This window comes from Vibrio sinus, from assembly GCF_023634645.1.
In the GTDB taxonomy this organism is placed as follows: domain Bacteria; phylum Pseudomonadota; class Gammaproteobacteria; order Enterobacterales; family Vibrionaceae; genus Vibrio; species Vibrio sinus.
The window spans coordinates 115,343-155,801 of the sequence record NZ_JAMKMR010000012.1; the positions used below are offsets into that span (position 1 = coordinate 115,343).

The 40,459-nt window shown below is 43.4% G+C and carries 37 protein-coding genes (1 of these 37 only partly in view); 28 read left to right on the forward strand and 9 right to left on the reverse strand.

The window, feature by feature from the left end; all coding sequences use genetic code 11:
• Together M9194_RS13705 and M9194_RS13710 are read right to left on the reverse strand one after the other, a co-directional pair.
• A protein-coding gene (locus M9194_RS13705) for an HlyD family secretion protein (RefSeq protein WP_250613280.1) crosses the window boundary here: on the reverse strand, nt 1-107 show its beginning. The gene continues 832 nt to the left of window position 1, outside the view; the window shows 107 of its 939 coding nt (coding positions 1-107); the start codon lies at nt 105-107; its stop codon lies beyond the left edge, outside the window.
• Between the two features lie 543 nt (nt 108-650).
• Nucleotides 651-1,193, reverse strand: coding sequence for a hypothetical protein (locus tag M9194_RS13710; protein WP_250613240.1), 543 nt, complete (start codon nt 1,191-1,193; stop codon nt 651-653).
• 487 nt (nt 1,194-1,680) lie between these two features.
• On the opposite strand from M9194_RS13710, the gene M9194_RS13715 reads away from it, so the two are divergent.
• From M9194_RS13715 to M9194_RS13725, 3 genes are all read left to right on the forward strand, one after another.
• Nucleotides 1,681-1,905: a ParD-like family protein gene (locus tag M9194_RS13715; protein WP_250613241.1), complete on the forward strand. Its 225-nt coding sequence runs from the start codon at nt 1,681-1,683 to the stop codon at nt 1,903-1,905.
• Nucleotides 1,898-2,686 carry a type I methionyl aminopeptidase gene (gene map, locus M9194_RS13720; RefSeq protein ID WP_250613242.1) on the forward strand — a complete coding sequence of 263 codons (789 nt, stop codon included), beginning with the start codon at nt 1,898-1,900 and terminating at the stop codon, nt 2,684-2,686. The genes M9194_RS13715 and map overlap by 8 nt, the downstream gene beginning before the upstream one ends.
• 254 nt (nt 2,687-2,940) lie before the next feature.
• Nucleotides 2,941-4,344 carry a hypothetical protein gene (locus tag M9194_RS13725; RefSeq protein WP_250613243.1) on the forward strand — a complete coding sequence of 468 codons (1,404 nt, stop codon included), beginning with the start codon at nt 2,941-2,943 and terminating at the stop codon, nt 4,342-4,344.
• A gap of 106 nt (nt 4,345-4,450) precedes the next feature.
• Here M9194_RS13725 and M9194_RS13730 read toward each other — a convergent pair whose 3' ends face one another.
• Nucleotides 4,451-4,849: a nuclear transport factor 2 family protein gene (locus M9194_RS13730; protein WP_250613244.1), complete on the reverse strand. Its 399-nt coding sequence runs from the start codon at nt 4,847-4,849 to the stop codon at nt 4,451-4,453.
• A gap of 138 nt (nt 4,850-4,987) precedes the next feature.
• Between M9194_RS13730 and M9194_RS13735 the strand changes: the two genes are divergently transcribed.
• Entirely contained in the window at nt 4,988-5,740 is a 753-nt protein-coding gene (locus M9194_RS13735) for a class I SAM-dependent methyltransferase (protein WP_250613245.1), read from the forward strand.
• Between the two features lie 174 nt (nt 5,741-5,914).
• On the opposite strand, the gene M9194_RS13740 is transcribed toward M9194_RS13735, so the two are convergent.
• Complete coding sequence (locus tag M9194_RS13740) at nt 5,915-7,552, reverse strand: glycosyltransferase family 39 protein (RefSeq protein ID WP_250613246.1); 1,638 nt, start codon at nt 7,550-7,552, stop codon at nt 5,915-5,917.
• 461 nt (nt 7,553-8,013) lie between these two features.
• Here M9194_RS13740 and M9194_RS13745 point away from each other — a divergent pair, with 461 nt between their 5' ends.
• Nucleotides 8,014-8,646 carry a glycosyltransferase family protein gene (locus M9194_RS13745; RefSeq protein WP_250613247.1) on the forward strand — a complete coding sequence of 211 codons (633 nt, stop codon included), beginning with the start codon at nt 8,014-8,016 and terminating at the stop codon, nt 8,644-8,646.
• A 113-nt stretch (nt 8,647-8,759) separates the two neighbouring features.
• Here the strand turns inward: M9194_RS13745 and M9194_RS13750 are convergent, their stop codons facing one another.
• Entirely contained in the window at nt 8,760-9,644 is an 885-nt protein-coding gene (locus M9194_RS13750; RefSeq protein ID WP_250613248.1) for a LysR substrate-binding domain-containing protein, read from the reverse strand.
• 125 nt (nt 9,645-9,769) lie between these two features.
• Between M9194_RS13750 and M9194_RS13755 the strand changes: the two genes are divergently transcribed.
• From M9194_RS13755 to M9194_RS13850, 20 genes are all read left to right on the forward strand, one after another.
• Nucleotides 9,770-10,444 (forward strand): pirin family protein, encoded by a 675-nt coding sequence (locus tag M9194_RS13755; protein WP_250613249.1) that lies wholly within the window; start codon nt 9,770-9,772, stop codon nt 10,442-10,444.
• 18 nt (nt 10,445-10,462) lie between these two features.
• A complete protein-coding gene (locus tag M9194_RS13760) occupies nt 10,463-11,089 on the forward strand; it encodes an isochorismatase family protein (RefSeq protein ID WP_250613250.1) in 627 nt (208 codons plus the stop codon).
• Nucleotides 11,090-11,678: 589 nt separating this feature from the next.
• Nucleotides 11,679-12,248: a hypothetical protein gene (locus M9194_RS13765; protein WP_250613251.1), complete on the forward strand. Its 570-nt coding sequence runs from the start codon at nt 11,679-11,681 to the stop codon at nt 12,246-12,248.
• Nucleotides 12,249-12,750: 502 nt separating this feature from the next.
• Complete coding sequence (locus M9194_RS13770) at nt 12,751-14,463, forward strand: TssA family type VI secretion system protein (protein ID WP_250613252.1); 1,713 nt, start codon at nt 12,751-12,753, stop codon at nt 14,461-14,463.
• Between the two features lie 24 nt (nt 14,464-14,487).
• Nucleotides 14,488-14,994, forward strand: coding sequence for a type VI secretion system contractile sheath small subunit (gene tssB / locus M9194_RS13775; protein ID WP_250613253.1), 507 nt, complete (start codon nt 14,488-14,490; stop codon nt 14,992-14,994).
• Nucleotide 14,995: 1 nt separating this feature from the next.
• A complete protein-coding gene (tssC, locus tag M9194_RS13780) occupies nt 14,996-16,477 on the forward strand; it encodes a type VI secretion system contractile sheath large subunit (protein WP_431769412.1) in 1,482 nt (493 codons plus the stop codon).
• 86 nt (nt 16,478-16,563) lie between these two features.
• The gene (locus tag M9194_RS13785) at nt 16,564-17,049 is read left to right on the forward strand and encodes an Hcp family type VI secretion system effector (protein ID WP_250613255.1); all 486 of its coding nucleotides are present in this window, start codon (nt 16,564-16,566) and stop codon (nt 17,047-17,049) included.
• A 57-nt stretch (nt 17,050-17,106) separates the two neighbouring features.
• A complete protein-coding gene (gene tssE / locus M9194_RS13790) occupies nt 17,107-17,526 on the forward strand; it encodes a type VI secretion system baseplate subunit TssE (RefSeq protein WP_250613256.1) in 420 nt (139 codons plus the stop codon).
• Between the two features lie 6 nt (nt 17,527-17,532).
• Nucleotides 17,533-19,248, forward strand: coding sequence for a type VI secretion system baseplate subunit TssF (tssF, locus tag M9194_RS13795; RefSeq protein ID WP_250613257.1), 1,716 nt, complete (start codon nt 17,533-17,535; stop codon nt 19,246-19,248).
• Nucleotides 19,212-20,201, forward strand: a complete 990-nt coding sequence (tssG, locus tag M9194_RS13800; protein WP_250613258.1) for a type VI secretion system baseplate subunit TssG — start codon at nt 19,212-19,214, stop codon at nt 20,199-20,201. The genes tssF and tssG overlap by 37 nt, the downstream gene beginning before the upstream one ends.
• 15 nt (nt 20,202-20,216) lie before the next feature.
• A complete protein-coding gene (locus M9194_RS13805) occupies nt 20,217-21,701 on the forward strand; it encodes a type VI secretion system Vgr family protein (RefSeq protein WP_250613259.1) in 1,485 nt (494 codons plus the stop codon).
• Between the two features lie 142 nt (nt 21,702-21,843).
• Entirely contained in the window at nt 21,844-25,509 is a 3,666-nt protein-coding gene (locus M9194_RS13810; RefSeq protein WP_250613260.1) for a DUF2169 family type VI secretion system accessory protein, read from the forward strand.
• Nucleotides 25,496-26,608: a pentapeptide repeat-containing protein gene (locus M9194_RS13815; protein WP_250613261.1), complete on the forward strand. Its 1,113-nt coding sequence runs from the start codon at nt 25,496-25,498 to the stop codon at nt 26,606-26,608. Before M9194_RS13810 ends, M9194_RS13815 begins: the two co-directional genes overlap by 14 nt.
• Nucleotides 26,605-27,264 (forward strand): DUF3540 domain-containing protein, encoded by a 660-nt coding sequence (locus tag M9194_RS13820; RefSeq protein ID WP_250613262.1) that lies wholly within the window; start codon nt 26,605-26,607, stop codon nt 27,262-27,264. The genes M9194_RS13815 and M9194_RS13820 overlap by 4 nt, the downstream gene beginning before the upstream one ends.
• A 57-nt stretch (nt 27,265-27,321) precedes the next feature.
• On the forward strand, nt 27,322-27,726 hold the full coding sequence (locus tag M9194_RS13825) for a PAAR-like domain-containing protein (RefSeq protein ID WP_250613263.1): 405 nt from the start codon (nt 27,322-27,324) through the stop codon (nt 27,724-27,726).
• A 9-nt stretch (nt 27,727-27,735) separates the two neighbouring features.
• Nucleotides 27,736-28,392, forward strand: coding sequence for a type VI secretion system lipoprotein TssJ (gene tssJ, locus M9194_RS13830; protein WP_250613264.1), 657 nt, complete (start codon nt 27,736-27,738; stop codon nt 28,390-28,392).
• The gene (tssK, locus tag M9194_RS13835; RefSeq protein WP_250613265.1) at nt 28,389-29,756 is read left to right on the forward strand and encodes a type VI secretion system baseplate subunit TssK; all 1,368 of its coding nucleotides are present in this window, start codon (nt 28,389-28,391) and stop codon (nt 29,754-29,756) included. The genes tssJ and tssK overlap by 4 nt, the downstream gene beginning before the upstream one ends.
• A 2-nt stretch (nt 29,757-29,758) precedes the next feature.
• Nucleotides 29,759-30,499, forward strand: coding sequence for a DotU family type IV/VI secretion system protein (locus M9194_RS13840; RefSeq protein ID WP_250613266.1), 741 nt, complete (start codon nt 29,759-29,761; stop codon nt 30,497-30,499).
• A 13-nt stretch (nt 30,500-30,512) separates the two neighbouring features.
• Nucleotides 30,513-34,049, forward strand: a complete 3,537-nt coding sequence (locus M9194_RS13845; protein WP_250613267.1) for a type VI secretion protein IcmF/TssM N-terminal domain-containing protein — start codon at nt 30,513-30,515, stop codon at nt 34,047-34,049.
• Between the two features lie 11 nt (nt 34,050-34,060).
• Complete coding sequence (locus M9194_RS13850; protein ID WP_250613268.1) at nt 34,061-34,303, forward strand: hypothetical protein; 243 nt, start codon at nt 34,061-34,063, stop codon at nt 34,301-34,303.
• A gap of 43 nt (nt 34,304-34,346) precedes the next feature.
• Here M9194_RS13850 and M9194_RS13855 read toward each other — a convergent pair whose 3' ends face one another.
• On the reverse strand, nt 34,347-35,066 hold the full coding sequence (locus M9194_RS13855) for an SDR family oxidoreductase (RefSeq protein ID WP_250613269.1): 720 nt from the start codon (nt 35,064-35,066) through the stop codon (nt 34,347-34,349).
• A gap of 151 nt (nt 35,067-35,217) precedes the next feature.
• On the opposite strand from M9194_RS13855, the gene M9194_RS13860 reads away from it, so the two are divergent.
• Nucleotides 35,218-36,120, forward strand: a complete 903-nt coding sequence (locus tag M9194_RS13860) for a LysR family transcriptional regulator (RefSeq protein ID WP_250613270.1) — start codon at nt 35,218-35,220, stop codon at nt 36,118-36,120.
• A 60-nt stretch (nt 36,121-36,180) separates the two neighbouring features.
• On the opposite strand, the gene fghA is transcribed toward M9194_RS13860, so the two are convergent.
• The 3 genes from fghA to M9194_RS13875 form a co-directional block, all read right to left on the reverse strand.
• On the reverse strand, nt 36,181-37,020 hold the full coding sequence (fghA, locus tag M9194_RS13865) for an S-formylglutathione hydrolase (protein WP_250613271.1): 840 nt from the start codon (nt 37,018-37,020) through the stop codon (nt 36,181-36,183).
• 62 nt (nt 37,021-37,082) lie between these two features.
• Nucleotides 37,083-38,231, reverse strand: a complete 1,149-nt coding sequence (locus M9194_RS13870) for an S-(hydroxymethyl)glutathione dehydrogenase/class III alcohol dehydrogenase (RefSeq protein ID WP_250613272.1) — start codon at nt 38,229-38,231, stop codon at nt 37,083-37,085.
• A gap of 133 nt (nt 38,232-38,364) precedes the next feature.
• A complete protein-coding gene (locus M9194_RS13875) occupies nt 38,365-38,949 on the reverse strand; it encodes a LysE family translocator (protein WP_250613273.1) in 585 nt (194 codons plus the stop codon).
• Nucleotides 38,950-39,061: 112 nt separating this feature from the next.
• Between M9194_RS13875 and M9194_RS13880 the strand changes: the two genes are divergently transcribed.
• Both M9194_RS13880 and M9194_RS13885 read left to right on the forward strand, forming a co-directional pair.
• Nucleotides 39,062-39,502, forward strand: coding sequence for an Lrp/AsnC family transcriptional regulator (locus tag M9194_RS13880; protein ID WP_250613274.1), 441 nt, complete (start codon nt 39,062-39,064; stop codon nt 39,500-39,502).
• Between the two features lie 345 nt (nt 39,503-39,847).
• A complete protein-coding gene (locus M9194_RS13885) occupies nt 39,848-40,366 on the forward strand; it encodes an Hcp family type VI secretion system effector (RefSeq protein ID WP_250613275.1) in 519 nt (172 codons plus the stop codon).
• Nucleotides 40,367-40,459: the final 93 nt, after the last annotated feature.

Here is a 40,459-nt window from a genome sequence, read left to right on the forward strand (position 1 = left end):
TCGTTTGAAGTGGCCGTAAAAGTGATTCGGTCCCGCTCTAATGTGCCTAATGCTTGAGGCTTGCTGCTCGGTGAGCAGCCAGTGAGCTGAAACAATACCGCAAACATAACTAAGTAATTTTTCACAATCGCTCCTAATACGGAAAGTTTAGTGAATGGGAAATAAATCGTGTGTCTGGCAACCACTGGCACCTGTAGAAAGGTGATGTCAACCTCGCTTAAGCACTTATAGATAGAATGAGATACAGATCGCGAGTGTCGTGGTTAACGTTTGGTTAACTATAGTGTAAAAAACAACGGAGGAAGGAAACCGAGTTAATTCGGCAAATTTCAAATTTTGCAGAATTAAATGGCTATTTTGTGATTGATACTGTTATGCATCACGACTCTTATTGGTTGCTTTGGTAGCTATGAAGCATTCCAAATCTATTAGGTTAGAGTTCTCTGTCATATTTACTTTAGGATTTAAATATTAATGCGTGATATGTTTTTGTATTTTTATACGGTTTTGGTTACCACATCTATAGGTGTATTTTATTTTAATAGAATACCAATAATACAAATCGGCTTCAGATAAATCGTGCTCAAGAAGTATCTGAAGCCTAGATCATTAGAACTTAAATATTAGGTGTTAATATAATATTGACTAGATTATTGTGGAATATACATGATGTCGATGGGTTCAGAGCGTACGGTATTTTTAACTTGATCGTAGTCTGTGCGGCCGTTCTCCATATAGATTAAAGACCAAGCGCTCACCATGGAGCCGTCTCCAAAGGTACAGATATCTGAAGCACCTAAGTTGTTGGTAAAGCCACCTGAAACAACGTTATAAGTAATTGAAGAACCACCTAAATTATGACAAACATTCATTGACGGGTTGGTGTAATTTCCATCCCATAACGCAGAGGAGTCATCAATAGCTCCAAGCTTTTGAATGTAAGTTGCTGCCATATTGGGTTTTTCAGAAGCGTAGGCATCCAAGCCAACAGCGATAAATCCATTATCTTTGGCGAAGGTGCAGAATTGTTTTTCAAATCCATTTACATCATTTCCGTATTTCGCAACCATAGTTTCTACCTTACCACCATGATCGATACAATAAGCAGCTTCAGAAGAGTTATTTACTTCTGCCATGGTTGCGCCTGAGAAAATAATAGCCGAGAGAATACCAACTTTGTATACAAGTTTCATTTTAATCATCCTTAAATATATAAAATTACAATCTATGTAATGCGTGAGCATTATTAAGCTAGCACGAGTGAATCTTTTATCAATACAAAAATTTAACAATAAAAATACAATTGATTAATAAATGCAGAATACAAGCGAATTAATGATAGTTTTGATAGTATCAACTTTGTTAATTTTGATGTTCCTCCCGACATTTTCGGTTAAAAATTCATAATTGAAATCTAAATATTCAAATTGGATCTTGGTCTTTGTTCTTTTGCTTAGTGAGGTTGTTTGCAAGATCTATGCATTGTGTTGTGATTATTTCTATCAATTATGGTTATTGTGTAAAAATATTTTGTTTTTAATCCTGATGATAAAATGGTTTATTGTTTTGTTATTTTTGGATTTTTAACGATATTGTAAAGCGTGAAAGTAATATTTATTTGTTGATATAACGTAACGATTGGTATATGTTTCGTATATTATTTATATACGAAGTAAAATTATGGGTATTGTAAAGATTTCAGATGAGCTGCACGAAGAGATACGCAAAGCAAGTTCCATTATGTCTCGCTCAATAAATTCTCAGGCAGAGTTTTGGATTAAAATTGGTATGTTGTCAGAGTTACACCCACAGATGACGTTCAATGAAATTGTCGCACAGCTATTACAGTCAGCTGAGGTATCGATTGAAAATATCTCCCACATTGCGGGGTACGGCAATGAGTAAGCCAGTACATATAAAAAATGACAGTGAAATTGCGTTTATGCGCGAGTCAGGTCGATTACTCGCGAGCGTTTTTAAAATGCTGGATGAGTACGTCACTCCCGGGATATCGACCATGGATATCAACAATCAAGTTGATGACTTTATTGTGAATCAACTTAATTCACGACCTGCATCTAAAGGTCAATATGGCTACCAGTTCGTACTTAATTCATCCATAAATGATGTGGTATGCCATGGAGTGCCCAAAGAGGGGCAACTCCTCTCTCGCAAGGATATTGTCAATCTCGATATTACCCTAGAAAAAAATGGATTTATTGCCGACTCCAGTAAAATGTATGTTATGCCTGAAGCATCACCGATTGCTAAAAAGCTCGTTGATGTGACGTATCAAGCAATGTGGCTAGGCATTCGTCAAGTCAAGCCAGGCGCAAAATTGGGTGATATAGGGTATGCCATTCAATCTTATGCAGAAAAACATGGCTACAGTGTCGTTCGAGAATATTGTGGACACGGAATAGGTCGAGAGATGCATGAAGAACCACAAGTATTACACTTTGGTTTACCCAATCAGGGGCTGACTCTAGAAAAGGGCATGACTTTTACCATTGAACCCATGATCAATCAGGGGACAGCGAAGACAAAAACCAAGAAAGATGGTTGGACAGTCGTCACTCGTGATAAGAAGCTTTCTGCCCAATCTGAACATACCATTTTGGTGACCGATACAGGCTATGAAGTGTTGACACTTCGTGATGAAGAGAAAGCAAATGGTCTGCTTTAACAGGTTGGACCTATGATGCAGGTCTCTCCCGGTGGTAAATTACCAGACAAACTAGCTGGGCACTATGAATAACATTATGCCAATAACCTATAACTAGATTTTGGTATTTTCCCTTATAAGTTAAGGTGTTAACCATTCTTTAACCTTATTATCAATAAGATTGATGACATTCTGTCGAGGCTGTTTTTATCCCAGTTCTCTGCTCTCTCAGAGAGTTGCTAAGTAACGAGTACAAGAGTGTATAAATCAATTTTATGAACAATCAGATCACATTTTATTTTTGCGGTACTAGCCGTGTTTCGACTCTAAGCAAGAACAAAGGTAATTTAGACACCTGCTCTGGCTATATTTACGATGAAATAAACAATCTAAAAAAGAAGGGTGGGAAAGAATATTCACTAAAGTTAGGTGATGTGCATTTATTGGATGGATGTAATATATCAAATATTGCTAAACACAAGTCCATGAATATGGCAACTGGCGGTACAGCTCATGGTACTGGGGCGAGGGCAAATTCAGCGCTCTCCCACATTAAGAATTATTTTCGTAATCCTGCCAATGCAGGTAAGGTTCTAAAAATCAATGCAATAGGGCATTCAAGAGGATGTATTTCTGCTTTAAAACTTGTCGAATATATTGCGAAAGATAAAACCGGTTTAGCAAATAGAGTGTCTATTGTATTAGATCTGAAAGATCCTGTACCAGGGAACCTGAATGCCACAAATAATTTTGGAACAGCTGCGGCAAAGCGCTTAGCCGATATGTCCAGCTATGGATTTGTAGACAAAGCTCATCTTACGTTTACAGATCAGAATGGTCGTTCTAAAGCAAACTCTACGGGCTTTCAACCTCTAATGCCTAAGTTTTCTGATAATACGAGAGTAACTGTTGACTCTATTATCGGTAATCATGGCGCGCTTGCTCAAGTTTACAAGGAGTACCCTGGAGCATACGAACTAGTAAACACTAACTCTCTAGAGCTTATCCTCGAACATGCTCAGGTCGAAGATGAGAAATTTTTCGGGGTTCTTCGAAAAACTCAGCTTATGGCTTACAACTATATGCTAGCAAAGAAGCTGCGCAATCAACTGTCGAATGTGACTGATCGGTGGTTTCATTATGGTGGAAAAATTTGTTCGACTGGCTACCAAGATCCATCAAGCTTGAACACTCGGCATAGAGCACTTCAATGGGAAGAAGGTGCACGCATTAACAATTTCGTTGCACTCGACGTGAGTGCTCCAGATTACTACTCTGACTTTGATGCTTTATGCATTCGTGCGGAAGGCTACGAATGGGTGGAATTTATTATTGATGAGGTAGTTGGATTGCCAGAAAGAGCATATTCGCGGAGGTTGAAAGACCTTTTCCGTGATACAAGCTATTTTCCTAAAATCGGCAGCCCGGATGACATGTTGACGTCTGAATCTGCTCAAAATATTCTGGCAGCCAAAACAATGCAATACTTGTTGAATCCACATTTTAAAAAAAGCGACTTAAAAAGGTATGTTGATAACTTGAAGAATGGAGGCAGGCAATTGAGCATTCGTCGTTGCGATAAACGAATGCAGGCAGTGGGAGGGAGAGACAAGCGTTTCGCTGAGAATGTCAATCGTTATAAAAATCAACGCTTGAGAAAAAATGCTTTAGTATCTTAGTTTCACAACTTGAATACCTCCAGATAGAGGTGGCAATATCAGAACCTCTACATCTTGCTTTTGTTCATAACATAAACAAAAGCAAGATGTCTCCCTATAAGAGAGTTCAAGATTTCCCACCAATAATTTGTTCAAGTAACAAGGTATCTAAGTAAGCAGTGATAGATGTAATCTTGTTATTTTCTGTCTTAACAATCCAACAGTACTGATTGTGGTAAGGCTGTCCTGATAGAGTCGTCATATTACCTTCCAGCTCAAGTATCAGTGTTGTGTCGACACTATAGCTATCGATCACCGATATGCTCGCACCGGGTTGTAAATGTTGACCCAGCCTGTTTAATGCTTGTTCAAAATATTCGTTTTTAGCGGTATAAGTTTTGGAAAGCTGGCTTGTGCCTTTGACTTCCCATACAAATGGTTCGCCGAAGTGTTCTTCACACAGCTCTTTAATTTTCCAATTTGAAATTAAATCGATAACTTTTTGATGAAATGTATGAGTATTCATAATTAATGATTCCAAAAATTCGTATACTAATTAGCTCCCTGAATAGTGGTGATTTTTGTGGTAGTAAAGGGAGAGCATATGTTTGGTATTTTATGTTAGCATCCTGCATTTGGACACATTTAATTATTGGAAACTATAATGCGCCTATTTGAAGATGCTGAATTTTATCACGAGAACTCTCAAGTCCAGTCTTCGGAGGCGGTAGGGCTACTAAAGAGTTTGGATATAGATCTTGCCGATAAGTCGCTGCTAGATATAGGTTGTGGAGATGGAAAGGTGACTCGTTTTATGAGCAGGCTGGGTGCCAAGGTAACTGGTGTCGACTCTTCTCAATCTATGATCCAATTTTGCAAGTCATCCGACTCTTTGGTTGATTTTATTAATATTGATGCCAAGGACGTGGACACCCTCCCGAACAGCTATTCAATCGTTACCAGTTTTAACTGTCTTCATTGGATTTCTGAGATAGAAGATGTGCTCGCTAACATCAGAAAGAAGCTAGAGAAAAGCGGCACATTTATTGGCCTGATATACCCTAGATGTGACGCTCTATGGAAAGCGGCGGAGTTATTAGAAACTGTGGAGCCATATTCTACACAACGTAAGGGGTTTGTTAATCCATATCAATACCATACGGTAAGTGGGTTTAGAGCACTCTTACAACAAGCCGGCTTTTCAGATGCTGACGTTTGGCAAAAATCACGCTCGAGCGAGTTTGAAAGTGCCCACAGCTTTAAAGGTTATATTCGAGGCTGGCTGCCGCATTGCCGACATTTTAGTGACTCATTTATTGACGACTGGTTCGACAATTATGCCGAACTTACCGAGCAGTGTAAGGAAGGGGCTATCGCAATGGAATATCAAGCGATATATTTTCAAGCTAAATCCTAGACGATCAATCGTTAAAAACTCACCAATATACAGTGCTATACCTTCTGAATTGAGTGGCCCACTTACGCGTCAAAGGTCTTTGAAATGGATGGCCATTCTTGCAGACCTTTTCCTTAAATTGGGGCACTCACATCGCTCTGAATCCTGAATCTTGAAGTAATTTGGGTATCGAACTTAAGTGATGATTTTTGGGTGTGGTTGATACACTAACAATGTAAGGTTTCCATCAGAATACGTGACATCAGCCTTTGGTAGTGCGAACTGCTCCGCTTCCTCATTGCTGAGTATGACTATGACGCGCGGGTGGTTGCTTGAAGTAATCAGTGTATCAAAGCTATTTATCGACAAATGTTTTACACCGTCGTTACTGTTTTGTAGGCCATATTCAAACTCACCTGCATTACCAAGAAGATTAACATGTGTGATTTTATTTGTTAGGTTAACGGCTCCGACCCAATCTTTGGTCGAGAAAACTTCCGTGTTTTCATTGAGGTAAGGGGTGATTTTGGTAAACAGTACGGTATTAATATTATCTTTAGCCACAGCCGAAGGCATCGCGATTGAAGCGGTCATGAGTAAACCAGTCATAGACAAAGCGAGCGCATAGATTTTTGTACGTGGCGCGAATGGAAAAATCGTAATGACAATCCAAAATACAAAAGATAGTAGCATTAGACTCGCTGATATCTGGTCATGTCCTGACCTAATTAAATCATTCCCAAACGCTATCTCGTAAATTAGGTAACTCAGTCCAAGAATAGATAGAACTAAATTAAACCAAATACCATCTTTTGGTAATTGTTTCATCCGAGCGAACCGTGAAATACTGTGGCCTAACAACATAGCAAAAGCAGGCATAGCAGGAAAAACATAGCTGGATAATTTTCCATTCGAAAGAGAGAAAAATATCACTATCAAGATTGACCAAAAGACTAGATATTCTATTGGTCGACGGATGCTAGGCTTTGTTTTAAAGCTGCACCGAATTGTAGATACGATGAAACCGCTCCAAGGAAGTAGCCCAGCCCAGACGATAGGAATGAAATACCAAGTGGGGTTCGGGTGTTGTGCGTTATGCTCAGAAAAATATCTTTGAATATTTTCCACCCAAAAGAAATAGTGCCAGTAATCGGGGTTCTTTATTGCTATTGCGATACTCCATGGCAGAGTAACGGTTAATGCTCCTAGTATTGCAAACCACCCAAACGTACACATTTTTCCAATCGCTTTGGACCGTATTGCGGCGGCTATTCCAACGATAAATGGAAGCGCGAGAGCGATAAATCCTTTGGTCAGAAATCCGAGTCCACATAGAGCGCCAAACGTAAGATAGCCTTTGACGCTAGGGTTAGAAAGTAGAGGATAAAGGGTCACCAGAGCGAGTGTCACCCAGGCTGAGAACAAGGCATCGGTTGCTGAGTAGCTCCCCTGTACCACAACATAGAGACTGGACACAAAAACGAGCAAGCTGTATTTGGCACTTTGTTTGCCAAGATAAGTGTTGGCAAATCGCCATACCGCAAAACTCATTAGCGCGCTACTTAAGATAGCGGTCATACGAACTGAAAGATTACTTAATCCGCCAAGCCCAATAAACAAGCTATTAAACCAATAGGTTAATATGGGTTTCTCAAAGTAAAGTAACCCATTGAAATGAGGTTCAATCCATTGACCAGTGGATAACATTTCCATCGCTATTTGTGCGTACCGGACTTCGTCAGGATTGTAGATAGGGCGAAAAATGGAGAGGAAAATATAGAAAATAAAAAAGTATATAAAAATAAAAAGTAAGTGTTTATTGTTTTTGATCATATAATTAACCTGGAAATCTAACTAAATATATAAAGCTAGATTGCGAAATGGCATTTTCTTTTAAATCTAGTTTTCGGATCTTGTATAATTAAGTTTTTGTGTTTTATTTTCCCACCAGCATTTTATTTTCTGAATGGTTTTTAAAGATAGCATATTATTTTGTTGTATTTCGTAACAGAATGTCATCGGATTGCACTCTGATGTATAGAAAGAGTAAAAATAAACCAAATCTTTTCTAAGTTGTTGATTTTATATTTATTGTTCGTACTTATTAATACGATGGAATTCATCGTTGTCACAATTTGGAAGACATTGTGTAAGCAGTTAATACAAAACAATACAAACTGGGTATTCAAAAGCAATCTCTAAATAATAATAATGTTATAAAAGCCATTTATTGAACATTGTTTTTTAATTGGTGTTGAGACTTATGGTTAACTTATCAACCTAGAGTGACAGTTATGAGAGAAGATTCTTATATCAACGATGTCGAAAATGAAAATATAGTGCTATCGATTGTCATTTCTTACGATAAAAAAATAGATCGTATATCAGAGTTTCATAGCCGTCTGAAAAAAGTACTCAATTCACTCGAAGAACGCAGTGAAACCATTTATGTCAGTGGCAGAAGTCGGAAGCCTTTGGATGTAGGAGTGAATCGTAGCCGCGGCATTGCACTCATTTTTATCGATGCCGGTTTACCACATCCACCGGAGTTGATACCGACTATGATGCAAAAGTGGAGAGAAGGGTATGATATCGTCAATATGCAGAAAATTGAGAAACACAAGGATACCTTACTTCGACGACCCTTTGGCAGCACAAGCTGCTACAGCCCAAATGTTTTTTCTAAATCGAGCCTGAGCGAAAGCCTAGATAACTTTTGTTTAATTGGCCGGCAAGTCATAGGGCATCTTGAGGAGAGGCAAGGTCCTGATTGCAATACAAAAGCATTAATCGGTTTGACTAGTTTTAAAGGAACCACCATGAAATTTAGATGTTTCCAAAAGCGCGCTGCCTTAAGCAAACTAACGCGAAAATTTAAATCTGTGGGGCGTGTGATATTCGATTACTTCCCTTTCACAATTGGCTAGCCAGGATTCTGGCTCAGTAACTCAGGATTACTATTTTAAGTTGTGTTAGATTCGAGTAGAGAACTAGGGCTTTACGAAAAGTCGACTTGCCCTAGTTCATCGTTAATCCTGACTCAATTATTTTTGGGTAAGTGTTCAGCAAGATACTCTAATAGAGCCCGAAGCTTCGGTGTCGCGCCTCGTCGGCTGGGATACAAAGCGTACAGTGAGACACTTTCAAATTGCCATTTAGGTAAAATGTGGATGAGCTTTCCCTGCTTAACGAACTCTTCAGCCATGTATTCGGGTAACTCAGTAACACCGACACCTTGCATCGCCATACGTTTAAGTACAGAAAAATCATCACATTGGATGTGGGGGGTAAAATGAATTTGCTGTCTAAGATCGCCTGAAACAAAGTTCCATATAGGCTTTCGTTCTTTGTCGTTCATTAGCATGAGGGGGCATTTAAGTAGATCCGTTGGGATATTGATTTCTTTTGTTGCGTAGATGGGGGACGCGTATAAGCGCAAATTCAATGTGCTGAGCTTTTTCGAGATAAGGCCAGAATCCACCAATTTTCCTACCCTAAAGACAATGTCAAACCCTTCTTCAATCACGTCAACACGTCGGTTTGTTAAGCTTAGTTCGAGCTTGATATCAGGATATTTGCAGCAAAAGCCAGAAAGAATGCTGGGTAGAAGGGACTGGCCTATGGTTACTGAGGTACAAACTTTCAGTGTCCCAACTGGTTTTTCCATTAGAGATTCAACCGTATGTTGGGCAACTTCTAACTCATCTTTTATGCGGCGGCAGGAATCGTAAAACTGTCTTCCAATTTCTGTAAGCCTTTGAGAGCGAGTTGATCGTTCTAATAATCGTACCCCGACTTCTTGCTCTAAGCGGGTAATTTTTCTACTGATATTGGATTTTGGTGTACCTAACGCATCTGCCGCAGCGGTAAAGCTGCCTTTCTCCACTACCTTTGCGAACACAAGCATATCGTTCACATCTACCATATCAATCCCTCTGTTATTGTTGTCATATATTGAACAATATTATATCAATTTGCATATTTATCAATAACTGAGAACCAACTAATCTTACTTCCGTACTTTCGAGTGACATTATTGAGGAGAAAGTTATGGAAATATTAACTCTAGATCAGCTACCACAGGGTGGGTTTGCCGGCCTAAAAGAAAAACAAGTGGTTAAAGACTCCCGCGTTTTTAACAACCGTGCAGACTCTAAAACCTTCGATGGAATTGGCAACTTTGTTTACTTAGCCGATGCTGATTTCGATCCTCAAGGTGAAACCGGTCTACACCCACACCATGAGATTGATGTAATTAGTGTCATGGCGAAAGGTCGTATTTCTCATGCTGGATCTTTAGAGCATGGCCAGAATCTTGAAACAGGTTGGGCTCAAGTGCAGCGCGCTGGTGGTGAGGGTTTTGTACATAACGAAATCAACCCAGATTCAGAACCTAACAAATTGATTCAGTTGTGGGTGCTACCCGAAGTGTCAGGACAGAAAGCGGGTTATAAAGCCTATCAACCTGTTACTGGCGAAAGAGTGCGTATCTATGGTGGTACTGAAGAGCAATACGACACCTTTGAGAGCCACACGGTTATCGAACTATTCCAATCAAAAGAAGGGGATAGAACAGAACATACAGGTGAAGTCCTCGCCTATTTGAGTTCAGGATCAGCGATTATCAATAATCAAACTGTTGAGGCAGGCACGCTGATTCGCACAGAAGAGCTGAACTTTACTGCCCGAGAAGATAGTCAGTTAATTTTAATTTTTAAAGAGTAATAAAGAAAGGAAATCCACATGTCTACAAAAACTAAATATTCAGAATTTTTGACACCAGAGAACTCTGTACTAGCAATGATCGATCACCAAACTGGCCTAATGGTAGGTCTTGGAGACGAGCATCCAACAGTATTAAAAAATAACATCATGGGACTGATTAAAACGGCTAAGGCAATTAACCTTCCTTCAGTAGTGACGGCGAGTCTACCTGAAGGTCCAAACGGCCCTATTATGCCTGAGATCCCAGAAGTATTAGGTGTCGACGTTATTGAGCGTGAAGGTCAAATCAATGCTTGGGATAGTGAAGCGTTTCGTGATGCTATTGCAAAAACAGGTCGTAAGAAAATCATCATGGCTGGTATTGTAACGGATGTATGTCTCCTATTCCCTGCTCTTGCAGCTGTAGAAGAAGGTTACGATGTCTATGCTGTTATTGATGCATCAGGTACTTGGAACAAAACGGTTCAAGAAGTGACGGTACAACGTTTGGTTCAAGCTGGCGTGAAAGTTACAACATGGGCTTCAGTTCTTGCTGAGCTAATGAATGACTGGCGCAGTGATTATGGTGATGCGTTAGGTCGTGTGCTTGCGGACCACACAACTAAATATAGCTATGTAATGAACAGCTACTTCGCAAGGGGTTAATAATGAGTGGTGAGCCTAAAAACTCGCCACCTAATACCCATTGGGTGGCGTTATATACATTCATTATATTGTTGCCCTTAGTGTATTTTATTCCACCTTGGGTGATAAGAACGGTGTCAGATGAGCCGTTTGTAGTGACAGTAATTTCCGTCTTTCTGATTACACTTATTGTCAACTACTTCGCTTTACCTGCGGTGCTAAAAGCACATATAAAAATAACAAATTAATCTCTTCAATGGTTTGCTCCTAGTGCCTCGCGCTAGGAGTTTTTTTTCCAGTCAAATTTCTAATTATTTTCCTCTTTCATTTGGTTACAGAATGACGTGTTTGTACATTTTTATTAATAATTATTGATTAATTATTAACTTTATTCAGTGACTATTGGATTTAAATAACAAATGTACAAATAAGCCCTATATGTACAATTAGTGTGATCTAAAGCTAGGTTTGTTCAAAATAAACTCAATACAATCGCACTTGCTGTATAAATTTATCAATTTTTCTATCAAATTTTGAGCTTTGATCCATGACGGATAGGGTGCTTTTAAAAGCAAAAACAGAGTTTTAGATATTGTCAGTGAGGCTTATTATGAGCAAAGGCATTCATTTAGAAACAGAACATGGCTTTACCACAAAAAGCACAACCGCTTCTTCGCTTACGTTAGGTACGCAGCAGTCATATAATTTTGGCAACGTATTCCGTATCTATGGTGCCGCTGTCAACGCAATCAATGTGGGAGAAAATGGTGCAATAAACCCGACCTTGGATTGGGGAATTAATGCGTTTACGACCAGCTATACATTTAAAGAAGATTGTACTCGAGCAATTTTGAACAGTTACCATCTACAAACACTGCGGGCTCAACAGCAGAACTACGAAGTTAATCAAACCCGAATTAACGCCACATTAAGTGCACTACATACGGAATCGCAAAGGATCGCCTATGCGGATGGCGCTATAGACTTTGCCACTTTGAAGACTATTCAAGCGAGTATTACGCAAAACCAGACGGAATTAGACACTCTGCTTGCACAAACGAAAATTGAACAAGCAAATACGGTGGCTAAATTATCGAAAGCGGCACTTGATCAAGCCTCTACAAGAGTTGTGTCTGGCGATGTTGAAGTCAATGGCAATAAGTTAGTTTTAATGGGATAAGAGCGAAGAGTCATTCATAGGATCTATTATTCATTAATGTACTCAAAAAAGACAAACATTTTTGAAATATAAATGAATGAAAATGAAATATTAGAATAATTATCAACTTGCCAATATGATTGTTTGTTACTAATTTTATTTTAAAACATGAGGTTAGGTGTTTTTGATGTGCTTAATAAATTTGATTTTATCGTGAATTATTTGAAATATTGATGATTTATGTGAGTTGCTTTGATGATTTAATCGATCTAATAATGTCATGTGCATTCAATATTACTTACATTTTTATAAAGTATTCATACAAAGGTCACCTTACTGAAATAATTAATTGATAGGATGTCGTCCTGTTATTTGATTTGAAATCTGCGGTAGTTAAAGGACTAAATTCATAACGAATTGTTATCAGTGGTTATTGGCTAGTAATAAAGCCATAAATACGACTTTAGTCGTAATAAATAAAACACAATATTATAAACTATAAAACTACGTTAAGGGTTAAGTCTTGAGTGACATTATTTCGCAGCTGGGTGTGGAGCCGATCTCTGAGCTTCATCCAGCAGGCATCAATATATCTGATATTCCAGAAGCTGAACATACGTTGGCTGAAGTTGGCAAGCTTAACGCGATGGATCAGGGACCGGATGCGGTCAATTGGGTCATTGTAGACCGAGATATTCAGAACCTTCTATCACAGCATGGTAAACATTTTCAATTTGCAGCTTATCTTGCGGTTGCACGTTGCCAGATCGATGGTCTAAGTGGTGTCACTCAAGGCGCTAACCTACTGAAAGGGATAACAGAAAACTTTTGGGAAGACGCTTATCCGCCGAAAAAGCGTGTGCGTGGTCGAATCAATGCCATCCAATGGTGGTTAGATTGGACAAATAACTGGGCGGAAAAATTTGTTCAGAGCGAAGAAAAAGCTCATTCCAGTGAGGTTCAAAGTGCCTGTGATGCGGTTCAAGGGCTGGAATATGCGCTAGTGGACAAGTATGACGATGCGCCGGTTATGCGCAGTTTGATGAATCACCTAAACCGAGTGCCACTGCTCCCTGAAAGTGAAAATCAAGGTGATACGACGCAGCCTGATGAGATAGCAACTGGGAAGTCAGATGACAACGCAAAGCAAAGCCGCGAATCTGACAACGTAGCGCTAAGTAGTGCTGTCGCGACAAGCATCATCGATGAAGATAATAGAGAGCCGCACACTCAAGTTAATTGCGATGAGAGAGCAGTCAACCATTCGGTGCCTGATAGTCAAATTCACGTCGATAAATCTTCGCTTACGCAGATGGCGAATAACGCTCCGTCACAAGATATTCAGACTGACCTTGCTGAGGGTGACCAAGCGCCAGAAGCGTTGCTTGAGCAAGGGTTAGGCAAATTTCGTAGCAGTGCAGAAAGGTTATTTAAACAAGACCCTAAACTCGCGCTTAGCTATCGACTACGTCGAATAGCCGCTTGGGGAAAAATGCTCACCGTACCATCAAGTGTGGGCGCTGTTACCCATGTATCCCCGCCTTCGTGGCAAGACGAAAGTTTACTAGAATCTGCTAAGAACACGGGCGATGCAATGGTTTGGCTCAGTGCCTGTGAAAACACCATTGCGACGAATCCTTTTTGGTTAGATTTGAGCTATCAGTCATTACAAATACTATCTGGTTTGGGCTCTGGCTATGCTGACGCGAAAAATGAAATAGAAAAGTCATGCAGAGATCTTGTGTCCCGCTTTCCCGAGATTATATTGCTCAAGTACAACGATGAACGGCCATTTGCCAGTTTAGCGACCCAAGATTGGCTAACCAGCCTTGATAAGTCTGCTGTCGATACGGGTGTAGATAACACCTCCGAGATCGAAGCGAAAGCGAATGCCTTGGTTACCTCCGGGCAAGTGGAGCAAGCTCTAGGCTTACTAAATCATGCCCTAATTGGCGGCGCACCATACGATCAGTTCCGGCTTAAACTTAGGATGGCTCAAATCCTACAACAAGATCATTGTACTCAATTGGCATTAACTCAAATCGCGTCAAGCCTAGAACAGATTCAACAATATCGTTTGGATTTATGGCAGCCCGAACTGGCTCTTTCAGCTTATAAGATTGCTTACGATTGCCACCTTGTGTTGAAGCAGGATGAGGCGGCAGAAACCATTTTAAATCAAATACATTTAATCGATCCTACGATCGCGGTCAGATACTTTAAAGCAGCCCAATAAGCTGCGGTTACGGAGACACATACTATGGCAAAAGAAAGTTCAGTCGCCCCTAAAGAAAGGGTAAATATTGTGTATAAGCCCGCTACTGGTGATGTGAAAGAAGAAGTTGAACTTCCGCTGAAAATGTTGGTGGTCGGAGACTTTACTACTGCTGAAGATGAGCGAATGGTAGAAGAACGTACACCAGTGAATGTCGATAAGGACAACTTTAACGATGTGCTGAAGGCGCAGGGGCTGAATTTGGAATTTGCTGTACCAAAAACGTTGGCTGGCGCTGAAGAAGACGAACAACTACCCGTTAATCTCAAAGTTGAAAATATGAGAGATTTTGAGCCAGATCAGATCATTCGCCAGATCCCTGAAATTGCTAAATTGATGGAATTACGTGATGCACTTAAAGCGCTTAAGAGCCCGTTAAGTAACGTACCTGAATTTCGTAAGAAGGTGCAAAGCTTAATTCAAGATGAGTCCTCAAGAGACGCACTATTAAAAGAGTTAGGTATTGAATCTGAAGAACCAAAGGCGGAGTAACATCATGGCTGAACAACAAGTAGCAGAAACAACAGCAGAAGACGTCGATAATGCAACCTTGCTTGATCAAATTGTCGCAGCATCGAAGATGAACCCTGATGAGCATACTTACTCTGTCGCCACCACGGGATTGCAAGCGCTAATCAAAGACTTGGTTAAGCCAGAACGTGAAGGGGCGGTGATTTCCGGTGATTTGGTGGATGCTTTGATAGGCGATCTTGACCAACAGATTTCTGCCCAGGTAGACCAAGTACTGCACAATGAAGAATTTAAGAAGATCGAGAGCGCTTGGCGTGGGTTGAAATTCCTGGTTGATAGAACGGATTTTCGTGAGAACATCCGCATCGAAATGACCAATATCAGTAAGCAAGATCTTCAAGATGACTTTGAAGATAGCCCTGAAGTGGTACGTTCTGGCCTGTATAAATTGGCTTATGTAGACGAATATGGCCAGTTCGGTGGGCAGCCTTACGGAGCCATTATTTCGAACTATGACTTTGGTCCAGGCGCGCAAGACATCAAGCTACTGCAAAACGTAGCCAGCGTTTCAGCGATGTGTCACGCCCCATTTATTGGTGCGGCTGGCGCTGAGTTTTTTGGTGTCGAAGATTGGCAAGACGTCCCTAAACTGAAAGACTTACAAAGTGTATTTGAAAGTCCTTTCTACGCCAAATGGCAAGGTTTCCGTGAAAGTGAAGACTCTCGATACGTTGGCTTAACATTACCTCGTTTCCTATTACGTCTTCCCTACGGTCAAGATACAGCGCCATGCAAGTCGTTCAATTACAACGAAACGGTGAGTGAGAGTAACGAGCACTTTTGCTGGGGCAATACGGCCTTTGCCTTTGCGAGTCGGTTGGCAGACAGTTTTGCCAAATACCGTTGGTGCGCCAATATCATTGGTCCGCAGGGCGGGGGAGCCGTAGATGACCTACCGCTCTATCAATTTGAATCCATGGGTGAGATAAAAACCAAGATCCCAACCGAAGTGTTGCTTTCTGAACGTCGTGAATTTGAACTTGCTGAAGAAGGCTTTATCGGCATGACAATGCGCAAAGGAAGCGACAATGCTGCCTTCTTCTCGGCGAACTCCTGCTTAAAACCAAAAACCTTTGGCAATACCGAAGAAGGCAAGCAGGCTGAGCTCAATTATAAACTGTCTACTCAGCTTCCTTACATGATGATCATGGATCGTTTAGCGCATTACATCAAAGTCTTACAGCGTGAAAATATCGGGACTTGGAAAGACCGATTAGAGCTGGAATCTGAACTGAATGCCTGGGCGGGACAGTATGTGACAGAGATGGAAAACCCAGAGGCAAGCGTTCGTAGCCGCCGTCCGTTGAGAGGGGTGGAAATCAATGTTGAAGACGTGGCTGGGGATCCAGGCTGGTATCAAGTGTCTATCAATGCACGACCACATTTTAAGTATATGGGCGCGTCATTCACGCTGTCCCTAAAAGGTAAATTGGATAAAGAGTAGTTTTAGTGGCAGCACGCTCGACCTAGTGTGCTGCCGAGTTAAACCTAAAGGTCACTTCAATTTCAATAAATGTAGGGAATTTCAAAATGGCACACAATAGTTATATCAAGTTCGAAACTGTCGATGGTAAGTTTATCAAAGGCGAAAACACAGAAATTGGTTCAGATGTGAGTGATTTCGTAAGATGTTTTGAAACACACTCAAGTGTGATGATTCCAACGGATACTCAGTCTGGCAAAGCCAATGGCGCAAGGTTCTACGACCCGACTTGGGCTATCGTTGAAGTTGGTCCACAATCTCCAGAGCTTTTCAAGTGTTTGACATCAGGAGAGAAGCTAGATATCACGCATAAATTCTATCGCATTGAAAATGGCGTGCAGGTTGGCTTCTTCGAGATGGTTTACAAGAATGCTACTCTTTGCGGCGAAGAGGTTATTCTACGCGATACAACCAATCGTGAAAATGCTGAAACGCCTCTTCTGTCCAAGCTATTCTGGCGATTTGAAGAAAAGACCATGACCTATACACAAGGCAATATCGAGCACACAGATTCATTGTCTGCTCAAAGCTAGCCATACTGGGGCTCTATGTTGAGCCCCTCATTTCGTTTTGTATAGGTAGGGTTCGTTATGTATGCCAATCGATTATTAGAGCGTGTCCGTCAGCGCTCAACGCCACAACCCGTGCAGTCAAATACTGACAAAGAGCAGTTGAGCCTGTGCATTAGCCGTTACTTAGTTAAGCTGCTGAATACTCAGCAAGGCAGCTCACAAGCGTGTCTGGATTTTGGTATGCCTGACTTAAATGACTATCGATATGGCGAAGGTTTGCAAGACGTTAAGGCATTCGAGCAAGTGATCGTTGACACAATAAAGCGATACGAACCTAGAGTTTATGACGTTGATGTTCGCTTTATTCCACAACAGAGTAATCCACTCGGTGTCGTTTTTCATATCAACACTCAGGTGCGAGTTGAGCGCGAGCAAGTGGCGCTAGCGTTTGAAACCGTGCTTGGTGCCGATGGGCGAATTCGTGTCGATGAGATTTAACTGCGAATGATCAATCACCACTATAGAGAACAACTAGATTATCTAAGAAATCTAGCCAAAGAATTTACCAAAAAGCACCCCGCTTTAGCGCCTATGCTAGCGGGGCAAAACGCCGATCCGGATGTAGAACGTCTACTAGAAGGCACCGCATTCTTATCGGGTATAGTAAAAGAAAGATTGGATGATGACTTTCCCGAGCTGATTCATGGCCTAACGCAACTCTTATTTCCCCATTATTTGCGGCCTTTACCTTCGGCTACCATCATGCAATTTACGCCGAAAGCGAGCCTGTCGGAAACCTTGAAAGTGAAAAAAGGCACCACCATCAACTCCAACCCAGTTGATGGTCATAGTTGCACCTTTAGTACTTGCGCTGATGTCGAGCTCCATCCACTCGGTATTGATAACGTGGAGTGGCTGCACGGTAACGCAGGTCAAGCTTGTTTGAGAATTCACTTTACTCTGAGTGGCTTATTGCTCAAGGATTGGCGACCAAAGTCTTTACGCTTTCATCTGCCGGGCTCTTACGTTGAAGCATCGCACCGCTACGCCTTTCTTTGTCAGCACCTGAAAGATGTCAGAGTCAATTGTGGTTCCATGACATATCGAATAGGCAAGACTAAATTTCAGTCGCTTATTGATAGAGATGAGTTGCCATTGCTGGATTACCCTAGCAATTCCTTTCCCGCGTTTCGTGTTCTGCAGGAATATTACATGCTGCCGCAGAAATTTTTATTCTTTGATGTGGTGGACTTTGCTAGGTGGGGAGAAGCAGAAGACGCGCAGCAATTTAGTATCGATTTTCTGATAGAAACCCAACACGAGTTGCCAACCTTTACCGCTGACCATATTGAATTACATTGTGTGCCTGCGGTGAATCTATTCGATGGCGAAGCGGATTCCATTCATCTGGATCACCAAAAAGCAGAATATAAGCTGCGTGCTTCTCGCAGTCAGGATCACATCTATTCTCTCGATAAAGTCGTCGGTTTTCAGCAAGGCACAGTGATTGCGAGAGACTATCGTCCATTTGAGATGTTTAATCCCAATTCGGAAAACATTCCCGTCTATTCATTGCGCAGAAGGCCCAATAAACTCTCCAAAGGCTCGTCCCTTTATCTGTCAGTGGCTTACCCACAAGAAAGCCCACACTTAAGACAAGAAACCTTAAGTGTCACGGTGCGATGCACCAATGGTCACTTGCCAGAAGAAATCCAATATGGGGATATTTGTAAAGCCACAGAAACCTCGCCAGAAATGGCGACATTTAAGAATATATTGACACCAACTAAGCCCGTCGAGCCACCATTGGGCGACAACACGCTTTGGCGGTTGATTTCTCATCTGTACTTAAATCAGCTGACATTGTGCGAGCCAGAACACTTGATGGCGCTGCTTAAACTGTACATTTTTACCGATAGTCGTGATAGAGCGAAAGTTCAAGCGAACACCAAACGAGCAGATTCGATTTCCACCTTAAGTAGCCAGCGTCGCCGTCGTTTGTTTCAAGGGGCGATGATTTCGGGCGTAGACATTAACGTGTCATTAAACCCTGATTCTTTTCCGGGTAAAGGCGACATGTTTGTATTCAGTGCCGTATTAAAACATTTGCTGTCGTCATTCTCAGCCATCAATTGTTTTACGCAGTTAACATTTGAAAATATGAACACCAAGGAACGCTATCAATGGCCACCACAAGTCGGTCAACGTCAGTTGATGTAATTGATCACTTACATGCCAAGCCTGAGCACTTTTCTCATGTTCAGGCAATAAGACTCTTGCGCTGGCAAGCCGCGCAGGAGGGAGTATGTGTTGATGACTTTGTGAAATCGCGAATCCGCACCCGACCAGAGCTTTCGCTGGCGTTTCAGCCTACCGAGCTTGCTGAACTAGACATACAAGATAATAAAACTCAGCTGACAGCAACCTTTATGGGGCTGTACGGCGCGGCGTCACCGCTTCCCACGTTTTACACAGAAGAGCTATTTGAAGAAGCGCGTAACGATGCCAGTGAATCTCGTGACTTTTTAGACATCGTTAACCAAGTTTTCTTTCACCAGTATTTCGAAGCTTGGAGTAAATATCGCTTGCTCCCCCAAGTTGTGGAAGAAAAGAAATCGCAGGTGATTGAACGCCTGCTTTGCCTTGCGGGAGTAAGTTTAAACTCAATCGACCAAGATCACGCCCAAGAGCTCATTCGCTATGCGGGAATATTAAGTCAAGTCCCTCGCTCAGCGTTGGGTATGAGCAGCATGATTGCCGATGCGGTGGGTGCCCAAGTGGATGTCGAAGAGCTGGTCGGTAAGTGGGAACGTATTCCTGATGATCAGTTAATGTCATTGGGTGAGAGGAATCATAGCCTAGGTGAAGACGCTTACTTAGGCTCTGAAATTTTAGACTACAGTGGCGGTTGTATATTGCACATTCATACCGACCAAAGAAATGTGTTTCATGGACTACTACCTGGTGGCCATTTGTTTAGAAAAATGAAGCGATTACTGCGCCATTATTTAGTTGAACCGATTGAAATTGAGATGAAAATTTGGCCCCAAGCAACAATAAGTGTGCCCAGTATTTTAGGTAATGTAGAAGGCGTCTTACTCGGCTTTGATGCTTGCTTAGGCCAGCAGTCTGGCGCGGTTTCCGTGCCACTGTTTACATCAGAAGAATTCTAACAAAGAGACAAACTCATGACTCAATACCGCTTTCATATCGTAGGACAAGATACTAAGTTTTCAACCAGAAGTTTTACCGGTTTCGAAGCATTGTCTACGCCTTATCGCTTTGAACTTGAGCTATCTTCACCGCAACTTATCGAAGATGTGGAAACGCTTTTGTGGCAATCGTGTGAGTTTAAGATGAGTGCTGCACGAGAGCGTACGGTCCGTGGCATGGTGACCGAAGTGGCAGTGACCCACAAGGTCAACAATGAGTACTTTTATACACTCACCATGCAGCCCGCATTTTGGGGCTTGAACAAGGAAATCGGTTGTGAAGTCTATCTCGCGACGACGGTCATTGATTGTATTTCGGATGTGCTTGCTAAGCCAAGAGTAGGCTTGCAAATCTCATTCGACATGAAGGTGAGCGAAACCTATGAAGAACAAGAGATCATCTGCAAATACAATGAATCGAGCTTTCACTTCGTCAGCCGCTTAATGGAGCACTATGGCCTTTATTATTATTTCGAGGACCAAGATGGTGTAGAAAAGCTGGTGATCACGGACAACAAAATAGTGCATCAAAAGCTTGAAGCTGACAAATATCGTTATTACGGGCCAACTGGGTTAGATCAACTTGAACGTGAAAACACCATCAGCCAATTTGTTCAGCAGCGCAAAATACAATCAAAGAATGTGTTGTTAAAAAGCTATAACTATGAAAAGCCGGACCTTGAAGTGGAAGGAGTGGCATCAATTAACGACAAAGGGGTCGGCCAACAATACGTTTACGGCGAGCATTTCACGGTTCGAAAGCAGGGTAACATGTTGGCGAAATTAAAGGCCGAACAGCTCAATACCCAAGCAAATCTTTGCAACGCTCAAGCGGGTGATCATCAGATGGCACCAGGGGGCACCTTTACTCTAAACGGCCACTTTATTGCGGACTTGAATCAAGATTACTTGATTGTCAGTGTTACTCATAAAGGGCAAGCAGGTAGCGCTGAAAACGACTTGTCTTATGAGAATACAATCGAATGTCTTTCTACCCAGTATCAATATCGCTGCGAAGAGAAAACCCCCAAGGCGAAGATAGTTGGCTTGATCAACGCCACCATTGACGCCGCTGGCAGTGATCCAAACAAAATGATGGATGATCAGGGCCGTTATAAAGTGCGTTTGCCCTTTGACTTGAGTAACCCAAATGAAGGTAAAGCCTCACATTGGGTGCGTATGCTAACCGACTTTAGTGACTCAGAGGGGGGGGTATGCTTTCCGTTAAGGAAAGGTACAGAAGTGAAATTGGCTTGTGAGCACGGGGACCCAAACCGGTTTGTTATTGTGGGTGCTGTCACCAACCCAAATACACCAAGTGTCGTTAACGAAACGAACGTCAATGACCATGTCATTAAAACGCCAAGTGGCTCGACAATCTCAATGTCCGATGGGCCAAGTTCGAGCGAAGTACATATATTTTCTGGCGATGGAAACAGTTTTATCAAGATAACCAGTTAGTGAATAGTTTGAACACTAACATGCCTTTTAACCTATTGATTTAACATAACTTGTATAAGAAATAATAAGTAATAAATTGTTCATATACATTACGTACAGTACGAAATTCTGTATGTAACACCCTGTTTAGTTTGGAGAAACAATGCGCGCCATCAAATCCCTCAACCAAGGGATATTAACCCACACCTTTGTTATCGCTGGAAAGCCAAGACAAGCGATTACGGCCATTTATGGCTTTGATCTTGCTGATCCCAACAAGCGACTAACTGAGCAAGAGCTCTGGCAAAGAAGCATGGGGCTGTTAGGTGAAGTGCCATTGGATATGGGCATGCTAAAACAACAGGGAGAGTGGCTAGTTTGTGGTTCGGCTTACGCTGGAGAATCGGCTCGGACAGCGGTCCGAGTCTCTGCTCAGGTGGGAGAGCAACATAAATCTCTCGATGTACTAGGGCAAAGATACTGGCAACAATCAAAGTACGGGTTAAGTCTTAGCCACCCAGAGCCGTTTTTGCGCATGCCGCTCAACTGGAACTACGCGGTGCGTGGTGATGGGCTTGAGATGAACCCCAGTGGCATCGCACCACCAGCAAAAGCACAGAGTGCGGATGGTCTATTACATGCGGGAATTTACTATCCAGGAGAGTCTCAGTCTGAGTGGAGTGCTAAGCCGCGTCCAGCAGGCTTCATGCCTATAGATGTGATGCAACCGAAAAGACAAAAGCTGATGGGGACCTATGACGAGCACTGGCAAAACACAGCGTGGCCTCATTTTCCCAGCGACTTTAACCCGCTATTTTATAACGTTGCGCCGGAAGACCAAAGGATTCAAGGTTATTTCCAAGGTGGTGAGCCCTACGCGCTGGTGAATCTGCACCCAGAGTTTGTGACCATTCAAGGCACCATTCCTTATTTCCAACCCCGTGCGTTTTTACGTAGGACAGTAGAGCAACATTTCGTTGTCAGTGAAGTCGCCCTGACGTGTGATACCTTTTGGATGTTTCCAGAAACCAGTACTGGCATACTACTTTTTCATGGTAGCGCGCCCGTCGATGATGAAGAAGGTCTGGATGTTCAGGAAGTATTATTGTCTGAAGAGCCTTACGGTAGTCGCCCTAAATCGATTGAATACTACGCTGAGTTGTTTGATAGAGCGCAGACAACGGAATACATTGCGGAGCAAATAGGGATTGATATGTCGCCATTAGAAGAGGCTAAGGCAGATATATCGAAAGCGGAAAAGTTGATGGAAGATGCGCCTAAGTACATGCAGTTTCGAATGAAGCAGGTCAGCGGCAGTATTCCAACCCCACAAAGCAGCATGGCGAAAAGCAACGAAATGATGATGAATCAGCTTGATGATCGTATCGCTTCGCTGGCTGAAATGGAAAAGAGCTTAGAGAAAAACCCGGTGAATCCGGAGGTAAAAGCGAGCGTTGCAAAAGGGCAAAAAGAGTTAGCTGGGGTCAAACAGAAGCTAGCGGACAACATTCAATCTTTGTCTGAGGTTAAAACCAAGGTAGCTAATGTCAAAGATAAGCTGCCTCAAGTTCCGCAGCAGGCAATGGGCCAAAAGTTGGCGATGGAAGACGATCTTAGCAAGCTAGGCCGCCAATTTGAACTCAAGCATACATGGCAAGATCAAGCTTCGTCATTGGTTTACCTTGCCAATCAATACCTGACGTTAAACAAGTTCGAACAACAAAAACAGCAGCTAGAAGCTCTGGGTTTTCGAGAGTTGTATTTTCAAATGTATTTGTTGGGTTGGTTACCAGAAGCGGTGGAGTTTGTCCCTGAACATTGGGCATTAGAGCCTTCTGATGAAGTCACATCCATCGGGCCTGGTTGGGTGTTTATGCAGCATCAAGAGGGTGAAATTAAATCGATCACTATTCGCCCTGATGACCTATACACAGCAGGTGAAGACTATCTTGTACCAGGCTCTGAACCACTAGGGTGGCATTCCGGCATAGAGGCACCCGCGCAGCTTATTGTGACGGATCTTGTGTCGTCCTGGCTATTGGCGCAGGCATTAGCAGACTATGTTGATATCGTGTATTTGGCGCAAGTCGATGACCTTGTAGAGCCTGAAGTCGAAGCTAAGCTCATTGAATCGAAATACGTTTATTTAGCGTGCGCCAGCAATACCAACTTAGATGAATGGCGTGCACGCTTTGAACAGCTACAACCACTTTATTACCCACGAGATATAGAGATTATCCAATTTCACCAACAAGACATTGAGCCTCTTGAGTGGATCAATGAAAATCTTTCGCCTGACCTCTATAAGCATTTATGCCACCACCAAGCCATGAAGCTTGAGGCGAGAGAAAAAGATGTGGCACCAAAACAAATCTTCAGTCAGATGAAAAACCACGTCGATAAAAAAGCGGTCGATGCTTTTGGCTTTAACCCGTTGGAGCATGAAGACCCGGTCGGATACAAGATGGACCAAGCCTTGGATAATTTTGCCAATCACATGAAAACTCAGCGTAATAGTGATAGCTACGGTAAATATATCGATCAAGTGAAAAGCCAATTCGCTGAGTCGAAAGCCAAATTCAAGCAAAAGCCAACGCTAGATACCGATGACAAAGCCGAATTGCAAAAACGGTTTACCGACATTAAAGCGCAACTGAAGAAAGCATCCGATAGGAACGACGTTCCCGTGGAAAAAGCGATATCTAAAGACGAGTTCGACAAATTTGAAGAGAAAATGATGTCGATGATGACCGAGTTGGAACCGTTAAAAGAAAAAGCCAAAGATTTAGTGGGTAAGCTTGATACAGAAGAAGAGCGAGACTACCAAGAGCTCACTCGGGAACAGGTCATTTTACGCTATGCTTCAGGTTTATCATTTGAAAAGAGAAACCTCTCTGAATTGGATTTGTCTGGTATTGACCTTTCTGGCGCGAACTTCACTGAAGCGATACTGAGTAAGACAAATTTAAGCCGTTGTAATTTATCGAATTGCCAATTCAAAGACGCGGTTGCCAATGAAGCAGATTTCACCGAAGCAAATGTATCTCAGGCTAATTTTGAACATGCCATTTTAACCAAAACCAGTTTTGTGAAATCCAGTGGACAACACGCTAATTTTTCTCATGCGACTATGGTTGAAAGCAACCTTGCTCAAGCTGATTTATCAGAGTCAGTCTGGACCAGCACCATGGCCAATCAAGTCTGCTTGGTTCAAGCTAATCTTCACCTCGCTCAATTGAGCCATGGCGTATTTATCGAAGCGGATTTAACGGGAGCCAATATCACTCAAGCGCGGCTCAGTCAGGCCGTATTCAATGATGCTGCGATGCACAATTCCGATCTTAGGCAGAGTAAAGGCAGTAATACCATCTTCTGGGGAATCAAAGGACAAAGCACACAGTGGGACCATTGCGAGTTAAACGGCGTACGCTTCGGTCCGGCAGATTTAACGCAAGCCAAAGGTAGGTTTGCAGACTTCTCCAATTGCTGTGTCAAAGATGCCGTCATGGAACACGCAGACTTTCGAGGCAGCAATTTTAATCGCTCTTATATGGATTCTATCCAAGCACACTATGCGAAATTTGACGGTGCGAATTTTAATCGCAGCCAACTCACCCGTTGTGATTTTCAGTCTGCTTCGCTCAAAGCTGTCAATGGCATGCGGGCAACCCTGTTTCGTAGCAAATTTCAGCACGCCAACCTTTGGCTAGGCAATTTTTACAACGCTGACTTTAGAAAAATGGAGCTTGGCAACACCAATACTCAAGACATGAATGTTGATGCGACCATATTGAGTCACAAGCTGGAGTTGTACGATGAACAGAAATGAGTTTAAGCGGCTTATTAGAGAATATGCATTTATTGAAGACCGTGATTTGTCGGGCTGCAATATGAGCAATCTTGACCTAACGGAGACGCGCTTCCTGCGCTGCAATTTGTCTGACGTTAATCTATCCGATACAAATTTGACCCAGGCTATGTTTGAGAGTTGCACCCTAACAGGCGCAAACTTGCAAGGAGCCAATTTGGCTCACGTTATGCTAATCAAATGCGATTTAACCGCCGCCAATTTAGCGAAAACTACCATGGATAACGGGCTGATTTCAGAGTGCAATTTGACGGGGGCTGCACTTTATTTTTCTGTATGGTCGAGCTCAATAGCGCAAGAGTGCCATTTTGAACAGGCCACCTTTAAAGGTGCCAACCTACAAGGGACCATCATCAAAGATAGCGATTTACGTTATTGTGATATGTCTAAATTACATATCGAAAAGATAGCATTTGATGGCGTGAATTTTGACAAGGTGGATTTTCGCAATGCGGTACTGACCAAAAGCTATATGTCTGAGTGCGATCTATCCAGTTGCTTCATGGAAGGCGTCACCTTGTCCTCGATGCAGATGAACAAATGTGTTTTGGATAAGCAAAATTTAACAGCCTGTACATTAGAAAAAAGCTACTTTATGGATACCAGCTTGATAGGTGCCAACTTATCTAAGGTAAATGGCAATCATTGTGCATTTACTCGCGCCAATCTTCGAGGTGCGAACTTGTCCCAAGCTTGGTTAAATCACGCCAATTTCGAAGGGGCGATACTTGTGGATGTCGACTTATCTCAATCGAGCTTAACACAGGCACAGATGCCGAATATGGATGCGCGCCGGGCACGTTTTCACCGCAGCTCGTGTGAGCAAGCGGACTTTTCTCACGCCGATCTATCACACGCTGATTTAACATTGGCAAATTTTAATCGCTGTATTTTTCATAAGACCTGTCACCAAGATGCTAACTGGAAAGGGAGCATCAAGGTAGGGGCAAGCTGGGATGATGAAGCTAGAGCAAAAGCAGAAAGCTGGCGTATTCCGAGTCAAATACAACAAGAAATAGAACAAGCACTTAACGAACCTGACAAGAGAGTAACGTTATGATGGCAACAAAAACTTTAACCCATAGGCTTGAAAGTCACGATGCATGGCAAATGCGCACGGGTTGCATCGTGAATGAGTTATCTGAAGGTTTTCAAATCAAAAGTGAACAAGGGCTGGTTGGTGCCCGAGTGGCAGCAAGTTGTTTGCTTAAACCCAATATTGGTGACCGTGTTTTGTGGAGCGGCAACGAGTCGGAAGCCTTTATCTTATCGGTCCTTGAAAGAGCAGAGCCAGATACGTGTTATCAATTGCAAGTCCCCGGTGATTTAGAATTGCATGCTGCGGGTAATATGTTATTGAACTCCGAAGTTAACTTGAGCTTAAACAGCACAAATAAAACCGAACTGAACTCCGAACAGGTCACAGTGGACGTGCGTGAAGCGGTTGTGAATGCGCACCAGTCTCACTTTACTGGTTTAAAAAGTTTCTTCCATATTGAGAAACTTAGCTGGGTAGGTAAGCAGATAGAGCAAGTCGCAGAGCGAGTTTTCCAACGCTTTGACAGCCAGACCAAGAAAATCACGGGTCATGAAGAAAAACAAACCCAATCTAGCCGTCATTTTATTGAAAAAGACTACCTTGTGCAGGCACAAAACAGTGTCCACCATGCAAAGAAAAACTTGCACCTTGACGGTGAAAAAATCCATTTAGGTTAGATCGAAAATGAACAGATCAACAAGAGCAATAACCACAAAAAGTCGAGGAGGAGACGTATGCCAGGTCCATTAAATACAGCAGGTGGTGGCCTTGGCCAAGCCGTGCCCGATATGATCAACACGCCCACGCCAGCAGGCCCAGTTCCGATGCCTTGTGTGAATATGGCGCCGGGTACCAACAATAACCCAGGGACAACGGTGCTAAAAGTGCTCATTGATGGTGCACCTGCAACCAATATGATGTCGGAAAGAATGTGTAGCGTTACGACCGGAATGGGCGTAGGCGTGGCATCTGGCATGATTAATGGCCCTTGTAGAAACATCATGGGAAGCACTAGCGTGATGATGGGAAATGGTCCCGCCACCGGTCTGTGCGATCCCACTGCACAAAATGGTATGAGTCCTAATGCCGCAGGCTCAGATCTCGTACCTGCTCAGATAAAAGTATTTAAAGCAAAATAGGAGTGAGACATGCTTATTCGTCGTCACCAAGTGATTATAGGTCTAGGAGTGATATTTTCATTGTTGCTTGCCGGATGTTCGTCAGATCCGCAACAAGCAGGGAATATCTCCCAGGTCCCCGTCAAAGATCCCAGCCAGATCCATTGGGATTGGCAACCTGACGCGATTAAGCTGGCATTAAAAGCCGATCCGCAGCTGAACTATTACAACGGTCAATCACATGCACTGATGCTTTGCTTGTATCAACTTAAGAGCAAATCAAGCTTTGACGATCTAAAGAAAAGCCCAGCTGGTATCGCCAAATTGTTGCAATGTAATAGTTTTGACCAGCAAGTGGTGTACAGCCAAAGGTTGTTTGTCCAACCAGGAGAGTCTAAAACTTTCGACTTTGCAAGGTATCAGGGGGTGAAATCCGTTGGCTTGATTGCAGGCTATGCTAACCCAACCAGCGATGAAGTCTCGAGAAGCTTCAACATCCCTATCAACAAACAAACCAAGGGCTTTATATGGAAAACCAATTGGTACACACCGGGTAATTTATCGATGCAGTTTATCTTAGGCCGACAGTTGATTGAAACAGGTTTCGAAGGGAAGGCGGTTCCAAGCGATGCAAAGAAAACACAAGCTAAGGAAAATACCACTTCCACAGAGGAAACCAAGGCATGACTCAACCTCTATATTGGCACCAAGGACTGCTGTTGCAGCCTCAGCACTTCCAACTAGAAAGCCAGTTTCATCAATGGCAGTTAAGCCAAACTCGGTCGTTAACTCAAAATTACCCTTGGGGAGTGGTATCGCTCGATATCCGAGAGACGGCACTATCTGACAAACAATTTGTTATTCAAAAGTGCGAGGTGCTATTTCCAGATGGCAGTTTATGCCAGCTGCATGAAAATACAGTGATCGCGAGCCGCCAATTTGAAGAAGATTGGGTTGAAACGGGCAAATCCTTTCCTGTTTACATAGGGCTAAAACATTGGCAAGCCAATGGGCATAACGTGACTGAGGTTCACAATGCGTCTGAAATGGGCGAAGTCAGCAGCCGTTATGCGGCACTGTCTAACCCTCAAGAAGTGGTGGATTACTACGGAGAAGGCGCACCAGGTCAAGTGAAGCCGTTGCAGTATGTCATCAAGGTATTTTGGGAAAATGAACTCGATGTGGCAGGTGACTACCATTTGATTCCGATTGCTCGATTAGAGCGAGATGGGCAGAGAATCTTTCTCAGTGAGCGTTTTTTACCTCCCGTCACCAACTTACACAAGTGGTCGCAGATGCGCAGTTTAATTCGCGACATTCTTGATCAACTTGTGTCCAGAGCCAAGCAGCTCGAAAGGTTCAAAAAGCCAACATCGGCAAAACGAATGGCATCGGGCGACGGTGATGTCACGTTAACGCTGGCCATGCGCTCCTTGAATCGATGCGCATGCCAAATTCAATGTTTGGTGGAATCGCCCGTCCTTTCACCATGGGAGGCGTGGAAAACACTGAGTGAAATCTTGGCGGAGCTAAGCAGTTTTGTCACCGATTTTAGTGTCGTTGGGGAGCCTGGCTTAGATCGCTGGCCGTCTTACGATCATCTCGAGCTATTTAGCGTGTTTGAATGCTGCCAACAGCAGTTAACGCAAATGCTGCATAGTATCGTTGTTGGGCCGGAATACGCGCTACGCTTTGAGCCGCAACATGGCGCTTGGCATACCCAATTGCCAGAAAGAGCGTTGAGTGGTGAATATCGTTATTGGTTGTGGCTGGAAGGGTTCAGCCCAAGTCAATATATCGAGCTGGCGAGTCGAATAAAGGTCTGTGCCAGTGTTCAATTGCCAAATTTGATGGCAAGAGCGGTGTCTGGCATTCCTTTAATTGTCCAGCACGAGACACCAGCTGGATTGCCGCGTGCAGAGGATGGCATTTATTGCGAGCTAGATTGCCGCTCGCCACTATGGAGGCAAGTCGTAGAAAGCCAAAGTTTGGGAGTGGGTGGGATCGCCCCAGAACATGCCAACATGCAACTCTTTATCACTCGGGGGTAACCATGACACTACTAGAATGTTTTCAACCATTAATGGCTGCCGTCAGGCAGTTGACAGAAATGGACCCAAGCAAACTTGACGTGAGCTCTCAATCTAATGTAACACTAAACAGCACTTCAGCTTCGTTGCCTTTCGCCGAATCTCACCAAGAGCCGGCCCTAGAACCCAGTTGGAAACACACCTTGGAAACGTTACGACTGGATGCAGAGTCCGCGATATTCCAACTTGGGTTAGCAAAGCAATTGGTGGATGAGGCTAGGTTTGCAGTATATGTCTGGGTAGATGAAGCGATTTTAAGCTCGCCGATCTCATCTCAAGGCGTATGGCACCCGTGGCAATGGCATTTTTTTCAAACTCACATCGGCGGGGAGGAGTTTTTCGAAAGGCTCAACCATCATAGCGGTGCGACAAAAAACGAAAACCAGACCCAACTGTTGTCTGTGTATGCATTTTGCCTAGGAATGGGTTTTTGTGGCAAATATGCCCACTTTCACAATAGCGATCTACAAAGAATACGACGAAGCCTTAGCGAAAAACTGCTTGCCGAAAAATCAATATTGCCCTTCGAACATGAAGCGGCGAAACCGACGCCAATACAAAAAATGATGAGAAGAAGCCCTGCATGGCGTCTGATTGACCCATTTAGGCTCGGCCTTATTGTGGTTGCTTTAGGGCTAACCACTAGCGTGTATTTTTTGTATCAAACACTACTCAATGCCCAGCTAATGGGTTGGATTGGTTAAAGGTAAAACGACTATGTCAGGCTCTAAAAGAAAATGGCTTTGGACCACGTTAAAGCTTATTTTACTGCTCGTACTTGTTGCTGCTGTCAGTGCAGCGGTGTTTTTTTGGGTCGAGTATGAACATTGGCCATGGTGGGCGGGTGCGGTTATTTTATCTGGCATCGCAGCGATAGTCTGCGCCATTTATCTGCTTCGCCGCTATATTCTACGCTACAAAGAACGCAAATTTGTCGAGCATGTTGTTAAGCACGACAAAGACGCAATCGAAACTAGCCAGTGGGCGATGCGTCAGCGTTGCAGGGAATTAGAAGCGCGTTGGACTAAAGCGCTCGCGCAGCTTAAGTCCTCTAAGCTTAAACGCCAAGGACACCCATTTTATGTACTACCTTGGTATCTAGTCATCGGTGAAGAGGCATCAGGCAAATCAACGATACTGGAAAATTGTGGATTAAGTAGTGTGCTTTCCCCTTTAAAAGAACCTTCTGGGCACTCTACCGCTCACTGCGATTGGTGGTTTTTCGAACAAGGTATTTTTCTCGATACGGCAGGTAAGTATCTCAGTGACGGAGATGGGCACTCTGAAGCTGAGTGGAAGCATTTGCTTACTTTGTTGGCGCAAGCAAGACGCCGTGAGCCGTTAAATGGGTTATTAGTCAGCTTGAGTGTGTCCGACCTTCTCAATTTGGATGCCAATGCTCTGCAGAACAAAGGTCGCCAGCTTAGGTTAAAGCTCGACACCTTGATGAAAGTGATGGGCGCGCAGATTCCGGTCTATTTGATGCTCACCAAATGCGACCAAATATACGGTTTTGAAGATTTTGCCAACGAGCTTGAAATGTCAAAGCGTGAAGCGTTATTTGGCTGCATGAATGACAATAAATACCTCTCACCACAACAAATGGTGTCTAAAGCGCTCACTCACATTAGCGACCAACTCTTAACCCATCAACTTGAGCAATTGCAAGGCTTATCCCCACTGCCCGCGCATACGTTATTGCTTGCTCGTGAGATCGAAAATCTGCGCGATGCTTTGGTGAACTATGTCGACAGCGCTTTTGGCGAAACGCCTTATCATGAATCCATTTACTTCCGAGGCCTAAGTTTAAGCTCTGCGTTGTCTAAGGCTACGCCGCTGCCTACCGTGATTCCATCACTGGCAGCAAAAAGCGATGAGCATGCTGTATTGGCTTCTCACCATGCGCCAACGACAATCATTGAGGGCGCTCAGCCCGTTGTTATCTCTAGTGGTAATAACAGCGCGTTATCTGATGAATCTGAAGGCAACAAAGCCCACTTAAAAGGCTTGTTTTTAAATGAGCTGTTTTCCCGTTGGCTACCGGGCGATCGTCACGCGTATGAATTTAGCCATCCATTCATGCAATGGAGAAAATGGACGGGTAATTTATCCGTCACCTTGCTACTCCTTATCATGTTTTTTGCCGTGGGAGGTATGAGCTTAGATTACATTCAAACCCATGAAAGCTATGTCATGTTGACCCAAAATATGCAGAGAGTGCGAGCCCTATCTGGTCAATTGGATGCCACTCCCACCTATGAACAAATCGAGCAACAAAAGGAGACGCTGCAAAACTTACAGGTCGCTATCCATCGTTCGGAGAGAAGCCATCAACTGTTGTCTAAACTTGGTTTGGATCTATGGATTGGTAAAGGTTTAAATCTTGCCAAACACGAGTACGTTAAGGCATATCAAGACTATTTATTGCAGGATATTGATCCCCCTTTGTATCAACAAATCACTGGCGAAGGGCAGCCATCAATGAATAGCGCAGGCAACGGTATTGATTACCTGGCCTGGCGAATAAGTCGTATCCAAGCAAAACTTGGCATGAGCAATAATGCCTTACTGCCTCTGCAAGGGCATACAGACAACAGTGGCTATTCTTTTAATCCATTGGCCTTTGTTAGCCAAATGGACTCGCAGCAGATGTTTATCGATTATGTGAATTGGAATAAAGATAGCTCCGCGCTTAAACAGCTCTTGTCGCAAAGCCAGCACAATTTGCAGCTAGCGCTCATTCGCCACCCACTGTCTACTTGGCTTAATCAGTGGATAGAAAACTCAAGCCAAGTGCAAAGTGTTACCGCCGCAAGCTTTTGGCAAGCTGGTCTCAATGGCAGCGATATTTCAGTGCCAGGTTCATTTACCCTAGCCGGGAAAAAGTTTGTCGATAACTTCTTAACCCAGTTGCAAGACAGCGGTAACGCGACGGTGACTGCGCAAATAGAGCGCTATAAGAATGAGTACATTAGACAATATGTGTCTCGCTGGCTGCAGTTCTATCAGCAGTTCCCAAGTTCTGCAAAAGGGTTGAGTATCGCAGATAGGGTTCAGATAGCCAATCAGATGCCTTACCAGAACAATCCATTTAGTCAGGTGCAAAAAACCACATTGAGAGAGCTCAAAGGGCTAGGAGATGCGGTTAGCTCAAGTACGTGGCAGAGCTTGTTTTTATCCCAAGCCATTGAAACCAAGTTCTGGAATGGTAAAGAGAAGAAAGGTTTGCTGAGCAAAGGCAGCCAGTTGCTTGATGATAACGCATCGAAGCTTTCTAGCGATGATCCCGCGTTTAATCAAAAATTGAGCAAAGGGCTGAGTTTGTACGCGAATTACCAAGATGCTCTGAGCCAAATCTTAGATCATATCAGTAATCAGTCGACGGCATTCCAAAGCATCAGTGCGCTATTTGTTAGCCCGAACTCAGGTTCACCTGAACTCAAAGCTTCGAATACGGCAAATCGATTAAAGCAGCTGCTTCACTCTAATGGCGCGTATGCGAACGGTGGTGCCATTTATTCCGATGCGTTCGAGTTTATGTTGCAAACGGGTATACAACTGGCCGCCAATCAACTCCAATCGGATTGGGAGGCTCAAGTGTATGGCCCATTGCAATACCTATCTAATCAAGAGAGAAAGCGGAAACTATTCTCACCTAATGGCCTGCTTAACAACTTTATCCATGGCCCCGGGAAAGGTTTCATCAAGATGGGCGCGCAAGGTTGGACACCAGCTTCCTTTATGGGGGTACACCTGCCGTTTGCACGAGGTTTCTTCTCTTTTATCGACCAAAGCGAGTACTTAAAACAAGATCTCAAAGACGACTATAAAGTCACGGTAGAAGCGATGCCAATGGGGGTCAACCCGGATGCGGATAATCATCCGTACGAATCAGAGCTCGTGTTGTCATGCTCTGATAAACAGCAGCAACTGATGAACTACAACTACGCGCAAAGCCAATTGTTTGACTGGAAGCCAGCGAGTTGTGGGCAAACCAAGTTAACCATACGTTTTAATGGCTTTGAGCTTAACAAGACATATGCAGGTGCTAATGGTTTCCAAGATTTCTTGACTCAATTTAGAAACGGCGCGGTGACCTTTGTGCCGAAAGACTTTCCAATCAGTCAGCAAATCTTAGAACAAAATCATGTGTCGTGGCTGAGAATTCAGTACCGATTCCAAGGCAATTTGCCGATAGTAGCGCTCAAAACGCAAGATAAGTTTAAAGTGCCGCTAAAAATAGTGTCGTTGTGAGGATGAAGATTATGTCGAATATCAATCCGATGGGAAACGTACCCGGCTCGTCGAGCGAGTCTCAATGGCAAGGGAGAAGATTGCCGTTATTTTTGTTTGCAGTGTGGTTAATCGCCAGTGTACTTGTGGTGACTGTGTCACTGAGTGTTGCTGGTGAAACATCACACCTGCGTGAGTACATTACGTTACAGCTAGAAAAGGCGCATATTATTGATGCGCCTTCACAATCAATTAACTACTCTAGCAATCCGTAACAGAGGCTGTAGCTAGGCGGTGTTTCGACACCGCCTTCCATTCTTAAGGCTGTTGCTTAGTTGGCGCTAAAGCAATTTCACGAATACACACGTTTTGTGGTTGTTGGTAAGCGTAGACAACCGCTCTTGCAACATCGTCAGCGGCGAGTACACCACCCATGTCTTCTTTCCAATCGTTATAGCCATCTTTTATTTGATCAGACGTAGTATGAGACAGAAGCTCGGTCTCAACCGCGCCTGGTGCGATTGTGGTGACACGCACATTCGAGCTGGCCACTTCTTCACGAACGTTCTCAGAGATGGCGTGCACAGCAAACTTAGTGCCGCAATACGCAGCGTGATTTGGGAACGTCTTCTTGCCTGCAATTGAGCTGATGTTAATGATAGTGCCGTGATTTCTCTCTATCATTGGTGTTAGCACGGATTGCATGCCGTTGAGCAAACCAAGTACATTCACATCAAACATGCGTTTCCATTCTGATGCATCTTGGCTGTCAATTTGACCTAGCAACATCACACCAGCGTTGTTGACTAGACCATCTGCTGGTCCATATAGCGCCTCTGCTTCTTTAATCGCAGACTCAAAGCTTTCTCTTTCTGTTACGTCTACTCGCTTACATAGCGTATTAGGTAAGTTTAGTTTTTCCAGGCGCTCAACACGGCGTGCGAGCAGCAATAATGGATGGCCTTCTGCACTGAGTCTTTGCGCGATAGCTTCACCAATACCTGAACTTGCACCTGTAATTACAATTAACTTTTTCATTTTTGATTCCTCAATCTGTCTTTGTCTGAAAGTCTGGGTGATTTCCAGCGATGCGGCTATATTAGGTTATGATGCATTGTTGATATATAGTCATTAAGTTAAAACACTGTTGCTATATAACAATAATAAGATTTGTATGTAGGACCTATTCATGATCAATCAAGTGAACTTAGCGGACATCAGAACATTTGTATTGATTGCCCAACTGGGCAATTTTACCAAAGCGGCAGAGGCATTAGCGGTGTCTCGCTCTCATGTTTCTAGGCAGGTGAGCCAATTAGAATCTCAAGTTGGTGCGACTTTATTAATTCGCACCACAAGGACACTCAAGCTGACCGAAGCGGGGAGGCAGTTCTTTAAACAATGTGAACTGGCCTTAAATCAAATCAATCAAGCAATACTGGCCACGGTCGATGATGTTAATGAGGTACGCGGACATATTAAAATCAACAGCGTTGGAGGTTATTTGGGGGAGGAGCTGATTGCACAAATCGCATTAGAATTTGGTAAGCAATATCCAGAAGTGACTATCCAATTGGACTTCAGTAGCCACCGTGTCGATTTGATTGATGAAGATTTTGATATCGCGTTTCGAATGGGTGAATTACAAGATGCGAGCTTTATAGCAAGAAAAGTCATGAATATTGAGATGGGCACATGGGCAAGCCCTGAGTATCTAACCAAGCATGGTTATCCAGCTTCACCAAAAGATCTGCAGCAACATTTGTGCTTAACAGGCTCCGTTACTCGGTGGAGTTTTATCCATCAATCCACCTCAGAGAGCACGGATGTTCAGGTGGCCGGGCATTTACAGTGTAAGAACGGCCATGTCTTGGTGAAAGGGGCATTAAATGGCAGTGGTATTATTCGTACGCCTTATCTCTATTGCCGAAGAGAAATTGAGCAAGGGAAGTTAGTGCCAGTTTTTCACGATTGGACGATACCCAGTGTAGATTTTTCCGCGATTTATCATAAAGACAGATACCAACCTCAAAGGCTACGCGCCTTTATTGAGTTCACTAAACAATGGATGAACGACAATATAGAAGGGTGACAATACAGATGGGTAAAGCCGAGGAGCCAATGGTCAACGACCTAGCACCTCGGCAGAGGGCTAAGCAAATAAATGCTTGGAGTGAAACTGTAAGTGCTCGTCAATATAGCTAGATATAAAGTAGTAGCTATGGTCATAACCATATTGAATACGCACTTCTACTTCAGACTGATGCACATGGGCAGCTTCAATTAAACTGTCAGGTTTGAGCTGTTCGGTCAGAAAGCAATCTTTGTCACCTTGATCGACCAAAATAGGCAGCGCTGAACGTGAAGCTTTAAGTAACTCTACGCTATCATATTCCGCCCAAGCCTCCGGGTTGTTGCCCAAATAAGCCGTAAAGGCTTTTTGCCCCCATGGCACTTCAGATGGATGGCAAATCGGGCTAAACGCTGAAATAGAACGATAGTTGTCAGGGTTTTTTAGGCCAATCATCATGGCACCATGTCCGCCCATACTATGGCCTGCGATGGACTTCACACTCGAGATAGGAAAGTGCTTCTCGATGAGGGTTGGCAGTTCGTGAACGACATAGTCATACATATGATAATTGTCAGACCAAGGCTTTTGTGTCGCATTGACATAAAAGCCTGCCCCTTGGCCAAGGTCATAGTCATTACAGTCTTCGACCAACTCGCCTCTAGGGCTGGTATCTGGTGCGATAATGGCGATGCCTAGCTCAGAAGCTTTGCGAAACGCCCCCGCTTTTTGCATGAAGTTTTCATCGGTACAGGTGAGCCCAGAAAGCCAGTAAACCGCGGGAACAGGGTGGCTTTCGGTGGCATTATGAGGAAGAAAAACCGCAAAGCGCATTTCACATTTTAGGCTGCTCGAGGCATGAGAAAATTGCTTGTGCCAGCCGCCAAACACTTTATTTTGGCTTACTTCATTGACGGTCATAGAGTATCCTTTTCAAAAGCTGAGTGGTCGATACCACTCAGCGTAAGGGAGTAAGTAATGAATTATTTGTCCATGTGGACAACAGAGCGAATACTTTTGCCTTCGTGCATTAAATCAAATGCCGTATTGACTTCATCTAACCCCATGGTGTGGGTAATAAATTCTTGTAAGCCAAACTCTCCGGCCAAATATCTCTCAACAATACCCGGCAGTTCACTGCGTCCTTTAACGCCACCAAAAGCGGTGCCACGCCACACACGGCCAGTAACTAGTTGGAATGGTCGGGTAGAGATCTCTTGTCCTGCGCCAGCAACACCAATGATGACCGACTCCCCCCAGCCTTTATGGCAGCATTCTAGAGCTTGCCTCATGACATTCACATTGCCGATGCATTCGAAAGAGTAATCTACACCGCCATCGGTGAGTGAGACAATATAATCCTGAATGGGTTGGTTTATTTGCTTTGGATTGATGAGATCCGTTGCGCCAAGTTGTTTGGCTAGATCGAACTTACTTTCATTGATATCAACACCGATAATGCGGCTTGCACCTGCCATTCTCGCGCCAATAATGGCAGACAGTCCAATGCCGCCTAAACCGAAAATAGCAACGGTGTCGCCTTTTTCTACTTTAGCCGTGTTTAATACCGCGCCCATGCCAGTGGTGACGCCGCAGCCAAGTAGGCAGACTTCTTCCAGCGGAGCGTCTTTGTTGACTTTCGCCAGTGAAATTTCAGGCAGTACGGTATATTCAGAAAAGGTTGAACATCCCATGTAGTGATAGATAGTTTCACCATTAATGGAAAAGCGTGAAGTGCCATCAGGCATTAAACCTTTACCTTGCGTGGCTCTTACCGCTTGGCACAAGTTGGTTTTACCGGAGGTACAAAACTTACATTCGCCACATTCCGCGGTATAAAGAGGAATAACATGATCACCAACCGAAACACTGGTTACCCCTTCACCGATCATTTCGACGATACCGCCGCCTTCGTGGCCTAAAATGGATGGAAAAATACCTTCTGGGTCCTCACCGGAAAGGGTAAATGCATCGGTGTGGCAGACACCCGATGCAACGATGCGAACCAACACTTCACCTGCCTTTGGAAGCTGCACATCCACTTCTTCCATTTTTAACGGTTCACCTGCGGCCCAAGCGACGGCGGCTTTTGATTTGATAGACGTTTGCCCGGGTTTAAGTTCTAATGCCATTTGTCTTTCCTTATTGTTTTTAGGCTGATTTTTGCCATGTGGCGTTAAGTATATCTTTGATTGGTTTGTATTGAAGTGAAATATCGCAGGTTGAGAAGAATAAAATCAAGGCAGAGGATCTGCCTTGCGATGGTTACATCATGGGGAGGGTGGACGCGACCAGTAATCCGGCCATCAGCCAATTAAAGTGGCGTACCCGTTTGGGGCTGTTTAACCAAAATTGCAGCTTTTTCCCTGCGACTGTCCAAAAGCCAACGTTGGGAAGATTGACTAAACAAAACACACCAGCAATGATGATAAGCCCAATCAGTGACGCACTGTAGTTGTAGACACTCACTGCGGTTAACGCCATTGCCCAGCCCTTGGGATTCACCCATTGAAAACAGACGGCACCGAGAAAACTGAGAGGACGATAATCTGCTTGACTATTATCGGGTTTACTCATGGCAATTTTGTACGCCAAGTATAATAAGTAGATGAGGCTGAGTACCTTGAGTACCTGATGAATGACAGGGTAGGTGTGAAACACGCTGGTCAACCCAACGCCAACCAATAGCACCATAAACGCAAACCCCAGCACCACACCTAACATATGTGGGATGGTTCTAACAAAGCCCACGTTTGCCCCAGATGTCATCAACATAATGTTGTTTGGGCCGGGGGAGAATGTGGTGGCGAAAGCAAACAGCGCAAGTGCCCCTAATTGACTCAATTCCATGGTAATACCTCAATGATGTTGTTGAACTTGTCAGTAAATATTAATTGGAACCGTGAACAATTTTGTGCTTTTATTGCATGAAAGAAATAAATGTGAGCAATAAAATTTCAATATGGATAAATTTGACAACAAAATATTGCACGAGCTTAAAAATGACGGCAGGATCTCCAATGTAGAGCTTGCTCAAGCAATAGGATTATCCCCATCTGCAACGCTACGTCGTGTTCAAGATCTTGAGAAAAAGAAGGTAATTCAGGGTTATCGGGCAGTATTCGACAAAGAGCAGCTCGGCATTGGTTTTGTTGCCTACGTATCGATTGGTTTAAATAGCCATACCAAACAGGCCCAGCTTGATTTTGAAGAACACGTTCGTTTTGAAAAGGAGGTAGTGGAATGTCACAACATCACGGGTGCGAACGAATACTTGTTGCGTGTCGAATCCGCAAGCTTAGCAGCATACAAACGTTTTCACTCAGATGTACTGGGTGAGTGTGAAAGAGTCAAATCGATCTCAACCATGGTAGTAATGGACTCGCCTAAAGATGAAAGATGAGAATTATCGATGCTCGAGAAGACATTTGGTCCAACATCGATTTTTTAGACAGTAAGTCATAACCAACCACTTTTAAATCAACCTATTAACTATTTACATATTGGAAACAATCGGGCAATTTTTTGCTCGCTGGGCAAGATATTGCTCGATTTGGGCAAGATATTGCTCGATTATTATTTATACACTTGATTATTAGCTTGAAAATATTGATAAAATTCAATTAGTTAAAATTTTTAAAGGTGAGTTATAAGTTGGCATGCAGATTGCCTAATAAAACGGGCGATTTATCGCATTTGTATCAATCATTCGTGTCAATAGACGAACAATAAAAAAGGATAATAAAAAATGCCAACTCCTTGTTATATCTCTATCCAAGGTCAAACCCAAGGCAACATCACTGCAGGTGCATTCACTGCTGACTCAGTAGGCAACATTTATACTGAAGGTCATGAAGACGAAATGCTGGTACAAGAATTCAAGCACGTGGTAACGGTACCAACGGATCCTCAATCTGGCCAACCTGCGGGCCAGCGCGTTCATAAGCCTTTCAAATTTACTGTCGCATTGAACAAAGCCGTACCGTTAATGTACAACGCATTGGCATCGGGTGAAGCACTGCCAAAAGTGACATTGAAATGGTACCGTACTTCTGTGGAAGGTAAGCAAGAGCACTACTTCACAACCACACTGGAAGACGCGACTATCGTTGATATCAACATGCATATGCCTCACTGCCAAGATGAAGCGAACAGCAACTTCACTCAGCTGATTGAAGTGTCTTTGGCTTACCGTAAAATCAACTGGGATCACACTATCTCTGGCACATCGGGCGCAGATGACTGGCGCTCTCCACTTGAAGCTTAATTAAGTCATTATTGACTCACTTGCGCTCAAGTCATTGACTTGGGCGCAAATTTGCACACATACCTATTAGCATAAGAAACCGTCAGTATGGCC

Coding starts and splice junctions, on each gene's coding strand:
- M9194_RS13710 (WP_250613240.1), bottom strand. CDS start 1,193: ATGAAACTTGTATACAAAGTTGGTATTCTCTCGGCTATTATTTTCTCA.
- M9194_RS13715 (WP_250613241.1), top strand. CDS start 1,681: ATGGGTATTGTAAAGATTTCAGATGAGCTGCACGAAGAGATACGCAAA.
- map (WP_250613242.1), top strand. CDS start 1,898: ATGAGTAAGCCAGTACATATAAAAAATGACAGTGAAATTGCGTTTATG.
- M9194_RS13725 (WP_250613243.1), top strand. CDS start 2,941: ATGAACAATCAGATCACATTTTATTTTTGCGGTACTAGCCGTGTTTCG.
- M9194_RS13730 (WP_250613244.1), bottom strand. CDS start 4,849: ATGAATACTCATACATTTCATCAAAAAGTTATCGATTTAATTTCAAAT.
- M9194_RS13735 (WP_250613245.1), top strand. CDS start 4,988: ATGCGCCTATTTGAAGATGCTGAATTTTATCACGAGAACTCTCAAGTC.
- M9194_RS13740 (WP_250613246.1), bottom strand. CDS start 7,552: ATGATCAAAAACAATAAACACTTACTTTTTATTTTTATATACTTTTTT.
- M9194_RS13745 (WP_250613247.1), top strand. CDS start 8,014: ATGAGAGAAGATTCTTATATCAACGATGTCGAAAATGAAAATATAGTG.
- M9194_RS13750 (WP_250613248.1), bottom strand. CDS start 9,644: ATGGTAGATGTGAACGATATGCTTGTGTTCGCAAAGGTAGTGGAGAAA.
- M9194_RS13755 (WP_250613249.1), top strand. CDS start 9,770: ATGGAAATATTAACTCTAGATCAGCTACCACAGGGTGGGTTTGCCGGC.
- M9194_RS13760 (WP_250613250.1), top strand. CDS start 10,463: ATGTCTACAAAAACTAAATATTCAGAATTTTTGACACCAGAGAACTCT.
- M9194_RS13765 (WP_250613251.1), top strand. CDS start 11,679: ATGAGCAAAGGCATTCATTTAGAAACAGAACATGGCTTTACCACAAAA.
- tssB (WP_250613253.1), top strand. CDS start 14,488: ATGGCAAAAGAAAGTTCAGTCGCCCCTAAAGAAAGGGTAAATATTGTG.
- M9194_RS13785 (WP_250613255.1), top strand. CDS start 16,564: ATGGCACACAATAGTTATATCAAGTTCGAAACTGTCGATGGTAAGTTT.
- tssE (WP_250613256.1), top strand. CDS start 17,107: ATGTATGCCAATCGATTATTAGAGCGTGTCCGTCAGCGCTCAACGCCA.
- tssF (WP_250613257.1), top strand. CDS start 17,533: ATGATCAATCACCACTATAGAGAACAACTAGATTATCTAAGAAATCTA.
- tssG (WP_250613258.1), top strand. CDS start 19,212: ATGGCCACCACAAGTCGGTCAACGTCAGTTGATGTAATTGATCACTTA.
- M9194_RS13805 (WP_250613259.1), top strand. CDS start 20,217: ATGACTCAATACCGCTTTCATATCGTAGGACAAGATACTAAGTTTTCA.
- M9194_RS13810 (WP_250613260.1), top strand. CDS start 21,844: ATGCGCGCCATCAAATCCCTCAACCAAGGGATATTAACCCACACCTTT.
- M9194_RS13815 (WP_250613261.1), top strand. CDS start 25,496: ATGAACAGAAATGAGTTTAAGCGGCTTATTAGAGAATATGCATTTATT.
- M9194_RS13820 (WP_250613262.1), top strand. CDS start 26,605: ATGATGGCAACAAAAACTTTAACCCATAGGCTTGAAAGTCACGATGCA.
- M9194_RS13825 (WP_250613263.1), top strand. CDS start 27,322: ATGCCAGGTCCATTAAATACAGCAGGTGGTGGCCTTGGCCAAGCCGTG.
- tssJ (WP_250613264.1), top strand. CDS start 27,736: ATGCTTATTCGTCGTCACCAAGTGATTATAGGTCTAGGAGTGATATTT.
- tssK (WP_250613265.1), top strand. CDS start 28,389: ATGACTCAACCTCTATATTGGCACCAAGGACTGCTGTTGCAGCCTCAG.
- M9194_RS13840 (WP_250613266.1), top strand. CDS start 29,759: ATGACACTACTAGAATGTTTTCAACCATTAATGGCTGCCGTCAGGCAG.
- M9194_RS13845 (WP_250613267.1), top strand. CDS start 30,513: ATGTCAGGCTCTAAAAGAAAATGGCTTTGGACCACGTTAAAGCTTATT.
- M9194_RS13850 (WP_250613268.1), top strand. CDS start 34,061: ATGTCGAATATCAATCCGATGGGAAACGTACCCGGCTCGTCGAGCGAG.
- M9194_RS13855 (WP_250613269.1), bottom strand. CDS start 35,066: ATGAAAAAGTTAATTGTAATTACAGGTGCAAGTTCAGGTATTGGTGAA.
- M9194_RS13860 (WP_250613270.1), top strand. CDS start 35,218: ATGATCAATCAAGTGAACTTAGCGGACATCAGAACATTTGTATTGATT.
- fghA (WP_250613271.1), bottom strand. CDS start 37,020: ATGACCGTCAATGAAGTAAGCCAAAATAAAGTGTTTGGCGGCTGGCAC.
- M9194_RS13870 (WP_250613272.1), bottom strand. CDS start 38,231: ATGGCATTAGAACTTAAACCCGGGCAAACGTCTATCAAATCAAAAGCC.
- M9194_RS13875 (WP_250613273.1), bottom strand. CDS start 38,949: ATGGAATTGAGTCAATTAGGGGCACTTGCGCTGTTTGCTTTCGCCACC.
- M9194_RS13880 (WP_250613274.1), top strand. CDS start 39,062: ATGGATAAATTTGACAACAAAATATTGCACGAGCTTAAAAATGACGGC.
- M9194_RS13885 (WP_250613275.1), top strand. CDS start 39,848: ATGCCAACTCCTTGTTATATCTCTATCCAAGGTCAAACCCAAGGCAAC.